The sequence below is a fragment of the Bacillus sp. ME78 genome (genome assembly GCF_903970865.1).
Lineage (GTDB): Bacteria > Bacillota > Bacilli > Bacillales > Bacillaceae_G > Bacillus_A > Bacillus_A cereus.
Genome location: NZ_CAJCKK010000025.1, coordinates 1 through 57,671, shown reverse-complemented (window position 1 = coordinate 57,671; position 57,671 = coordinate 1). Strand labels below are relative to the sequence as shown.

Here is a 57,671-nt window from a genome sequence, read left to right as displayed (position 1 = left end):
AAACCCGTGTCTCTTCACAAGCTGCTGTACCTTTTCTTCATTAATAAGGTTATGCGTATTTAACCCCTTTTCCTCATATGAAATAGCATGTGGAGTTTTGACTACCGTTTTATAACTCATATCCTCAAAATATACGTAAAGCGTGCCAACTGCCGAGGATACAACCGCCGTAATAATAGAAATTACAAATAGAAAACGAGCATTATCTTTCATTTTATAAATAAGGTTACTAAGGACGAACATATTTGGGTACGTATAAAAAGATTGTTTTCGTTTTTGCAATGCTTTTAATACGACTGTACTACCTTGTGTAAATAGTAAATACGTTCCGCCAATTGTCAGTCCTACCACCGGTAAAAAGAGGATGAGGAAATTCAGAAACGTTACTTGGAAGCTAAGTACATACGCAGCAATAATACATCCTATACCAACTACACATAACCATGTAAATGCAAACGGCTCTACTTTTTGCTTTCTTGCTTCTCTTAATAAATCAATAATTTGCAAGCGCCCGACTGTCCAAACACTAAACAATGATAGGATTAAAAATAGAATAAAGTATACACCAGCTGTAATAAGAATTGCTTTACTATTCCAAACGAGTGGAAGTGTCTTATCTATTTTCAATAATACGCTTAACGCTTGGAAAAATAATTTTGAACAAAGCATTCCAGCCCCAATACCAACTACAATTGCAATACTACCTAACATCAGTTGCTCTAATATAATCATTCGGCCGAGCTGCGATTTCGTTCCGCCAATTAATGTTAGTAGACCAAACTCTTTTTTTCTTGCTCGTAAAAACGTTGAATTTGCATATAAAATAAAGAGTGCCGAGAAGATGACCACAATATAATTCATCGATTCTAATCCTTTTGTGATCATCTTCCTCATACTAATATTACCGCTTACGACATCTGGATGATAAATAAAAGAAGCATACATGAAAAATACGACAATCGATAAACAACTACTTATAAGAAACGCTTTATAGTTACGCCAATTTCCTTTTACATTATTAAGCGCGAGCTGGCGAAAGTTCATGATACTCTCCTCCTAGCATCGCAAGTACGTCCAGAATTTCTTGGAAAAAGGCTTGTTTCGTTCTTCCTTTATGTATTTCCGAGAAAATTTCTCCATCGCGTATGAAAAGGATACGTTCACAATAACTAGCCGCTACTGGATCGTGCGTAACCATTGCAATCGTTACTTTCTTTTGCTCGTGTAAATCTTGCAGAGCGCCCATTAGCGATTTCGCTGACTTCGAATCTAAGTTTCCAGTTGGCTCATCTGCTAAAATTAACGTCGGTTCATGAATGATTGCTCTCGCTGCTGCTGCACGTTGTTGTTGTCCGCCTGATACTTCGTATACTTTTTTATTTAATATTTCTTCAATATTTAAAAACTTTGCAATCTCAAGCACTTTCGCATCGATTTCATTTACAGATTTCTTCGCCATTACAAGCGGTAAAATAATATTTTCTTTAATCGATAACGTATCAAGTAAGTTAAAATCTTGGAAAATGAACCCTAAATGTGTACGGCGAAACTCCGCTAATTTTGCAGCACGCATTTGATTAATTTCTTCACCATTTACAAGCACATGACCTGAAGTTTGCTTATCAATTGTTGCTAATAAATTTAAAAGCGTCGTTTTTCCGCTTCCTGAAGGACCCATAATCCCTACAAATTCGCCTTCTTCTATTTTAAAATTTATATCGTTTAAAGCAGTCGTCGCTACTGAACCTTTTGATTGGTACACCTTCGTTAATCCTTTTACTTCAAGAACACTCATTTCTAATCCCCCTATGTGTTTTCTTCTTACATTTACTATAAGAAAAATAAGAAAAAGAAACGAGTGATTTCCCTTACAAAACGTTTTGTTATCTTACAGTTTTGTCATTTTTCTCATTAATGTATGATACTCTTCATCTTTTGCAAATTGGAACGTGAATGTTGTTCCTTCTCCTTCAGTCGATTGAACATATATTCCATGATGTAAATTATCGCAAATTTCCTTCGTAATATATAAGCCCATCCCAGTCGCTTCTCTCGTTTTACGTCCATTTATTCCCGTAAAGAATGGATCAAATATGCGCTTTACGTCTTGCTCTGGAATACCAATTCCATTGTCCTTAATATGTAATAACACCTTTTGATTTTTCTCTTCAATTTGAAATTGAATTTCTTTTTTCTCTGCCGCTGAAATTTTTGTATACTTGATTGCGTTTACAACAATTTGACCTATAGCAATACTCAGCCATTTTCTATCAGATGCAACCATACAAGTATCTTCTTCAAACATCACTTTCGGAAATACAGACGATTGAATGAAGGATTTTCGATTTTCATTAATAATACCTCGCACGACATCTATAACATTTACTACTTCTACTTTATAATCCTTCGCAAACTGCTCTAGCCTTGCCATATGTAACGCTAAATCTAAACCATTTAGTATACGGTTATTTTCTTCACGAATACTTTCAACTGTTGCTCTTGCCTCGCGATGCTCTTTGCCAAACTTCTGCAACAATAATTCAATAACAGATACTGGTGTTTTCATTTGGTGAATCCATTGGTTCATAAATATCATTTGCTGTTGCTCTTTCGCATGCTGTTTATGAACTTCATTCATATATTGCTGTCTTAATAACGTAAAAGATTCAACGATCATTTCTTGCTCTAATGTATAAGATTCATCAATAAGTAAAGAGTCATGTAATGTATTTCCGCCAGTAACATACTTTTTGATACTCTTTAAAAACACACTCCGTTTTCGGTAATCGTAAATGAGGTATACAGTAAACACAACTGTTCCTAATAAAAGTCCATATAACCACGTACTCCAATCAATGGATTTCTTTTCTAAAAGACTTTGCAACTGCAAAACAAGCCCAAATAAACAAAGGCTAACAATATAAGAAAGAATTAAAGAAAAACGGTCCATGAGGTAATTTTTAACCTTCATGCCCTTCGCCCCACTCTGTAAGAAGCGCATAACCATATCCACGTTTCGTTACAATTGCATTTTTAATGCCTAGCTCTTCTAGTTTCTTCCTTACACGTTTTACATTTACGGTTAATGTATTATCATCCACAAATGCTACTTCATCCCATAGAGCTTCTAACAGTTCTTCACGCGTTACATATTGATTCACCTGTTTCATTAAACACTCTAATAAGTAAAACTCATTTTTTGTCAGTTCAGTTTGTTGTCCCTGCCACTCAACGATATGCTGGGACGGGAATAACAACAGTCCATTTACACCTAAACAATCACTCTCAGCAGCAGAGGCATACTCTCCATAGCCACGGCGAAGCGCACTCTTCACCTTTGCCATTACGATATCTAAATGGAATGGCTTCGTAATATAATCATCGCCGCCATTTTCAATCGCCATTACTTGATCCATTTCCCCTGTTCTTGCAGAAACAAAAATAATCGGCGCATTCGATACAGTACGAATTTGACGACACCAATAAAAACCGTCAAAGTACGGTAAATTAATATCAAGTAACACAAGATGAGGATTTATTTTTACAAACTCATCTTTTATATGACGTAAATCACTTGCTCTAAATGATTGATAGCCATACCTTTCTAAATGCTCCTCTAATATTCCCGCAATTTTCTCATCGTCTTCTACAATTAATATTTTATACATGTTCTTTTTCTCCCCATAAAAGAATTCTTCTACATTTACTCCTTTTTCCATTATAAATTGAAAATTTAATTAGTGGGGATTTTTTCCTATATAAATCCGATTTTTACGATATAAAAAAAGACTGCCGTATTTCGGCAGTCTTAATCGATAAATTCAAATTCATATTCAAGAATTTTCACAATATCTCCGTCTTTTGCACCACGTGCACGAAGCGCTTCATCAATACCCATTCCGCGCATTTGACGAGCGAAACGACGTATAGATTCATCACGTGAGAAGTCTGTCATCTTGAATGTTTTCTCGATATCGTAACCAGAGATAACAAACGTGCCATCACTTTCACGTGTAATTTCAAATTTAACACCTTCAGTATCAAATTTGTACATTACACTTGTATCAGACTCATCCGCAACTTCATGTATTGGGAATTCTGGTGTTGTTTCTATTAAGTTTGCTACTTCAAACAGTAAGTCACGAACACCTTGTCTTGTTACAGCTGAGATTGGGAAGATTTTTACTTCGTCTCCCACTTTCTCTTTAAATGCTTGTAAGTTTTCTTCTGCATCTGGCATATCCATTTTGTTTGCAACAACAACTTGTGGACGCTCAGTTAAGCGAAGATTGTATTCTTTCAATTCATTATTAATCGTTACGTAATCTTCATATGGCTCACGGCCTTCTAAACCAGACATATCAATAACATGCACGATTACACGTGTACGCTCAATATGACGTAAGAATTGGTGTCCAAGTCCGACGCCAGCATGTGCGCCTTCAATTAGTCCTGGAAGGTCAGCCATAACGAAGCTGCGGTTATCACCAGTTTCAACAACACCAAGATTCGGAACGATTGTTGTGAAGTGATACTCTGCAATTTTCGGACGCGCTGATGATACAACAGATAATAATGTAGATTTACCTACACTTGGGAATCCAACAAGTCCAACGTCTGCTAGTACTTTAAGTTCTAGAATGACATCACGCTCTTGACCTGGTTCCCCGTTCTCAGCGATTTCTGGCGCTGGGTTCGTAGCTGTTGCAAAACGTGAGTTACCACGGCCACCACGGCCACCTTTTGCAATTACAGCAGTTTGTCCATGCGTTACTAAATCGGCAAGAATTTGACCAGTTTTTTCATCTTTTACTACTGTTCCTGGCGGAACCTTTACAAGTAAATCTTCAGATTTACGCCCGTGCTGACCTTTACTCATTCCGTGCTGACCGCGATCAGCTTTGAAATGACGTTGGTAGCGGAAGTCCATTAATGTACGTAAGCCTTCCTCAACTACGAAAACAACATCTGCACCTTTACCGCCGTCGCCACCTGCTGGGCCACCTTTAGGAACATACTTCTCACGACGATACGCAACCATACCGTTACCACCGTCGCCGCCTTTTACATATATCTTGACCTGATCTACAAACATTATTTCACCACACTTTTTTCAATTGGTTGTAATATAACTGAGACTTCTTCGTCTCGCACTGTATAAGAAATGGAATACCATTTATTGTTTTGGGTCGCAAGCCAATTTTGTAGTTCTTCTACACTCGTTAGCTTACCACGAAAATCAAAAAAGAAACGAGCATTCTCCGCGTCACATTCAATTGTGATACAAACATAATTTTCAACATATACGTCTAAACTATGCTGAAGCATTGAGAAAAATTGATTCGTCCATGTACATACAGTCTCATCTAAGTGAGATAAGTTATGTAATTTCCCTAATACTTCGTACTCCAATAAGCACGGCTGCTGTTTCCAATTATATGTTAAAATCCACTCTGAAAATAAAGGCATTGATAGCCCCATCAGATTGGATTCTTGTCTCGCTTCTTGGACAAAACGATCGATGAGACTATGAATTTCTTCCACTTTTCCAAGTGAAAGGTTTCCTTTCACCATCTGCATACGATTGAGCCAATCATGTCTTGAATGGCGCAATGCATCTATAATTGTCCATTTTTCATTCATTTAGATACCCCTTAATATAGAAAAACTCTAACCTGCACTCAGGTTAGAGTTTTCCGTGAGTTCTTATGCTTCTTGAGCAACAGGATATACGCTCACTTGTTTGCGGTCACGGCCAAGACGCTCAAAGCGTACTACGCCGTCAACTTTCGCGTATAAAGTGTCATCGCCACCACGACCAACGTTAACACCTGGATAAATTTTTGTACCGCGTTGACGGTAAAGAATTGAACCACCTGAAACCGTTTGACCATCTGCGCGTTTAGCACCAAGACGTTTTGACTGAGAGTCACGACCGTTCTTTGTACTACCTACACCTTTCTTAGATGCGAAAAACTGAAGATCTAATCTTAACATACGTTACACCTCCTGCACTTTTTCTATTAAACGGATATACTTTCCGTAATCAAGTTCGATCGTCTTAAGCGAAACAACCAATCCTTCTAAAAGTATCTGTGCTTTTTCTGCTGCATGAACGTCTAAATCATTAGGCAATTCATACGTTAAGAATCCGCCATCACTTCCGAGTTCAATAGTTGCCTGCACATTACAAAGTTCTTCCACTGCATTTATAGAACCAAACACAACCGCTGTAGTTCCAGCACAGACAAGGTCTTGTCCATGTGGCGCATAATCGGCATGTCCAGTCATTTTAAATGATTGGATACTTCCTAATTTCGTGCGACTTATCGTAATTTTAATCATGTTAACCAGAATTAAGCGTTGATAGCTTCAACAACTAGCTTAGTGTAAGGTTGACGATGACCTTGTTTCTTACGATTGTTCTTTTTCGCTTTGTATTTGAAAACGATGATTTTCTTAGCGCGACCTTGTTTTTCAACTTTCGCAGTAACTGTTGCACCTTCTACAACTGGGCTACCAACTTTAACGTTTTCGCCACCAACGAAAAGAACTTTGTCAAAAGTAACAGTTTCACCAGCTTCAACATCTAATTTTTCAATGTAGATTGCTTGACCAGCTTCAACTTTAATTTGTTTTCCACCTGTTTCGATAATTGCGTACATACTTGCACCTCCTCTTAATTACTAAGACTCGCCAAAAACGAGGTAGACATAAATGCCTTTAGGGAACCTGTCTTGTGCGGTTGTAGCATATAGCCGTTTAGGTGCTATAAACTATAACATAAAGATGTTACCATAATTCATTGAGTATTGTCAATGAATCTTCTACTAACTATTTTTTCCGTTCTACAATTTCTTTTTTACTTCCAAAACGGATAATAGTGTACTTTTCGATAATATCATCTTTGAAATAAATTTCAAATGGAATATTTTTTTGTAATTCTTTTTGCAAAAATTGTTTTTGCAGTTCTTTAGGCGCAGCGATTAATACTGCCTCATCCTCTATGTTGCCATATGTGATTAATTCTCTCTCTAGCTCATACGCAATTGTTTCATACGACATTACATAACCCGTCGCTTTGCAAGATACACACTCTTCTAGTAATACGTCACGTAAAGAATGTTTTTTACGTTTTCGTGTCATCTCCAAAATTCCTAACTCAGTAAATCCAAGTACTCTTGTATAAGTACGATCATCTTTCATAGCAGCTATGAGACATTCTCTTACCTTTTCTTTATCTTCTCTTTTTTTCATATTAATAAAATCAATTAATATCATACCACCAATATCACGAAGTCTTAATTGGCGTGCAATTTCTTCAGCTGCCATCTCATTTGTGCGAAGTACTGTATCTTGTAAATTTTGTTTTCCAGTAAACTTGCCCGTATTCACATCAATTACAGTCATCGTCTCCATTTGCTCTACAATTAAATAAGCACCATTTGGAAGCCACACAATTTTTTGGAGTGCTTTCTCAATTTCACGCTCTATTCCAAAATGGTTAAACATCGAAGACTTTTCATTATAAAAAGATACTTTTTCTTTTCCAACTTTGTCTTCTAACTCTTTTACTATACTTCTTGTATCTACAACTACTTTTTCAATTGTTTCAATTGGATTCTCTTGAAATACACGATCTAAAAAGGTCGCCGGTCGATGAAGTAATAACGGCGCCTTTCCTTGATCCTCTTTTCTTTTTAACTCTTCATACAACTGTTGTAACCCTTGCATTTCAGCTTGTATTTCTTCAATTTCCCCTTTTTCAGAAGCAGAGCGGAAAATGTAACCTCCCGTTCCTTCTACTTCAATTTCAAGTAACTGTTGTCTTCTTTTATTATTTTTTATTTTCCGAGAAACAGCTCGCATCTCATCAAACGGCATATAAACGACATATTTCCCGGTAAATTCTATATTCGCTGTCAATTTAGGCCCTTTCGTATCAATTGCCTCTTTCACAACCTGTACGAGTATCGCTTGCCCTTCATGTATACGATAAGAAGGTGGTACATCATCGTATGAAAGATACGCATGTTTTTCTAAACCTATATTTACAAAAGCTGCGTTCATTCCAGCAATTGTTCTTACGATACGTCCAACATAAATATGCCCAACAATCTCTTGCTCTTCATTACGTTTCCATAAAAACTCAACAATCTTTTTCTTCTCTTCAATTGCAACGCGCTTTTCCGAACCAGCGTAATTCACATATAACGTTTTCAAAATTATTTCCTCACTTTATAATCTTCTTTGCTTTTACAATAATAAAAGGTTAGTGCTATCGTCAACACTAACCGATTAATTCTTCAACTGATGAGGTTGTTCGTTTTTCAGTAAAATATGCATAGAGCAATTCATTTTCATCCAATGTGTAATGCTCTTTATATTTTCCACGGACGATAATAGAATGCTTATATCCTCTACGAAATTTTGTGAATATCTTATATAAATGATCTTCTGATTGCACTTCAATAGGTGCAATCTTTTCAATCCCTCTTTTATTTCCATAATAACGTTCTAATAAAAAACGCATAAATGCATACCGTCTTTGTTTCCACTCTTGATATAACGACACTGCCAAAAATATGAGTAGTACCCACATCATAATATTGTTACTATTCCAGAGCAACTGCCATCCTAATATTACACCAAAAAAAACACATGACAATTTCATCATCTTTTCATGTGCTTGTAAATAAGGAAAACGATATGATAGTATATTAAACAATACTTTCCCGCCATCTAACGGCCAAATAGGGAGTAAATTAAACGCTAAAATAATTATATTATTCCACATAAAGAAATAATATAAATCTGCATTCAACCAACCGGCTTCAAACAACATATAACCTACCAGCATCATCCAAACATGTTGAATCGGCCCTGCAATTACGACAACAAGTTCCTCTTTCAATGACTTATTACCATGTTCCTCAAGCTCGGCCACGCCACCAAACGGCAAAAGCTGAATTCTTTTTATACGCCAATTATAGTGTGCTGCTGCAATAGCATGCCCAAGTTCATGAATAAGAACGATACAAAATAACAGTAGTAACTCTTTAAAACGTGCAGTAAAAATACCAATGACAATAATAACCCAAAATAATGGATGCACGGAAATTTTCGTCAAAACGTCTCTATATTTAATCAAATGATATCACCTGGATCGGATCAATAAATTTTTCATTCTTTTTTATCGCGAAATAAAACTTTCCATTTTTATCATTTGTATCATTACTCACCGTTCCAATTTTTTGTTTCTTTGAAACGTAATCATATAATTTCACTGACATATCGTTTAAGTTTGCATACCATGACTCCGTACCATCTGCATGTTGAATTTGAACTGTATTTCCAAGTTCCTCTTTCTTACCCGCAAAAACAACTAATCCTTCATTCACTGACTCAACCGTTGCATTTGTAGCTGTTTGGACAAATACACCTTGGCCATTTTTTTGAAACCCTTGCATTACCTTTCCAGAAGCGGGAATTGCATAATCTTTTTGCTGAATACTTCCTTCTTTTTTCTCGTTTGGCGAATAGAATACGAGCGGTTTTCCAAATTGCTTTTCGTACCATTTCGCTACAGTAGCAAACTGAAATTCCTCTTTCATCACTTTTTCTGTAACAGCTTTAGCTCCATTGAATGAAGAAGGAGCATTCTTATATAAAATAGCAACCGAAAGAACTAATATTGCCGATAATAAAACTTTGAAGAAAAAGACTTCCTTTCGAAATAAAGGATGCATTTCCTTTTCTCCATCTTCAATAAATACTGTTTCGCTATCAAAATTCCCTCCGGTAAAATACTGCTCTTCCTCCATCCTTTCTTGCTCGGCCTTCCTTTTTGCAATCCGCTTTTTAATTTCTTCTACGCGTCTATTCTTCATACTGTCTCCTTTCTTTCGTTAAGCTAATTTCAATAGAAACAGTTGTATACAGTTTGTACATATGTATGAGCTAAGAAAGAAAGATATTCGTGTGAAGAAAAAAGAAAGCACCTCGCATATGTGCGAAGTGCTCTTAACGGATTCCAAAGAAGTTTTTCACCTTTGCAAATACCGATACCTTTTCTTGTTCAAATGCTTGTAATGGTACATTCTCACCTAACAAGCGTCTAGCAATATTACGATAAGCCAACGCTGCTTTTCCGCTTGGTTGCAACGCCACAGGTTCACCTGTATTTGTAGCTCGAATAACTTCATCGTCATCTTCGACAACACCAAGAAGCTCGATTGACAATGTACGTACAATTTCATCAACATCTAACATATCCTGTTCATGAAGCATATGACTACGTACACGGTTAATAACAAGTTTCGGTGGTTCAATATCCTCTTTTTCTAAAAGCCCAATAATACGATCCGCATCGCGCATTGAGGATACTTCTGGAGTCGTAACAACGATTGCTTTATCCGCACCAGCTACCGCATTTTTAAATCCCTGCTCAATCCCCGCAGGACAATCGATTAATATGTAATCATAATCTTGACGTAATACTTGTATTAATTCATCCATTTGTTCAGGTGTTACCGCTGATTTATCACTCGTTTGTGCTGCAGGTAATAAATAAAGATCATCAAAACGTTTATCTTTAATAAGAGCCTGAGGTAAACGGCAACGCCCTTCAACGACATCAACAAGATCAAATACAATACGATTTTCCAGCCCCATTACTACGTCTAAATTTCGAAGACCGATATCTGTGTCAATTAAGCACACTTTCTTTCCAGATAACGCTAGGGCCGTACCAATGTTCGCAGATGTAGTAGTTTTACCTACTCCGCCTTTTCCAGATGTAATTACTATTGCCTCTCCCACAGCTATACAATTCCCCTTTCTAACTTTGTTAAATTAGGTCTAAGATGAGTGAGAAGTTGCAGGCGATCGACAACAATGTGATTGTTCTCATTAATATACGCACATTCTGCCGCCTCCGCTCCGTCTTCTTTCTCTTCCGGAGCCCGCATTGCCACATCACTAATTCGAAGTTGCATCGGGTTCATAACAGATGCAGCGATTACAGCATCTGAATCCCCATAATACCCAGCATGTGCAATTCCTCTTAATGATCCTACGACAAAAATATTCCCCCCAGCGATAACCGTTCCGCCTGGATTAACATCTCCAATTAACAACAAATTTCCTTTTACATGTAAAACTTGTCCAGAGCGAACAATTTTGGAAATAGGGACAATTTCTGTTTCTTCTTTCCAAGCTATTGCTTCTGCTTTAGTGATAACATCACTTTCAATTGAATCCACAACAAGATTCTTTTTATTACGAATTAACGTACGAATCTCTTCTTGTTGGACTTCTGTTAAATAACGATTTCCTACTTTCACATGCACTTCAATTAAAGAGCGCCCATCACCATCGTAGTAATGTGTAGAAAGTTTTTCGTCTAATTCCATCAATAATTCTGAGAATGAACAACAATCATCTAAATGAAGCGTTATCCCATCTTTTGTCCCTTTTATCGTTACATTTTGTTGCTTTTTTTCTTCCACTAAAGTTCACCCCACCGATTCAATTCGACATAAAATTAGAAAATCCTTTTTTCTTTTTCTTCCATCGCTTTTGAAAGACGCACTATATATCGTCTCAGTGGGAAACAAACTATCAATAAGAAAATAGCATTTAACAATAAAGTAGAAAGGAGACGATCTGTGAAAAAGACATGCGCTGGCATATGAGTACGTCCTAACAAAGTTAAGAATCCATACACATAATACTCTAGTGCTACAATGCTAGCTAATATGATAGAAACAACAATAAATAAATTCAATTGTAATACTTTCATCACACTATAAACTAAATAAGCTAAAATCGGATAAGCAAAAATATATATCCCGACAAGTTCTGTGTATACGGTATCAAATAAGAAGCCAAATAATAGTCCGTAATAAATCCCTTGGACCGGACTATAATACACTGTAATAAAACATAAGACGATTATAAAGAAATGCGGTGCTGCTATACTGTCTTTCCAAAACACATCCGTTGGAACAACAGTAGCAAACATATTTTCAAATAGAAACACAAAAAGGAGCAAAAGAGGAAGAGCTGCTCTTTTTAATATCTTCATCATCTCTTCTTCTCCTCCTATTCTAATGGCGCTGAAGGTGTTGCACGTTTAGCAACCGTAATATGCTCTACGTCATTTAAATCAGCGGCAGGTTTTACATAAGCTGTTTTTGTTAAGCCATATGCATCCGGCTGAACATCAACGATTTTTCCAATTACAAGACCTTTCGGGAAAATATCACCAAGTCCAGATGTTACAACTAGTTGATCTTTTTCTACCGGTGCATCAGAGCCAATCTTTGTGAAAAGAAGTAATTGTTTTTCTTTGTCATAACCTTCAATCAAACCAAAGATTTTCTCTTGCCCTTGTACAATAGCAGAAACGCGATTTGTTCGGCTCATAGAACTTAGTAATTCTACTGATGATGTAAACTGAGATACACTTTTCACTCTTCCAACTAACCCTTGTGAAGTTACTACAGCCATATCTTTTTTAATTCCTTGCTGTGCCCCTTTATCAATTCCAATTAAATCGTACCATTTATCTGGATTACGAGAAACAACAGTAGCTGGAATTTCAGTATACCCGCTATTTAACTCTTTTTTACCAGTTAGCTCTTGTAGCTTCTTGTTATCATCTTCTAGTTGTTTTACTTTCCCTGATAGACCTGCATAATTATCTAATTTTGCTTTTAATTCTTTATTCTCTTCATACGTGCGCTTTACATCCTCTACATTTTCGAAGAATCCAGCTACGTATTTCGCTGGCTTTTGGAATACACGTTCTACAACACCGACAGTGTCTTTAACAAACTGCTCTGGCCATGTTAAACTGTTCCGTTCTTTCAATGAGATTCCAATCAATGCCACGAGAAGAATAATACTAACCAACAAAACAATTAATCTTTTGTTTAAGAAAAACTGTGGCACGTTCACACCCTCTTAATTTCACTGATTTTTATTTTGCAATATTATCGAGCAGCAGTTTTGAAAAGATCGATATTGTCTAATGCTTTACCTGTTCCAATTGCTACGCAATCTAATGGATCTTCTGCAACAAGAACTGGCATTTTCGTTTCTTCACTAATTACTTTATCTAAATTACGTAGTAATGCCCCGCCGCCTGTTAATACGATACCACGGTCCATAATATCAGCCGCTAATTCAGGTGGCGTTTTTTCTAACGTATTTTTAACTGATTCTACAATCGCATCTACTGTATCTTTTAATGCATCTGCAATTTCTTCTGGCTGAATTAGTACTGTTTTTGGTAAACCACTTACTAAATCACGACCGCGAATTTCCATAGGCTCGATACCTTCTGGCTCGCCTGCAGAACCAATTTCTAATTTTAATGCTTCAGCTGTTCTTTCACCAATCATTAAGTTATAGCTTTTCTTAATGTACTGAATGATTGAATCGTCCATATCATCACCAGCAACACGAACTGACTGGCTTGTTACAATACCACCTAAAGAAATAATTGCAACTTCTGTTGTACCACCACCGATATCAACAACCATACTACCAGTTGGTTCCCAAACAGGTAAGTTTGCACCAATTGCTGCTGCAAATGGCTCTTCGATAGGATAAGCATCACGAGCACCCGCTTGACGAGTCGCATCGATTACTGCACGTCTTTCTACAGCTGTAATACCAGATGGTACACATACCATTACATACGGCTTACGTGAGAAGAAACCGTTTGATTTTTGAGCTTGTTGAATGTAATATTTCATCATTGTTGCAGTTGTTTCATAATCAGCAATTACACCGTCTTTCATCGGGCGAAGTGCCACAACGTTCCCTGGTGTACGACCAATCATTTGTTTTGCATCGCTACCTACAGCAACGATTTGTTTCGTATCAGTTTGTAACGCAACTACTGAAGGTTCACGTAAAACTACACCTTTTCCTTTTACATATACAAGCGTGTTCGCAGTTCCTAAGTCTATTCCAAGATCGCGAGTAAATCCACCAAATCCAAACATATTATTTATCTTCCTTTCTTGTTTTCACGGACTCATTTTTTCTTACTTTATATTATAAAAACAGTACGTTTTTTATATCTTTATCCTTTTTGTAGATAAATTTCTACAAAAAACTCATAAATCACATTATAAAACAAAATAAGTAAAAAGCATAGTCTTAAATATGACCTTTTTCCTTTAAACTCACGAATTTATGGTCACCTATTATAATATGATCAAGCACTTCAATTCCGATAATCTGGCCGCATTCTACTAAGCGTTTGGTTACTTCAATATCTTCACGGCTCGGCGTGGGATCTCCTGAGGGATGGTTATGAAGACATATGATAGAGGCTGCTGCACGACGGAAGGCTTCTTTAAAAACTTCCCTTGGGTGTACAATTGACGTGTTTAAACTTCCAATAAAGATCGTTTGCCTATGTATAACTTGATTTTTTGTATTTAAATATAAACAAACAAAATGCTCTTGTTGTAAAAAGCGCATTTCTTCCATCATGTATTTCGCACAATCTTCTGGACTTCGAATACTATATCTATTTTGATATTCTAAACGTACCATTCTTCTGCCTAGCTCAAAGGCTGCCATAAGTTGCGATGCCTTTGAAATCCCAATACCATGTATACTAATTAGCTCTTCTAATGTTGCATCTTTCAACATACGTAAGCCATCAAATTGGTGTAAAATTTTATCTGACAACTTTAAAACTGTTTCTTCTTTAGAACCTGTTCTGAGTAACACTGCGAGGAGCTCTCGATTTGATAAACTTCCAGCACCTTCTGACAATAAACGCTCCCGTGGTTGTTCTTCTCTTACAACATCACGAATACCGTTCATCTCTCCACCCCTTTATTTGTTCTCTCAAAGAAAACCCCATGCAATTTTACGCATGGGTTACATCAATATCAAATTGTTTTAATTCTCGAACGAGACGTGCAATTGGTAAGCCAACTACACTATAGTAGTCCCCTTGAATATGTTGAACGAAAATAGCCCCTTTACCTTGAATCCCATAACTACCTGCTTTATCAAGAGGTTCTTTCGATGCGACGTATGTATCAATTTCCTCTTCTGTTAATTCCCAAAACGTAACTTCTGTACGCTCATAAAAAGTAACCGTTTTTTCTTTTGATATAATCGCAACACCTGTATACACTTCATGTGTTTTCCCAGATAGTAATTGTAACATCTCTTTCGCCTCATCCTCATTAGAAGGCTTACCAAGGATACGCGACTCATATGTAACAATTGTATCTGCACCTAACACAATGTGATCACTATTATTTTCTGCAACCGCTGATGCTTTTTGCAAGGCAAGCGACATTACAATATCAGAAGGCGATGAATATGCACCAATTGTTTCCTCTACTTCACTTACAACGATTTCAAATGGTACGCTAGCTAACTCAAGCAATTCCTTCCTCCGAGGTGACCCTGAAGCTAAAATTATTTTTTTCATATTTTCTCCTTCCTTTCTCACATGAAGCAGAACAATTTATATCAATCGTATCAAAGGAATAGTTTGCCCACAAATGAAAGAAATATTAATTTCTCTAACTAAAAATAACACTTCTTTATTGCATACGATTATATTCCTGTCATAGAGAAAGCACTTTGCTCTAAATTCAAAAGAAAAGAAAGAAGTACATGTACTTCTTTCTTACTCATTTTATTATCCTATCATTTCACTTTCTACGAAACAATTTTTTCATACGAGAGTAAGCCATCAATAATAACTTGATTTAATTTCGCCAAAGATTCCTTATCCATTTTCCCATCTTTTACTGTTTGTACAGCTACCGACGTATACATATACAGTTTCTTTGCTTCTTCTCGCTTCATACTTTTCCCTTCTTTTTCAATCGCTTTCCATTCTTTTTCAATCACTTCTATATCTTTTGCGCTGCTTTTTCCACCAACTTGTACGCTAGAAGCATATTTTGCTAAATGAGTATATAATGGCTGCACTTTTGTTAAAAATGTTCCTACTTCTTTATCATCTTTCAGCAATGCTTTATCTGTTATATCCCAGTTCTTTTTTAAAACGGAGACACCATCATTTTTATACTTAGTCATTAATTGATTTATAGCCTGTTCATCGCTAGCAATACCAACAACTATTGCATACTTATCCCCGCTCGGTCTCAAAGCACCAATGCCCCCATTGCCTTTCCATTCTTCAAGAGCTGCCTGTCCCTTTTCTTCAGAAGAATAAAGCCCCCCTTGAACAAAAAATAATTTCATCGGATCCAATGACGTTCCTGTCTGCGCCTTTTGTTTTTCTTCTTTCGGTGCTGGTGTTTGTTCTGCCGTTCCACCCACCTTTGATTCTCCATTTCCAGTCGGCCTTGAAGCAGTTACTTCACTTCCTCCTGTTGTTCCTTGTCCAGTAAGTAAATGAAGCATCCCCATTCCAAACGCCGTACCGATAATAATTGCGGTTGCAACGATTGCAATTAATGTATTACTCCACTTCTTTCGGTATTTTTCCACAGACACTGATTTCGCTTTTTGAAACGGAACAACATTTTTAGGTCGTTCACTTTCTACTACCATCCATTCAAATTCATCTTTCTTCTTTTCCTCATACTTCGCTTCTGTTCCATTCACTTTCACTGAGATCGTTCGTGATTGCTTGTCCATACACTCACACCTCACCTCTTATCGTTGTCCGCATCATATCATATTCATTTCACAAAAAAACGAGATATTTGTCAGAGGAATTCGCCAAATAACCCTATATATTTATCTTATATGTATGCATTTGACTTCATTTGTAGAACAAAAAAACTAGATAGCAAAGACTATCTAGTTTTTCTCTCGAATATATTTTCGAACTTCAGAAATGAAATAAAGAGAACCTGTTATGATAAAAACATCATTTTCCCCTATCATTTCAACTTTTGTATCAATTGCCTCTTTCCAATTTTCAAAAACTAATTTTGATTCTTTTTGTGAGTATGATGCAAGCTTGTCTGCAGAAATAGCACGATCAAAGGCGAATGTTGTAAAAATCATTTCATCTGCAATGGTTTCTAATCGGCCTACCATGTTATGCAATTGTTTATCACCAAGGGCAGTAAATAAAACTATTACATTTTTATCTTTGTAATGCGCTTCTACTGTCTTCACAAGGCTTTCGATACCTTCTGGATTATGAGCACCATCTATAATAATATCCGGGTTACTTTGTAGCTTTTCAAAGCGCCCAATCCAATACGCTTCCCGTAATCCCGTTCTTATTCCCTCTTCCTCAATTAAAAATGATAAATATGTTTTTACATACATTACTGCCATAAGTGCTAGCGCTGCATTTCCTACTTGATGAATACCTTTCATTGAGATTTGCAAATCTTCAAATGCGGTAAGAGGACAAGTAAAATCAAACTGTTCCCCATCTTCGTTAGACTGTTTATGTAACGCTGTAAAATGCTTGCCAAGTTCGTATAAGTTTGCATGGTTTTCCTTTGCAACATTTTGAATGACTTGCAAAGCTTCTTCATCTTTTACACCAGTAATTACCGGCACACCAGACTTAATAATCCCCGCCTTTTCATATGCAATTTCTCCTAGTGTATTCCCTAAAATATGCATATGATCGTGACCGATATTCGTAATAATCGTGAGAACAGGGTGTATAACATTGGTAGAATCAAAACGTCCACCGAGCCCTGTTTCAAATAAAACAACATCACAGAAATTGACTTTACCGAAATAGCAAATTGCCATAACAGTAATAATTTCAAACTCAGTCGCTTCCCCTAAATCCGTTTCATCTAGTTTTTCCACGACTGGTTTTACCATCTTTACGAGTTCAGTAATCTCTTCATCTGCAATTGGTGTTCCATTCACACTAATGCGTTCATTAAATGTTTCGATGTAAGGGGAGGTAAACGTTCCTACCTTATATTTCGCGCCTTCTAACATGTAACGCATATATGTTAACGTTGAACCTTTTCCATTTGTACCAGCAAGATGAACACATTTTATATGACGCTCTGGATTTCCGAGCTCTTCTAGCATCCAATTCATTCTTTCTAATCCTGGTTTAATACCAAATTTCAATCGGCTATGAATCCACCCTATCGCTTCTTCGTATGTATGTATCACGTATGCTTTTCCCCTTTCAAAAGACAACTTTCATAGTTCTATTATACGCAAAGAAAAGAGACTCACCAATATAGTGAGTCTCTAAAAATATTTTTACTTTTCAAGATCTGCTAGACGTTGACGAACTGCTTCGCGTTTTTCTAGGTAATCTTGCTCTTTCGCACGCTCTCCTTCAATAACCGCTGCAGGAGCTTTCGCTACGAAACCTTGGTTAGAAAGTTTCTTCTGTACACGTTCTACTTCTTTATCGAACTTCTCAAGTTCTTTCTCAAGACGAGCTCTCTCTTCATCAAGATTGATAAGATCAGCTAACGGTAAGAATAACTCTGCACCTGATACGATTGCAGTCATTGCTTTTTCTGGCGCTTGTAAGTCCGTTTGAATTGTTAATTCGCTTGGGTTACAGAAACGCTCAATGTAAGAGCTATTTTTCGTAAGTTGAGCAAGTACAGCCTCATCTTTTGCTTTAATTTGCATTTGAACTTTTTTGCTCATTGGTGTATTTACTTCTGCACGAATGTTACGAACAGAGCGAATGATATCAACTAGAAGGTGCATTTCTGCCGCAGCTTCCGTATCTTGTAAATCTTCGCGAACTGTTGGCCACGCAGCTACTGTAATAGACTCGCCTTCATGCGGTAAATGTTGCCAAATCTTCTCTGTTACGAATGGCATGAATGGGTGTAATAGACGCATTGTTTGATCTAATACGTAAGCTAAAATAGAACGAGTCGTTTTCTTAGCTGCTTCATCTTCACCGTATAGTGGCAGTTTCGCCATCTCAATGTACCAGTCACAGAAATCATCCCAAATGAAGTTGTATAATGAACGACCAGCTTCACCGAACTCATATTTATCCATGTTACGTGTTACACTCTCGATTGTTTCGTTTAAGCGAGTTAAGATCCACTTATCTGCAACTGATTTTTCACCAGTTAAATCGATTTCTTCATACTTCATATCATCCATGTTCATTAATACGAAACGTGATGCGTTCCAAATTTTATTAATGAAGTTCCAAGTAGATTCTACTTTTTCCATGCTGAAACGTAAATCTTGACCTGGTGCACTTCCTGTTGATAAGAAATAGCGCATTGCATCTGCACCGTACTTCTCGATAACATCCATTGGGTCAATACCGTTACCAAGAGATTTACTCATCTTACGACCTTGCTCATCACGAACTAAACCGTGAATTAATACATCTTTAAATGGACGCTCGCCTGTAAACTCTAAACCTTGGAAAATCATACGAGATACCCAGAAGAAGATGATGTCATAACCCGTTACTAGTGCATCTGTTGAATAGTAACGTTTGAAGTCTGCTGAATCTTCATTTGGCCAACCAAGTGTTGAGAATGGCCATAGCGCTGAACTGAACCATGTATCAAGTACGTCGTTATCTTGATTCCAGTTTTCAATATCTGCTGGTGCTTCTGTACCTACGTATACTTCACCAGTTTCTTTATGGTACCAAGCTGGAATACGGTGTCCCCACCATAATTGACGAGAAATACACCAGTCATGAATATTTTCCATCCAACGTAAATATGTGTTTTCAAAACGCTCTGGTACGAACGTTACTTTTTCTTCTTCTTTTTGTTGAAGCGCTACTGCTTTTTCAGCAAGTGGAGCCATTTTTACGAACCATTGTGTTGATAAGTAAGGCTCAACAACTGCACCGCTACGCTCACTATGACCTACTGAATGCATATGTGGCTCGATTTCTACTAATACGCCAGCTTCTTGTAAGTCTTTCACTAATTCTTTACGGCATTCGAAACGATCCATACCGTTATATTTACCAGCTTTTTCGTTCATCGATCCATCTTCGTTCATTACTAAGATGCGTGGTAAGTCATGACGGTTACCTACTTCAAAGTCGTTCGGGTCATGAGCTGGTGTAATTTTTACAACGCCTGTTCCGAAGTCTTTTTCTACGTACTCATCAGCAATAATCGGAATCTCACGGCCTACGATTGGAAGTGTAACTGTTTTTCCGATTAAATGTTTGTAACGATCATCTTCTGGATGAACTGCTACCGCTGTATCACCAAGCATCGTTTCTGGACGAGTAGTAGCAAGGCGAATGTGACCTGAACCGTCTGTTAACGGATAGTTCATATGGTAGAATGCACCTTGAACTTCTTTATGAATTACTTCAATATCAGAAAGAGCTGTGCGTGTTGCTGGATCCCAGTTAATAATATATTCACCGCGGTAAATTAAGCCTTTTTCGTATAATTGAACGAATACTTTATTAACCGCATCAGATAAACCTTCGTCTAATGTGAAACGTTCGCGAGAATAGTCTAGTCCTAAACCGACTTTCCCCCATTGTTGACGAATGTGAGAAGCGTACTCTTCTTTCCACTCCCAAGCTTTTTCAAGGAATTTCTCACGGCCAAGATCGTAACGTGAAATACCTTCTTCACGAAGTTTTCCTTCTACTTTCGCTTGTGTTGCGATACCAGCATGGTCCATTCCTGGAAGCCATAGCACATCGTAACCTTGCATACGCTTCGTACGAGTTAAAATATCTTGAAGAGTTGTATCCCAAGCATGACCTAAGTGTAACTTACCAGTTACGTTCGGAGGTGGAATTACAATTGTATACGGTTGTTTCTTCTCGTCTCCTGTTGCTTCAAAATATTTGCCTTCAAGCCACCATTGATAAAGGCCTTCTTCAACGGACATATGATCATATTTAGTTGGTAAATTCTTTTCCGTGTTTGACATTATTTTCCCTCCTTAAAATAAAAAATGTCCCTCATCCAAAAAGGACGAGGGACATCGCGGTACCACCTTTATTTACAAACAAATTCATAATTTGCTTATACTCTTAATTTGATAACGGACAAATCCGTCTTTTCCTAATGAGAACTATTCTGTTCAGAAAAGATGCTCCAGGGCTACCTTCTAACATAACTATCTAGAGAATCTCCCAGCTACTGATTCTCCTCTCTGAAGACGTTTCATGTTATACTCTTCCCCTTCAAGGCATTTATATGATTGTTAATTATTATATACAATAGTGTAAAAAACGAAACCTTATTCGTCAAGATAAATTTAAAACTATGACTTTTCGGGTGAATATAAAGAAGATAAGTAGCATTCTCTACTTATCTTCTTTATCCCGCTATTTGCGGGCAATAAGACCCCACCTCAAAATTCAGCTAAAACAAAGAAGTTAGGTTGGAGCCACCCGCTGATTAAAGTTTTACTTTACCCGTTCCCTTGCTGGGCAGCTTGTAATTGTGACAGGAAATATTCTATATTGCTAACGAGCCAATGCGATTGTTGCAAACTCTTTACTCCGCGCAGTTCATTTTCCTCGTTGCGATTATCTCTTCTTTTCTTATAAGACTGGATTTGCCGAATAAATTGCGATGGATACGTCATATACGCAAACATAAGTAGTTGCTCTTCTTTCGTAAAAGGGAAATTTTTTTGATACATTTGAAACCATTCAAACCGATCACTTCTTGCGATTGGATATGTGTTTAAAGACCGTGAATAAAAACCTACTATATCTTGCACAGGCGTTGCAAACTTCGATTTTTCCAAACTAATAAAATAGCCATTTCGCTCATAGTCAAATAAAAAATGATTAAGTGACACGTTACCATGCACAAAAGTAATACGTGTTTTCTCTTTTTCTTTCATCGCATCGTTCCACTCATTTAATTGCTTCGTTGCAAATTCACGCGCTCTCATTACATGATGATAGTACGTACAATATTGTAATTCAAACGGGGACATATACCATTTTGATTCAGATTCTACGAGAAACTCTTCTAACATCTCACCATCATTTTCCCAGCGATCGGATATAGTTGTATAATGTTTTTCTAAATCTTCTTCCGTATATGTTTCTTCCTTCACAGTTTTTTGATGCAACGTTCCAAGTGTCTGAAACATTTTATGGTATTGATCATTATCCTCGCCGTTTCCTTCTGCACGTTCTAACCAAGGCATTAAATAATAATTATACGTCCCGTCACTTAAAATATAATTTCCATCCGTCGCGTGGTATATAGGTACATAATTTGAAAAACCTTTCTCCTTCAAATATTGAATATGATGCAGAAAATTATTCCGCTCTAACTTTCTGCCTTCTATTTTCTTGAGTGCATATGGACCTTGATTCGTATAAATTTTCATTACGCTTCCGTGCTCTTCCATATGCTGCGTATCCAATCTATATTGCCTCACGATAGGTTCATAGTGATTTCGTAATTCAATATCCATACGAATAACCCTTTCTATTCAAAACATAGCCTCTAAGAAAAGAAGCGAGTGAAAACACTCACTTCCTTATTTCGCCTTTACCCTTGAAACGGGAATATAAATAATTTGCCCCGTATTTAAAAATATATCTTCTGTTTGATTGACACGGCACACATTTTGCACAGACGTTTCATAACGTTCTGCAATAGATTCAATTGTATCCCCTTCTTGCACGAAATACATTCTTAACTTTGTAAATTCTTCTTCCGGTTCTTTCGTAAATAGTTTTGTTAAATAAAGCGCATTTTCATCTCGCTGTGAGTACTCTTCTTCTTGTTCTTCCTGCTTTTTCGCTTTTTCTTTCTTGAAATCTTTTCGCCCAAACAATTCAAATTGCGGCGTTGTTTCTTGCTCCTCTTCACGCTCCACAAATTCATGTTCCTCTATCTTCTCTTCTTCTAATTCCTGCTCTTTTCTTTCCTCTAATTGGAACGGTTCAAATGCGTAATCTTCCCACTCATCTGATTCCTTATATGCTGGTTCTTCTACATGCGGCGCCGGTCTATTTTCATCCTCTTGCGCTGAATCTTCTTCTAACTCGGCATACACCGTTTCTTCCTCTTCAGCTTCATCCTCGTTTCTCTCTTCATCACACAAACCGGTAATAGATATATCCGCTAATAATTGTAAGCAACCATTTTCCTTTAATTCATAATCAAATTCCTCAATTGATACATATAGCTCTTCAATTACTTTCACTCGATTTCTCGGAATTGATATTTCAAGCGGAAAGGAATGAACAAGTTCATTAACCCCATCTTCCCTTGTTTCTACATAATCAATTGACTTTGCTGGCGATAGTTCTCTTAATGAATACGCCGAATCATCTTTTCGTGCAACATACTCTCCCGTTAAATCTAATTGCCCTCTCACGATTACTTCATGATCAAGCTCTTCTATCTCAACGTCTGGATCTAACGAAATTGACAAAAGTTCATCGACTTCCTGTCCCTTTTGGAACCAAACAGATTCTTTTAATGAAAATCGTAACGAATGATCTGCAGCCACTTCTTTTCCCCCTCCCAAACTATATGTCATTACAGATTTATGTAGGGAAAGCTTACTTTATGAATAAAAAAAAATCGCTCCCCTTATGGAGAGCGATTTTTCTCTAATACATTATTTTAATTTTGACATTGCAATTTCAGCTGCTGCAATCGTCGCCTCAATATCTGCGTCACTATGTGCTGTCGATAAGAATAAACCTTCGAATTGAGATGGCGGTAAGAATACACCTTGTTCTACCATTTCACGATAGTAAGCCGCAAAGAATTCTAAGTTTGAAGATTTTGCTGCATCGTAATTAATAACGGGCTCATCTGTAAAGAAAATACCAATCATAGAACCTGCACGGTTAATATGATGTGGAATGCCATGTTTTTCAGCTGCTTTACGTAATCCAGCTTCCAACATTTCAGCTTTACGCTCAAATTCTACATATGATTCTGGCGTTAACTGTACTAACGTTTCATAACCTGCTGCCATTGCAAGTGGATTACCTGATAAAGTACCAGCTTGGTAAATCGGTCCGCTTGGTGCAACTTGGCGCATAATTTCTGCTTTACCACCGTATGCTCCTACTGGTAAACCACCACCGATTACTTTACCTAAGCATGTTAAATCAGGTGTTACGCCATAATAACCTTGGCCACAATTATAAGCTACTCGGAACCCTGTCATTACTTCATCAAAAATAAGCAATGCACCGTTTTGTTCTGTTACTTCACGAAGACCTTCTAAAAATCCAGGCTGCGGAGGAACAACCCCCATATTTCCTGCTACTGGTTCTACAATTACACAAGCAATATCATCACCGAATTGTTCAAACGCGTATTTTACGCTTTCTAAATCGTTATAAGCTACTGTAATCGTATTTTTCGCTACACCTTCTGGTACACCAGGACTATCTGGTAAACCTAAAGTCGCCACACCAGAACCAGCTTTAATTAATAGCGAATCACCATGACCGTGGTAACAACCAATAAATTTCAAGATTTTATTACGACCTGTATAACCACGAGCTAAACGTAGTGCACTCATTGTTGCTTCCGTTCCAGAGTTAACCATACGCACAATCTCAATTGATGGCACGCGCTCAATAACAAGTTTTGCTAATTTATTTTCAATTTCTGTTGGTGCACCGAAGCTTGTACCTCTTTCAGCAACAGATTTTAACGCTTCTACAACACGATCATTTGCATGACCATGAATTAAAGGCCCCCATGATAATACGTAGTCGATGTATTCATTCCCATCAATATCATATACTTTAGAGCCTTTTCCACGCTCCATAAACAACGGATTCATCCCAACAGATTTAAAAGCACGAACCGGGCTATTTACGCCACCAGGCATTAAGTCTTGTGCCTCTTCAAACGCCGCAATCGATTTATCAAACTTTTTCATTATTTAGCGCCTCCTTCTTGTAACCATTTTGCTGCATCTTTCGCATGATACGTAATAATTAAGTCTGCTCCTGCACGTTTCATACTAATTAATTTTTCAAGAACAACTTCTTTTTCATTAATCCAGCCATTTTGCGCTGCCGCTTTAATCATCGAATATTCACCACTTACATTATAAGCGACAACTGGTAAATTAAAGTTATTTTTCACATCACGAACGATATCTAAGTAAGAAAGAGCTGGTTTTACGATTAAGAAATCTGCACCTTCCATTACATCTGATTCTGCTTCACGGAATGCTTCCATACGGTTTGCCGGATCCATTTGATATGTTTTACGGTCACCAAATTGCGGTGCACCGTGCGCAGCATCACGGAATGGTCCATAAAATGCTGATGAATATTTCACAGCGTACGACATAACTGGCACGTGTCCAAAACCATTTTCGTCTAATGCATGGCGAATTGCTGTTACGAAGCCGTCCATCATGTTTGATGGCGCAATAATGTCCGCTCCTGCTTTCGCTTGACTTACAGCTGTTTTCGCAAGAACTGCAAGAGACTCGTCATTTAAAATAATACCATCTTCAATTACACCGCAATGACCATGGCTTGTAAATTGACATAAACATGTGTCTGCGACTACTACTAGCTCAGGGAAATCACCTTTAATTTGCTGAATAGCACGTTGTACAATTCCATGATCACAATATGCTGATGATCCAACTTCATCCTTTTCAGCAGGTAAACCAAATACAATAACAGAACGAATACCTAAATCAACAACTTCTTGCATTTCAGCTTGCAATAAATCTAAAGAAATTTGATATACGCCTGGCATAGAAGGAACTTCATTACGAACATTTTCACCTTCTAATACAAAAATAGGGTAAATAAAATCTTCCGTATGTAAAAACGTTTCACGCACAAGCGCACGCATGCCCCCGCTTTGTCTTAAACGACGATGACGATTAAATTGTAAAGAGTTCATAGATTTCTATCCCCATTCTTTCATTTTATAGATTCACAAACACATTGTAGTAATGCTTCTACAGTGTACTCTTTCGGCACAATAACAGACGGAAAATAACGACTTGCCTCTTTTTCCGTAATAGGTCCTATACAAGCAATTGTACATTTTTTTGTCCATTCTCTCCAGTTTGCACCCTCAAGTAAACGAACAAAACTAGTAACAGTTGAAGGACTCGTAAATGTAATAATGTCTACTTCTCCTAACTTCAACGCTGCTATAAGCTCTTGCTTTTTTTCTACATTCACTTTCGTACCGTATACGATCAACTCATCTAGAGAAACACCAATTTCACGCAGTTTAACTGGTATTACATCTCTTGCTAAATTGCCTTTTGGAAATAAAATACGTTCGTTTCCATTTAATTCTTTTAGAAACTCTTCGGCAAATGCTTCTGCAACAAATGAATTCGGGACAAAATGAACTTGATAGCCCCTTTTTTCTAACTCTAATTTTGTTTTCACACCTACCGCAGCGATTTTAATGGTTAGTGGTAGTTTCTTTTTTAAACTATCTAGAAAAAAAGCTACACCATTTCTGCTCGTAAAAATAACCCAGTCGTATGAATGTAGCTGCTCTTCAATATGTTGAATTTGCCTATGAGACATACCTTCCATACGCAAAAGCGGAATTTCCAATGGAATTCCGCTCTTTTCTTTCACTGCTACACTCATTTGTTTCGCTTGATGCTGGGCACGTGTAATCAATACCGTTTTTCCAGCGAGAGCGTTCATATTTATTGTTGCTCCTTATTTGCAGCAAGAATGAGTTCTTTGGCGCCTTGTTTAATTAAACGGTCCGCGGCCTCTAATCCTACTTCTTCAGGATTAGTACCCACTACTGTCTCTTTTAATAAAACAGAGCCATCCATAGAGCCGACAAGAGCTGTTAATTCGATTGCATCGTTTTCTGTAAGGGTTGCATATCCAGCGATTGGAACTTGGCATCCACCTTCAAGTTTATGAAGAAATACTCGCTCCGCTGCCACTGTTCTTTCTGTTATCGCATCATTAATATGCGCTAACAATTGCAATAAATCCTTATCATCCTCACGACATTCAATCGCTAATGCACCTTGTCCTACAGCAGGTACACATAACGTTTCATCTAAATGTTCTGTAATAACTTCATCATCCCAGCCCATTCTTTGTAATCCAGCTGTCGCTAAAATAATCGCATCGTAATCTTCTTCTTTTAATTTACGTAAACGTGTATCGATATTCCCGCGAATCCACTTCACTTGTAAATCTGGTCTCGCAGCGAGTAGCTGTGCACTACGTCTTAAACTACTCGTACCTAAAATAGCACCTTCCGCTAACTCTTTAAACGATGCTCCATTTTTTGAGATAAAAGCATCCCGAGGGTCAACACGCTTTGGTGTACAGCCAATCATTAAACCTTCTGGAAGTACAGCCGGCATATCTTTCATACTATGTACAGCCATATCGATTTCTTTCGTAAGTAACGCATGCTCAATTTCTTTAACGAACAAGCCTTTTCCGCCTACTTTTGAAAGAGTAACATCTAAAATAACATCACCTTTTGTGACAATTTCTTTCACTTCAAATTCATATGGTAGACCTAGCGCTTTTAACTGATCAATAAACCAGTTTGTTTGCGTTAATGCTAGTTTACTCTTTCGTGACCCTACAATAATTTTGCGCATAATTCTCTCTCCTCATTATAAATACCAAAAGTGGAAATTGGATAAACTGCTTAATAGAAAAATGTTTACTAGCATTACGAGAAACGATCCGATATTCCACTGTACAATTTTCTTACCTTGCAACACATCTGCCGCTCGTAAATATAAACCTGTGCAATACACAAATAGAACGACAAAAGATCCGATTACTTTCGTATCATACCAATGGAAATTGTCCAATTTTGTATATCCCCATATACACCCCAATAAAATTGCTAGTAAGAAAAATGGAACAGAAAATAAATTTAATCCGTAAGACGTAGATTCAAGCTTCGGTAAATTCCCTAACCTTCTTAATCTCGCATTCCACTTTTTCTTTTTTAATAGGCGATATTGCAGTAAATACATAATAGAAAAAATAAACGATACCGTAAACGTTGCATAAGAAATAATCGCCATTCCAACATGCACGTATACAAGTTCTGAAACTAATTGCTCTGCAAGTACTGGCGACATCTTTCCGAGCGGTGTAAAAATAGAAAAAGCGCTTACGCCAAATGCAACAACATTTGTAAAGAAGACTAAAAAGTCAACGCGCATAAATCGATTTATGACTAACGACATCGTAATCAATAACCAAACATAAAAATAAATCCCTGATAATAAAGTTAAAATGGGATTCGTTTCTGAATCTGTCGCCCTAAGCAACATAAAAATAGACTGCAATACCCATACAATCGAAAGTAACCAAAAAGCAAATCGGTTCGCCTTTCGGTTACTTTGGAAATAATCTATAAAATATAAACTAATGCTACAAGCATATAAAATAATTGCAATATGATAAATAATACTGTTATTTAAAAAACTCATCCGATCATCCTTCCAAATTATAAAGATGGAACGGATGGTGTCCACACTCTTTTATGTTCTACTTCTTCCGCACGACTCTCTACTTCTTCCGTTTCTAAATCAAAAATCTTTGCAAATAACGCTAGTTTTTCGCTCGCTCCCTCTTCAGCAGCTATTTCTTTTGCTACTAAAATTGGGTCTTTTAATAATTGATTAATAATACTTTTCGTATGCTTACTAATAACTTTTTTCTCACGATCACTAAGGTTTGGTATTTTTCGCTCTAGGCTTACCATCGTTTCACTTTGGATTGCAAGTGCCTTATCACGAAGAGCTGCTATTAACGGAACAACACCAAGTGTACTTAACCACGTTTTAAATAGAACAATTTCCTCTTCAATCATAAATTGAATTTTCTCCGCTTCTTTCAAACGCTCAGCACGATTTGCTTCCACTACTCCTTGCAGATCATCAATGTCATATAAGAAAGAACCTTCTAACTCATCAATCGCTGGATCAATATCACGTGGTACTGCAATATCAACCATAAATAAAGGACGACCAGAGCGCATTTTCTCCACCTTTGTCATCATCTCTTTCGTAATGACATACTCTGATGCACCAGTTGAACTAATTAAAATATCTGCTTCTAATAATGCACATTGTAATTCGCTTAACGATTTTGCATGTCCCATATATTTCTCAGCCATTACTTCTGCTTTCGAAAGCGTCCTATTCATAACTGTTACTTTACGAGCACCACTTCCATATAAGTTTTGTAGTGCAAGTTCGCCCATTTTACCAGCACCAAGAATAAGCACGTGACAATCCGTTAACTCGCCAAATATTTTCTTTCCAAGCTCAACAGCAGCATAACTAACAGACATCGCACTTTCACCAATTGTTGTTTCTGAGTGGGCACGTTTTGCTAATGTAATGACTTGCTTAAACAATTCATTAAAAATTGTGCCTGTTGCTTTAACTTGTTGTGCTTCTAAAAAGCTATCTTTTATTTGGCCTAAAATCTGTGTTTCTCCCACTACCATAGAATCTAAACCGCACGTTACGCGGAATAAATGGTCTATTGCACCATCTTGTTCAAAAATAGTTAAATATGGTGCGACTTCTTCTATTTCAAGCTGAAACCAATCAGCTAAAAATTTCTTAATATAATACCGTCCCGTGTGTAATTGATCGACAACAGCATAAATCTCAGTGCGATTACAAGTTGATACAATGACATTCTCTAACACGCTCTTTTGATTTTGTAATGTAGTCATCGCTCGCTCTAGCTCTGCTGCCTGAAATGTGAGTTTCTCACGAAATTCTACAGGGGCTGTTCGATAATTTACACTAACAACAAGAATATGCACGCAGCATGTCCCCCTTCACCCGTTTTATCACTTTATCTACTATCATAATACAACTTTCCTCTTATGAATCTGACAATCGTGTGAACAACCGATTATTTTTTAATTATTCTCCGTATGTAATAAAGGAGATTCAGCAAACTAATAAAAAAACTTCTACTTTATAATGATTATAAATTAATAACTCTATTTGTACGTTACCAAAAAAAGTCCTCATAATCAAGTGATGGAAACTATTCCATATAAATTATAACATCATCTTTCCTATCTTCTTTCATCATGAAGGAAAATATGTATGATTGTTCCAAAATGTAGCAAACACTTTCTCAATACAATGTATTTGACATTTTATTTCTTTTTCGTTATATTTATTTTACAAAATTAAATTGTGCACAACTTAATAAGAAGGGAGTTATGTATGACAGAGGACTCTTTGCATCTAGATAACCAACTTTGTTTTTCTATTTATGCCTGTTCTAGAGAGGTTACTCGTTTTTATCGACCTTATTTAGAAGAGATGGGTATTACGTATCCCCAGTACATTACTTTACTCGTACTATGGGAGCAAGATGGACTAACAGTAAAAGAAATTGGAGAACGTCTATTTTTAGATTCCGGTACGTTAACACCTATGTTAAAACGAATGGAATCATTAACACTTGTAAAACGTGTTCGTTCCAAAGAAGACGAGCGAAAAGTTTGTATTGAATTAACAGAAAAAGGTAAAAATTTAAAGGAAAAGGCTTGTTCATTACCGACAACAATGGCTATAAACTTAGGAATTACAGAGCAAGAATATCGCTCTTTATTAATTCAACTAAATAAACTAATTGAAACAATGAAAACAATTAATGATGGAAAAGGGGAATAAATATGGATAAATTATATACTGCTTCAGTAACAGCAACAGGTGGAAGAAATGGGAAAGTAGTTTCAGATGATGGCATATTAAATCTTGATGTGAAAATGCCGAAAGCACTAGGTGGTGCAGGTGGAGAAGCAACAAATCCAGAACAACTATTTGCAGCTGGTTATGCAGCTTGTTTCGATAGTGCATTACAACTTGTCATTCGTACAAAACGTATGAAAGTAGAAAGTACAGAAGTAACCGCTCACGTTTCTATCGGAAAAGATACAGATGGTGGTTTTGGCCTATCTGCCGTGCTTGATGTACATGTCGCTGGCGTTTCACATAGCGAAGCACAAGAACTTGTAGAAGCGGCTCACGGTGTATGTCCTTACTCTAAAGCAACACGAGGTAATATTGAAGTTACATTAAACGTACGTTAACAGCTTATATAAAGAAAAAAACGCGCGACATTCGTCACGCGTTTTTTGTTTTTGTCATTTTATGAATTGCCTTCCACGCTTCTTCTTTTCCAAGTCCTGTTTCAGAAGAGAATAGAACGATTTCATCGCCAATTTCAACAGCAAGCGTTTCTTTTACAACTTTTAAATGCTTTTGCCATTTCCCTTTCGGGATTTTATCAGCTTTCGTCGCAATAATAATTGTTGGGATTTCATAATGCTTTAAGAAATCATACATCATCACGTCATCACTTGTCGGTTGGTGACGTAAATCAACTACTAATACAGCTGCGTCTAATTGCTTACGCGTTGTAAAGTACGTTTCAATCATTTTCCCCCATGCCGCGCGCTCCGATTTAGACACTTTCGCATATCCATAACCTGGAACGTCAACAAAATGCATCATCTCATTGATCAAGAAAAAGTTCAGCGTTTGCGTTTTTCCTGGTTTAGAAGAAATACGCACTAACTTTTTACGATTTAAAATTTTATTAATAAAGGAAGACTTCCCGACATTTGAACGACCTGCTAATGCAATTTCTGGTAAATCACTGTCTGGATATTGTTCTGGTTTAACAGCACTAATTACAATATCTGCTTTTGTTACTTTCATTGTTTCACTCCTACTAATGCGTGCTCCAATACTTCATCTAAATGAGATGCAAGCACAAACGTAAGGTTTTCTTTTACGCTCTCTGGAATATCATCTAAATCTTTCTCGTTTTCTGCTGGCAAAATAATTTTTGTTAAGCCTGCGCGGTGAGCACTTAATGTTTTTTCTTTTAAGCCACCAATTGGTAATACACGACCACGAAGTGTAATTTCACCTGTCATACCTACTTCTTTACTTACAGGAATACCTGTTAGTGCAGAAATAAGTGCCGTTGCCATCGTAATACCTGCTGACGGTCCATCTTTCGGAACTGCTCCTTCTGGAACATGAATATGAATATCATTTTTCTCATGGAAATTCGGATCAATCTGAAGCTCTTCTGCACGAGAACGTATATAACTAAACGCAGCTTGTGCTGATTCTTTCATAACATCCCCAAGTTTCCCTGTTAAAATTAGTTTCCCTTTTCCTGGCGCTACAGAAACTTCAATTGCAAGTGTATCGCCGCCTGCTGCTGTGTAAGCTAGACCTGTTGCCATACCAACTTGGTCTGTTTTTTCAGCTTGCCCATAACGGAATATGTGTTTACCAAGTAAATCAACAATCTTTTTCTCTGTCACAACGATACGTTTACGTTCTGCTGTAACGATAATTTTCGCTACTTTACGGCAAACTTTTGCAATTTGGCGTTCTAGCGTACGAACACCAGCCTCACGTGTATAATAACGAATAATTTCAAGAAGCGCTTCATCACGTACTTGTAAATTACCTTTTCGTAAGCCATGCTCTTTTAATTGTTTCGGCAATAAATGCTCACGAGCAATGTGTACTTTTTCAAGTTCTGTATAGCCAGCAATCGAAATGATTTCCATACGGTCAAGTAATGGACCTGGAATACTTGAAAGTGTATTAGCAGTTGCTACAAACATAACTTTCGATAGATCATATGGTTCTTCAATGTAATGATCACTGAAGTTATGGTTTTGTTCTGGATCTAATACTTCAAGTAATGCTGCTGATGGATCTCCACGGAAATCGTTAGACATTTTATCAATCTCATCTAATAAGAAGACTGGATTAACTGTTTTCGCCTTTTTCATACCTTGAATAATGCGTCCTGGCATTGCTCCAACATATGTACGGCGGTGACCACGAATTTCAGATTCATCACGCACACCACCAAGAGATACACGGACAAAGTTACGATTCAATGATGTTGCAATTGAACGCGCTAACGAAGTTTTTCCGACCCCAGGAGGGCCTACTAAACAAAGGATAGGTCCTTTTAATGAATTCGTTAACTTCTGTACAGCTAAATATTCAAGTACACGCTCTTTCACTTTTTCAAGACCGTAATGATCGTTATTTAAAATCTCTTCCGAATGAGCAAGATCAATTATATCTTCTGTTGCCTCTGTCCACGGAAGCGCTAATAACCAATCAATATAATTGCGAATAACACCACTCTCCGCAGAACTTGCTGGTAACTTTTCATAACGATCTAATTCTTTCAGCGCAGCCTTCATTGTTTCTTCAGGCATTCCTGACTGTTCAATTTTTTCACGAAGTTCTTCTACTTCTCCACCCTTACCTTCTTTGTCGCCAAGTTCAGTTTGAATCGCCTTCATTTGCTCACGTAAGAAATATTCTTTTTGCGTGCGCTCCATTGAACGTTTCACTTGTTGCCCAATTTTCTTTTCTAGGCTAAGTAACTCTTGTTCATCTTGAATAATTGAAATAAGTGTATGTAATCGTTCTTTTACAGATACAATCTCTAGAATCTCTTGTTTCTGCTTCGTTTTAATCGGCAAGTGAGAAGCAATTAAATCAGCTAATCTCCCTGGTTCCTCTACATCAGCTACCGTTGCAAATGTTTCATTTGAAACTTTTTTCGAAACTTTAATATATTGTTCGAAATGCTCCAGTAACGTACGCATAAGAGCTTTCTCTTCTAAATCATCTTCTACTTCTTCAGTTACCGTTTTAATAGACACTTGTACTACATTTTCTTCTTCGATAAACTCTATTACTTCTGCTCTATGTAAACCTTCCACAAGGACACGAAGCGTACCGTTCGGCAATTTTAGCATTTGCTTTACTTTCGCCACTGTACCTACACTATATATGTCATCTTCTTTCGGATCATCGATATTCATTTCTTTTTGCATTGCTAAAAAGATGATATTTTCATCCATTGCCGCCTGCTCTAGTGCTTGTATCGATTTATCACGTCCTACATCAAGATGCAAAACCATCGTTGGATATACGAGAACGCCTCTTAATGGTAGGAGGGGCACGATTCTTTCGTTCGTATTCATACTAGACATAGCACCTCCATAATAAATTAAACTCCTGTTCAACTATTTTATATTACAATACACCTAGATGCAATTGCTGAGATTCCTCGCAATTGTAAATAGCTTGTTTTTCTACCTCACGAAAAGAAAAAAGACTCCGATTAAGCATACAAACTTAAACGAAGTCTGGCAAATTTTATTATTGTTTATTTTTACATAGATTGTGCATCTGTTTCGTCTACGTTAGTATGTACATCTAGCTCTCTATGCATATTTTCTTGCATAAACGTTAACTCAAATACTTCTTTTAATTTACGGACAGGAATAATTTCGATTCCCTTTATCGTATACAAAAATGGTTGCATATTTTCAGCAGGAATAATGACTTTCTTAGCTCCCGCTTTTTTCGCAGCTTTTATTTTTGCGTACACGCCACCAATAGGCTTTACTTCTCCGTGTATACTTATTTCACCTGTCATCGCTACTTCATTATTTACATATGTGCTATGCACCGCAGAATATACACCTGTTGCCATAGCGATTCCTGCAGAAGGTCCATCAATTGGGATACCACCTGGAAAATTAATATGTATATCGTATCCTTCTGGCAACACATCTAAAGAACGAAGTACTGTTAATACATTATCAACAGAGCCTTTTGCCATACTTTTACGGCGAATCGATTTCGTTTGACTACCAATACTTTCTTCTTCTACAATTCCGGTAACATTTACCGATCCTTTATCTTTCGCCGGAATTGCTGTTACTTCAATTTCTAATAACGCACCTGTATTTGGTCCGTATACAGCAAGACCATTTACAAGACCAATCCTTGGAATCGGATAAATGTGCTTTTCGTATTTCGGCGTAAGCTGACTTGAGTGAACAACCCACTCTATATCTTCATCTTTAATAAAAGAACGTTCTTCATTTATCGCCATACCAGCAGAAATTTGTACGAGATTAATCGCCTCTCGTCCATTTCTTGCATGCATCCCAATCATTTCAATACCATTTTCACCTATTTGCATTTCCACTTTTTCCGCGGCGTTTTTCGCTACTTTTTGAATCTCTTCCGTATCTAATTCACGGAAAAATACTTCTAAGCAACGTGACCGAATAGCAGGAGGAATTTCCTCTGGCGAACGTGTCGTTGCTCCAACTAAGCGAAAATCTGCCGGTAAGCCTTTTTGGAAAATATCATGTATATATGTTGGGATCATCGTATTTTCTTCACTATAGTACGCACTTTCTAAAAATACTTTTCGATCTTCTAACACCTTTAACATTTTGTTCATTTGAATCGGATGGAGTTCGCCAATCTCATCAATAAACAAAATACCACCATGCGCATCTGTTACAGCACCTTTTTTCGGTTGCGGAATACCTGCTTGCCCCATCGCCCCAGCACCTTGATAAATCGGATCATGCACCGAACCAATTAAAGGGTCTGCGATACCACGTTCATCAAACCGAGCTGTCGTCGCATCAAGTTCAATAAATGTTGCATTCGTACGAAATGGAGATTTAGGATTTCGTTTCGCTTCTTCTAATACAAGACGTGCTGCCGCTGTTTTCCCAACACCTGGCGGGCCATATATGATTACATGTTGCGGATTCGGACCACAAAGAGCCGCTTTTAAGGACTTAATCCCGTCCTCTTGCCCTACAATATCTAAAAAGGTTGTAGGACGCACCTTTTCTGCTAGCGGCTCTGTTAAAGAAATCTCACGCATTTTACGAAGCTGTTCTAATTCTTTTTTCGATTCTCGATCAATTGAAACTTTTTGTGTTCGTTGATTTCGAAGTAAATGCCAGAAATATAATCCGACAATTACACCAAAAACAAGTTGAACAACTAAAAATATATTTGTCCAGCTCATTATTTATTTCCTCCCGCAATATTTTATCTCTTAGTATTTCCGCGGAGGAACGTAGCTAAACATAAAGAAAAACAGCAATTATAAAAATTGCTGTTTCCCTTTCGCATTATGCAGATGTTTTTGTATCAAGTACAGTACCGTCTTGTAACACCAATTTTGGCGGTTCATTATCAGCTACTGTTTCTTTTGTAAGAATACACTTCTCGATATCTTTACGAGATGGAAGTTCGAACATTACATCAAGCATTAAGCCTTCAATAATAGAACGAAGTCCACGAGCACCCGTTTTACGTTCAATTGCTTTTTTCGCAATTTCGATTAGTGCACCTTCTTCAAACTCTAACTCAACATCGTCAAGCTCCAATAGTTTTTGGAATTGCTTAACAAGTGCATTTTTCGGTTTCGTTAAAATATCAACAAGAGCATCTTCATCAAGTGGCTCTAGGTTCGCAATAACTGGAAGACGACCGATAAACTCTGGAATTAAACCAAATCTTAAAAGATCCTCTGGTAATACGTGAGATAAAACATGCTTCTCATTTACATCAGCATTTTTCTTCTCAGAACCAAATCCAATTACTTTCTCACCAAGGCGACGTTTAATAATCGGCTCAATGCCATCAAACGCTCCACCACAAATGAATAAGATGTTCGTTGTATCAATTTGAATAAACTCTTGGTGCGGATGCTTACGACCACCTTGAGGTGGAACGCTTGCTACAGTACCTTCTAAAATTTTCAGAAGTGCCTGCTGCACACCTTCACCAGATACATCACGTGTAATTGATGGATTTTCGGACTTACGTGCCACTTTATCAATCTCATCAATATAAATGATTCCTTTTTCCGCTTTCTCTACATCATAATCAGCTGCTTGAATTAATTTTAGTAAGATATTTTCTACATCTTCCCCAACATATCCAGCTTCTGTTAAAGATGTTGCGTCCGCAATTGCAAATGGAACATTTAGAATACGCGCTAACGTTTGTGCAAGTAATGTTTTACCACTACCTGTTGGCCCGATAAGTGCGATATTACTCTTCGCTAATTCTACATCATCAATTTTGCTGTTAGAATTAATGCGTTTGTAATGGTTATATACCGCTACCGCTAGTGCTTTTTTCGCGCTATCTTGCCCGATGACATACTCATCTAAGATTTCACGAATTTCTACCGGTTTCGGTACATCTTTGAATTCTACTTCTTCGTCCTTCGCAAGCTCCTCTTGTACAATTTCAGTACAAAGTTCGATACACTCGTCACAAATGTAAACACCTGGACCTGCTACTAACTTTCGAACTTGCGTTTGTGTTTTACCACAGAAAGAACATTTTAATTGCCCTTTTTCATCATTAAATTTAAACATATTTTCACACCCCTTACAAAGTGCTAACCTCTTGCCTTCGTATGTACACGATAAATGTATCGTATGTAAATACATATTATGTCACTACGTGGCGAGAAATACAAATAATATGACTAGTTATGTACAAATAAAAAAATTTTAAAACTTTTGAAATATGTATATTCGACTTGTAAAGGAACTTTTCCTTCTCCATCGAAAAGTTTTATAAATATATTTCTATATTTATAAAACAAGGCACGATTAAAATCGTGCCTTGTTATTTTATTATGCAGCGTTTTCTACTAAGAAGTCTACAGCTTTACGCACTTTAAGATCTTCAGCTAAAGCGTCTACGCTTCCAAGAGCTTGCTTGATAGCGTCTACTGGCATACCGTACATTTCAGCCATTTTTTCAACTTCTGCAGTTACTTCTTCTTCAGTAACTTCGATGTTTTCAGCTTCAATGATAGCTTCAAGAACAAGATTGATTCTTACACGTTTTTGTGCATCTTCTTTCATTTGCTCTTTTAATTTGTCAGCGTCAGTACCTGTGAATTGGTAGTAAAGCTCAAGGTTCATACCTTGTTGGCTTAAACGTTGCTCGAATTCACGAACCATACGATCTAACTCAGTGTTGATCATAGCTTCTGGAATTTCGATTTCAGCGTTAGCAGCAGCTAATTCTACTACTTCGTCACGTACTTTGTGCTCAGCTTCGTGCTTTTTGCCTTCTTCTAAGTTTGTGCGAAGTTTTGCTTTTAATTCATCAAGAGTTGCAACCGCTTCGTCTGCTTCTTTAGCGAACTCGTCGTTTAACTCAGGAAGTTCTTTTGTTTTGATTTCGTGAATTGTTACTTTGAATGTTGCTGGTTTGCCAGCTAATTCAGCAGCATGGTACTCTTCTGGGAATGATACTTCAACGTCTTTAGACTCACCAGATTTAAGACCGATTACTTGCTCTTCGAAACCTGGGATGAATGTACCAGAACCGATTGCTAGAGAGTAGTTTTCGCCTTTTCCGCCTTCAAATGCTTCGCCATCAACGAAACCTTCGAAGTCGATTACAGCTGTATCACCGTTTTCAACAGTTCCTTCTTCTTTAACAACTAGTTCAGCTTGACGCTCTTGTAAAGATTTTAATTCGTTCTCTACATCTTCGTCAGTTACAGTTGTTTCAACTTTTTCTACTGCTAAACCTTTGTACTCACCTAATTTAACTTCAGGTTTCACTGTAACTTTTGCAGTGAAGATAAGGTTAGCATTTTTTTCGAACTTCTCGATGTCGATTTCAGGATGATCAACTGGGAAGATACCAGCTTCTTCGATCGCTTCACCGTATGCTTTTGGTAAAATGATATCTAAAGCATCTTGGTATAAAGATTCAATACCAAAGCGTTGTTCGAATAATGGACGAGGCATTTTTCCTTTACGGAAACCTGGTACGTTAATTGTTTTTACTACTTTTTTGAACGCAGCGTCGATAGAGTTGTTTACTTCTTTAGCATCAACTTCGATTGTTAAAACGCCAACGTTACCTTCTAATTTTTCCCATTTTGTAGACATTTATTCTTTCCCTCCAACTATAATAATGTATGCACATACCTCTATAGATTAAGATCTTCATTATCTCTTTTTTGAAATAACAAATACACAAATAACCCTCTAGCAAAAGCTTTCAGATATAATGTTCCAATCTACTAATTGCCCAGAAGACAACTACGGTATATTTTGTTCGAGAATAATATGAAACATATTAAGTAAGAGAATTACACTTCTCTTCTCTTACAAACAGGCAGATTTCTGCCTTTTGCAACCCTTACATTATAACATAGAATATGCTCGTTTCAAGAACTGAACGATTCTTTTTCATAATTATACGGGCAAATATCCTTCTCTTTCAACACGTAATAACCATTGATAGGCAATATGAAACTCTTCCAATTCGATATTATATGCTGCCATAAGCTCTTCTTCATCTATAGCCAATCCGAAACGCTTTCTTCCAATTCTCTCTAAAACAGCTGACCAAATCTCTTCTTTATCCATTAATAGAGCGAATGGGAAAACGCTAATTTGCAACTCTTTCCAATATGTAACCATTGCTTCAAATATATCGGGATAATTTTGCTCTAATCGGCTTGATAATTTATGTATAATGTTATTGGATTGCTCCTCATTATGACCTGTAAATGCTGGAATCACCTTAATCGTATTTCCAAACTTTTCTACTTCTATTTCTTCTTCTACCTGACTTTCTATCATTTTATACAAAATAGAAGTTTTCAAATAGGGGTGCTGCTCTTCGTCTATTAAAAATTTCTTTAAAACAGGTAATGCAAGATCTAAGTCTTTTAACGAAAGTCGCTGAATCGCTCTTAGCTTCTGTCCAAAGTTTTCTCCAAAAATTTCATTAGTAAACTCATCCAATTCAAAATTTGAATCCACTAGCGATGCGTCTCCCTCATTTAGCATACCTTCTGCAAATAAAGCAAGCTGCGCTAATTTTTCCTTTTGATCAGGCATTATATCTTTCGTTTGTAAAACCTTTTCAACAGTTTCAATAACACCTTCATAATCATTTGTTTGAACTAAAATAGTTACGTACGTTTCAAGAATATCACCAAATAAGACAACTCCTGTTTTAAGCAACTGTTCACATTTGTCTTTCGCTTCTTCCATACGTTTTAATTCGAGTAAACAAATAACTGAAGCTAATTCCGTTTGTTCCGTTTCCGCATTATACTGACGTAATATTTCAAAGCAACGCAATGCATCTTCGAATTCCCGCTCTTTCAGCGCTAAAAAACCTTCATCAATATAGCGCTCTGATAGTTGTGGAAACAATACGACCGTATTTTCTTTTTTATCCATACGTCCGCCTCTTTTTCTTGATTTTAATTATGTTCAAAGTAAATATATCAAATGCGTAATGAGAACACAACATCCCTAAACTACTTGTTTGAAATATGAAAATATTTAATTTTTACATTCCAATACGAATAAATCTCTACTAAAAATTAAAATTGTACAAATAAAAATCCCCAGCAACAAGCGCAGAGGATTCATCATTAATGGAAAGCTTTTATAATTGTGGGGTATATTACAAGGGTAATAATTTGGAGAACAATAATTGCCATAACAATCATGCTAAAATAGAAGATTGGTTTACTTCGCTTCATTAAAAACATAATAATAAGCATCGTACAAGCAAACAAACTTAAGAAGAACAAACTTGTTGTCGAACTAAGTATACCACTTGGGACAAAGAACAATAACACTACACTACAAGTACCTATAATTCCAAATAACCATTCCATTCATTCACTCATTCCCTTTCCCTCTCATGGCTGTTTTCTCTAAGCGATCAAATGTTTCACAACATCAACTACATACGTTAATTTCTCATACGCTACAAATCCAAAAGCAACCGTTAAGCCCGTTACAACTAATCCTTTCATCATTTCTTCCTCCTCGTTTTATCGTTGTTATCTTCATTATAAAAGATTAGCAATTTCTTACCATCGAACTACCTTACAGTTACCTTACAGAATTGTAAGATTTCAAAGAGAGATTGAAAAACACCTCATATCGCTTAAGGTGCTTTCACGGAATTTCTCTATAATCACTTGTAAAATCAACTTTTTTCTTTTAGTTATTTTTGAACGAATCGACTCTTAAACTAATAGATTTACTAAATAATTTAGAATCAAAATAATTATTCGTTACTTTTCTTAACTTACTTTCAGATATTTTCGTATTACAAGAAAACAACTGGTGAAAATCGTGTTAATATATTTTTGTACAATTAAGAATTTAATTTACAAGGGGGATTATATATGTTTAAAAAAATGGCGGCAGATGTATTAGGACTAAGCGATGTAGGTTCTGTCATTACGCCGAAAGACTATGATAAGGTTGATGCTGATGATTATGTGATGCATGAAGATGGGGAGAAAATTTACTTTCTAATTAAATCCAAATCAGATGAATATTGCTTCACAAACAAAGGGTTAATTCACTTAGACGGTACAAGTGCAACAAGTAAAAAACGTACACTACGCCGCTTTAGTTATAGCAAATATCAAATTAAAAACGTAGCACTTGAAACTGCAGGAACGATTGATTTAGATGTAGAAATTAAGTTTCAAATGGGCGATGAACATTACTCAATTGATGTTCATAAAAAACATATTGAAGAATTAAAAGATTTATATAAGGCTTTACTTAAAATCGAAGAAATTTCATACGACAACGATATTACATTACAATATGCACATAAAAGTTTAGATATGGCATCTAATGCCTTTAGCCGCATTTCAAACGCACAAGTAAATTTAGCAGAGCAATTTAAAGAAATGAACGAGATTGCCTTTAACTGGCTTGTTGATACGAAGAAACAATATAATGTGAAAGATTATGGTTTTGTCTTTGACAAGTTTATTAACAACTAATTTAAAATACACAAAAAACCTTGTTATCAAAAGATAACAAGGTTTTCTTAGCGTCCCAGGAGAGATTCGAACTCCCGCTCCGCCCATTTCCGTACTATTTTATATATTTGGATCGCAGTCTTAATATATCTTCTCCTTCGCGAATGCCTGCCGATCCCTTCCTCACATTTTTTACGACAGTCCAATTCGGGTTAGTTTCATCACCAATGTTCTGTACTGTAAAGTTGCCGTCACCATATTTTCGGTGACCTTCTGCCAATTTCTCCGTTAAATCATTCTCATTTGATCTCGCCATCTTTGCGCCATCTCCCTTTTTTATACGACCTTCTTAAACCCTCTAACCAATCACAGGTCCAGTCAATTGGAGATTCTCGTTTTCCGCTTCTATTAATTGTAACACACTGCCGGGGATAAGTTCCGATAACTGCTGCTCAATCGTACTAGAATGGTAAAAGTTTTAGAACATTCTAAGTAAAAAATTAGGATAATACGGATATGGATTTGAGTTCCATCATAAGCCTATTGATTCTTTAAATTAAATACTATGAGGAACAGGGCGCATAAACGGCGCTCCTTTTATTTAAGAAAAAGAATTACATATACAACTGCTTAATATCGAAGGAACGGTTACAGATATTAAGAATGAGCTACAATTATAACCCAAACTAGACGCGAAACTTATAAGTAATCACTTCTTGTGAAAATATTATAGGAGAAGCAGGGATGGTATGGTACAAATAAAAGTAACACCTGAACGTCTAGAGCAAGTAGCCAAGACGGTAAAGAACGTACGGTACACCTTAGAACAAATACATAATGATTTATACAATCAAACAGAACATATTGCCGCAAACTGGGCAGGAGCAACTAGCCAACATTTCTATCAAATGTTTAACGAAGCTAAACCAAAAATGTTCACAATTTTAATGGAATTCGATAAAATAGCTACCGAATTAGAAAGAGTTGCGGAAAAATTCCGCACGGCAGATGCTGAGTACGACGGCAATCTAGTTGAAAGTGAGATTATAGCTAATACTCCTTCTTCAGAAAATAACAACACATCACCTGGTGCATCTTCTTCGAAAAAAGATGGTGAAAGTTTAGAGAAAGTTACTAGAGACCTAGTGGGCGAGTTATCGGGAGAATACGATGTACGACGTGTTATAGAAGGTGTTGATCCCGATACTGGCGAAAAACTTTCATGGTGGGAACGCACTGGTGCTGGTGTCATGGTTTTTGCGGGGCTTACGCCTGTTGGTAAGGGAATAAAAGTAGTCAAAGGCGCAAAAAAAGTTTCCAATGCAATAGATGCAGCAGCCACACTAGAAAAACAACGGAAAACTTTAAAAGCTAATAGCTTAGCAGGTAAAGAATACGAAACAAAAATGTTCGAGGTTATAAAACAACAAAAACCTAAATCTGAATTGAATGAACAAATAACCGTACAAACAAAATCGGGCGTACGCACTCGTATAGATATAGGAGGCAAGGACGCAAATGGCAAGATTGACTTAGTAGAGTTAAAATCTTCACCTACTGCACCTCTTACTAAAAATCAGAAAAAAGCCTTCCCTGAAATTGCGGAATCAGGTGCAATAGTTAAAAGTAGGAACAAACCACCATTTGAACATTTAGAAGAGATCCCACCAACGAAAATAAATGTAATAAGAAAAGAAGAATAAGGAGGCTTTTATATGGCATTACATGATACGGATCAAGTCGATTTAGTTTTAATAGATGAGGATAATAAAGATAATGTATACTTAACAATCTTTGATGCTTTAGAGTGGAATAAAAGCGAAGAACTTGACGATGAACACATTTTACTTTTACAAGACAAAATCAATACATATTTAGGATTCATTGAAAGTGATGAAATCTACGAAAAAGTTCCAAGTACAATAGGAAGAACACATTTCATTATACAAGTGTATTCGCAGAATGAACCTAGTTTTTACGGGAAAAAGTTTTATAATATTGTAAGTGAACAATTAGGAGAATCTGGATATGGATTTGAGTTCCATCATAAACCTATTGATTCTTTAAATTAAATAAGAGAAATAGGGCGCATAAATGGCGCTCTTTTCTTAATGTACTTCCATCCATAATAAATAATAATTATCATATATTGCGTTATATTTTACACCTCTTGCACATACATCAATTTATAGACAAACAAAAAACCTTGTTATCAAAAGATAACAAGGTTTTTTTAGCGTCCCAGGAGAGATTCGAACTCCCGACCGTACGCTTAGAAGGCGTATGCTCTATCCGGCTGAGCTACTGGGACATGGAGCGGGTGAAGAGAATCGAACTCTCGACCAGAGCTTGGAAGGCTCTTGTTTTACCACTAAACTACACCCGCATATGTTATTTTCTTTTCTTTTCTTCGTTAGCGCCGTTGCCCTATCGACAATATTTATTATATGTATAACCACACATAAAGTCAACACCTTTTTTAAAAGAGGATAAATTTTCTTATCCTCTTTTAAAAACTGCTTGTTCAACTAGTTGTCCGTCTAACGTTTCAAAACGAACTTCCATTTGATTTTCATCCATTTCTAATAAAGCAAATGTCTTTTCTACACGCTGACGTGGTAATAAAATACTGCCTGGATTAATAAATAAAACGCCCTCGATTAATTCCGCACCTAATACGTGAGAATGTCCGAAGCATGCAACTTGCGCTCCCACTTCTTCAGCATGGTACGCTAGCGTTTGTAATGTCATTTTCACATTATGGCGATGTCCATGCACTACTAAGAAGCGAATTCCATCTACATCAGTTACAATTTCATCTTGAAAGTTAGCATAATCACAGTTTCCTTTTACAACATGGAAACCTTGCAGTTCTTCATGAGCAGGCGTTAGCTCTGAATCACCGCAATGAATCATGATATCTACTTTCCCTTCATATTTCTCTTTCAACTGCTGTAATTCCTTCGCAGAGCTATGACTATCGCTTACGATTAAAGCTTTCATCATTCTCTCTCCCTTATTCTCCTAAAAACCATTCCGGGATTTTTTCTTCTAACTTACGAAGAGCACGGCCACGATGGCTAATAGCATTTTTTTCATCTGAACTTAATTCCGCCATTGCTTTTTTGTATTCTTCCACATAAAAAATCGGATCGTATCCAAAGCCATTTTCTCCGCGGCGTTGTTCTAAGATAAATCCTTCACATGTCCCATTTACAATGACAGGCTTTTTATCACCTTCAGGGAAAGCAACTGCTAATGCACAATAGAAACGAGCTTTACGCTTTTCAAAGTCAACGCCATTTAATTCTTGTAACACTTTATCGATATTTGCTTGGTCATTTTTCGGTTCACCAGCAAAACGCGCTGAATACACTCCTGGTTTTCCATTTAAAGCATCTACAATAAGACCCGAATCATCCGCAATTACGATAGAATTCAACTGTCTACTCAAACTATCCGCTTTTAAGATCGCATTTTCTTCAAATGTTTCACCAGTTTCTTCGACTTCTTCAATATGAGGAAAATCGTGTAATGATTTCACTTCTAAATCAAATCGCTCAAATAACTCAGCAAACTCACGTACTTTTCCCATATTTTTTGTCGCTACAACAACTTGTTTCATACTTTCCACCTCTACTCTATATGAGATACGATGTCACCTAAAGCTTCTTTTTGCATATCAATCAGTTGGAAAATGCCTTTTTCCGCAGCATCAAGTAGTTCATTTAACTGCGCTCTACTAAACGTCGCTTCTTCTCCAGTTCCTTGCACTTCAACAAATTGGCCTTTTCCAGTCATAATTACGTTCATATCAACGTCTGCTTTAGAATCTTCTGCATAGTTTAAATCTAAAACAACACCTTGCTCTTCAACAATTCCTACTGACGTTGCTGCTAAATAATCTTTTACTGGAATTTTAGATACTTTTTCTGCTTGTAATAATTTCTCGAAAGCTAATACCATCGCTACATATGCACCTGTAATAGAAGCTGTTCTCGTTCCACCATCTGCTTGGATAACATCACAGTCAATCCAAACTGTTCTCTCGCCAAGCGCTTCTAAATCAACTACCGCACGTAATGCTCGTCCAATTAGACGTTGAATTTCCATTGTACGTCCTGTTACTTTCCCTTTGCTTGACTCCCTAATTGTACGTTGTTCTGTTGCACGCGGAATCATCGCGTATTCAGCTGTTACCCATCCTTTTCCTTCTCCACGCATAAACGGTGGTACACGCTCTTCAATTGTTGCTGAGCAAATCACCTTTGTATCCCCAACTTCAATTAATACAGATCCCTCTGGATGTTTTAAATAATTCGTGTGAATATGTATATGGCGTAATTCTGTTTTCTCTCTACCATCTACTCGCATAAAAATAACCTCCTCTTAATTACTACTCGTTAGTATAGCCAAATTTAAATGTATGATATGTATACAATAAAAGAAGGAGAACCCAAAAAGCAATTCTCCTTTCTTACTTAAGTATATCAAATTATTCAAGATTAAAAACTACCTGTATTCACGTTTTCTGGACGATCTACAGGTTTTATTAACTTTCCGCCCTTTTCATCTATAAGATTTGCTTTTCCATTCACTTCAATAGAAATATTTTTCACACCTTTCTTTTCTGTTAAAGATAAAACTAACGACTTCAATACGTAATTTGAGATCATATTTTTATCTGGGTTTACAAATATATTTTCATTAAAGTTTAATGTAAGATTTCCGTCTTGTAATTTCGGATTCGTAATAAGCTTAACGCCTGGATTAAAATCATTCAGGAGCGATTGATGAATCGGACCTTTTACAAGTTCATCTATAATTGCTGCATAATCATTTTCTTTTCCTTCCGCAACGCGGCGTGTGACTGGTACGTAGTATTGCTGTTTATTATTATTTTGCGCCATGAAATATAGTGTGACTGGTTTTGTATTCGTTACATCTGCTACTTGTTCATCATCGAAGTTAATACCATTTGCACGGCTCACTCCTTCACCAAGCGGTGTACCAGCAACCGGCATCTTCGCCAATTTCTCACCATTTATTTGGAACTGCACTTGTTTTATCTCTGTAAATTGCGTCAACGTCCACGCTATAGATTCAATGATTTGACGCTCTTCTTCTTTCGCATAGTTTTTCATTTCTTTAGAGAAATCAATAACTGCCGTCCCGTCCTTTTTCAAATCTAAAGTCATCGTTGTATTCGCCGGAATGACTGCACGAAACCCATTCGGTAATAAATTCGTTACCGGTCCATCTTTCACAAGGTATTCTAACGTTTGCTTCACAGTCTCATTTGCTTTCGGAGTAGGTATAGCTAACGTTTGTGGTACAACATAACCATTTTTATCAACAAGGTATAGTTCTCTATTTACCATTTGCCCTTGCTTATCTTTTTTAGCTACTTCTTTCTTCCCACCCTCTGTATACGTAACTTGTTTTGGCGGATCAATTTGTTCAGTTGCTTTCTCCTGATTTATAAAGCCACACCCTGTTAGTAAAACAGCGCTCACAGTAGCACCAACAACCCATTTAAAAGTGGATTTAGGCATGCCATTCCCCCCTAAAATCTAAGTTTGTACTATTATGTATACGAGCCGTTTCACATTTTAGAACAAGCTGTGCCTCTTATAAAGTGAAACTTTAATCAGTGGAGGGTCTAACTGCCCAGCAAATAGCAAGATAAAACAAAAAACTCCTGATTTCTCAGGAGCTCACCTATATGAATTCTACTATTATTCTTTTTCTAAATGAATATGCTTCACATTTTCAATCGGTTGACCGAACCATTTTGATGCAATTTCTTTAAACAAGCCTATTTTTCCCGTTGTTAAGAAGAGATGATCGCTTTGTTCTTCTCCTTCATTCAACATTTTACTATGATATAAGATTGTACTTACTTCACGTGCTGTTTCATCACCAGAACTAATTAGTTGTACTTTATTTCCCATTACTTTTTTAATAACAGGTCCTAAAATTGGATAGTGTGTACACCCTAATATAAGTGTATCAATATCGGTACTTTTCAGTGGTTGCAGCGTTTCTCTTACAACTTCATACGCCATTTCACTTTCGAAATTCCCACTCTCTACAAGTTCAACGAAAGGTGGACAAGCTAAACTTTCTACCATAACACGGTTATTAATAGACTTTAACGCCTCTTCGTATGCACCACTTTTCACCGTTCCAATCGTTCCAATAATCCCAACGTGATACGTGTTTGTCACTTTTAAAGCTGTACGTGATCCTGGGTGAATAACTCCTACTACTGGAATTGGTAATTGTTTTTGCATCTCTTCTAATACAACTGCAGTTGCTGTATTACACGCAATAACTAACATTTTAATATTTAAATCTAGTAAATGCTCCGTCATTTCCCACGTAAATTGACGCACTTCTTCTCGAGAACGTGGACCATAAGGACAACGTGCTGTATCTCCTAAATATATGATACGCTCTTTCGGCAACTGACGAATTAATTCCTTCGCTACTGTTAAACCGCCAACTCCTGAATCGATAACACCGATTGCTCTATTCAACTTCATCACCCGTTTTCTCATTCATCATCTTTTATGTTTATCATTATATTTTACACACTTTAAGTTCGCTCACTTCAAATGCTTCTGTATGAAAATTTTCATTTGCCCATGTATAGACTAGGACCTTTTTTATTTTGCTCCTTTTTTTCATAATTTGCAAGATAGAAAAATAACCGACCTTCTATAAGAAAGTCGGTTTCTTCTATATAAAATGCATATTCATTGCTCCATCTTTTTTTGAAAAGAAGACATTCCCATTAATAAGACGAAATGAACAGAAATTAAAATGACGATCAAAATAAAATTCAATCGATAACTATTTGTAGATTCCATAATTTTGCTTGCTACAGCTGGTCCGAATGCCATACCGAAAAAGTTAATTAAATTATATAAACCAAGGCCGACTCCAACTTTAGCTGGATTTAATGTTTTCGGAATAAATGTGTTTAATGATACTTGAATTGCCGAATAACTCATAAATGTTAAAATAACCGCAAATAAAATAAAGAGTAAGTTCCCGTCTGGAATAATCCCTAAAATTAAAAAGCCAATGATCATAACTACAGACGCTACATACATCATCCTCACATTCCCAAACGCAGGAATAATCTTTCCGGTAATAAAACTAGATACAATACCAAAGAGAGATGCAACAAACAATACAATTCCAATAACGAACGGAGACAATCCGTGCCCTCTTCCTAACAGTAATGGTAATAATAATAAACTAGCACATAACGCCACATTAATGATAAATCCGACCGCTATTAAACGCAGTAATGGTTTATTTGTAAACAACTCAATATCAATAAACGGCGACTCTGCTCTCTTCATATGAGCCTTGAATAAAAATAGGAAAGCAACAGATAACACAAAAAGCCAACTATTAATGTTCACTCCTAATAAAACGGTCGTAATCAATACAAATAATAAAAATGCTCCAATGAAATCAAAGTGGAACACTTCATCGGTATGTTGCACCTCTTCTGGCATAAATTTTACGAGCAAGAAAATACCAACCATTGAAATAACCATAAATAAAAATAAATACGACCACCCTAACGTATTTGTAATTGCCCCACCAACTAAAGGTCCAATACCAACCGCTAATGCAATAGAAGAACTAATCATTGCTAACGCACCCGGTTTTTTAGCTGGAGCAACTAATTTCGCCACCGCAATCATACTAAGCGCAATAAACGCTGCTCCTCCGCTCGCCTGCACTAGCCTTGCGAAAATGATAATCTCATAAGATTGATTTACAAACCCAACAATAGAACCAGCTACAAATATGATAATAGAAATAATTAATAGCCTTTTTACACTGTAACGATCAGCCAGTTTTCCATATATCATCGAACCGATACCGACGACTAAAGAATACCCTACTACAACCCAACTTACTTTCGATTGACTAATTGATAAATCATTAGCAATATCCTCTAGCGCTACATTAAATAACACAGCGTTCATCGGTCCTAACAAAACAATAAAACATAATGTAAAAACAAACCATTTCGAATGGTTACTTATATCTTTCCCCATGTGTAACACTCTCCTGATTGCAATTTTAAAACTGTCAAACTATAGATAAAAAAATGAAGTTATTTAAATGTTGTATCACCACTAAACAACTTCATTAAATGTATAAATGGTGCTAATTTATCGCGCGATAAATTGGATTCGAAACGAAACACATATGTTGTTCGATATTCATGGAACTATCATAGTTTCAGCATTACAGTTTGTCAACGAAAAACATACAAAGTAAACTAATTTAGTATTTTTAGTTTACTTTGTTCAAAAGTTATTATACACTAATTTCGAAGCTGATATAAGGAGGACTGGCATGATTATTCAAATTTGCATTTTTTAACTTAATAAAATGAAACGAATACAGAACTTTTATATAGAAGAGACATTATAGGAGGATTATGATGAAGAAAAAAATGTTAGTTGTATTAACAAGCGTAGAAAAATACCCAAATTTAAATAGGGCTACCGGACTTTGGCTCGGTGAAGCTGTACATTTCGTAAAAAAAGTAGAAGAAGCGGGTTACGAAGTTGATTACGTCAGTCCACAAGGCGGTTATACACCAATTGATCCACATAGTTTAGCAATGGCGGAGAGCATCGATTGGGAATGGTACCAAAAGAAAGAGTTTATGAATCGCCTCGGTTCTACAATGAAACCAAGTGAAGTGAATCCAGAAGACTACGCTGTTATTTATTACGCAGGTGGTCACGGGGTTATTTGGGACTTCCCAGAAAATAAAGAACTTCAAAATATTAGCCGCAATATTTATGAAAACGGCGGTATTGTTTCTTCCGTTTGTCATGGAGCTGCTGGTTTATTTCATATTACATTAAGTAATGGGGATCGTTTAATTAGCGGTAAGAAGGTAACAGGCTTTTCAAATGAAGAAGAAAAATTAGCTGAATTAGATCAATTCGTTCCATTTTTAACAGAAGATGAACTCATTAAAAATGGAGGACTTTACGAAAAAGCTGCACAGCCTTGGGAAGCTTTTGCTCTAGAAGATAATCGTGTTATCACTGGTCAAAACCCAGCTTCAGGTGGTCCAGTAGCCGAATTAGTATTAAAACAGTTGCAAAAATAATTATGTACTAAAAAAAGCAGATTCTCCTCTATTAAGGGAGATCTGCTTTTTTACGAAATCATTTGCAAAATAGCAATAACTTCTTTTTCAATTTCAGAATCATCAATTGCTTCTATATACTCTGGTTTAAAAAGTTGATACTTCTTTAATTGATAAAAATCAAGTATCGCTTTCTTTAAAGTAATATCGTACTGAATACAAAAAGAATGATCTATAATACGTCGTAACATCACATCATCTTGTACCATAAATAATTGCGCATTCATTTTATTAAAATAACCTTGTTCCATACCCGCTTCAAAAAACATTTGCAAATTATGATTACGATTTTGTTGTGCAGCGACTAATTGATCTGACAAATGCGGATATGCTTCTTTCAAATCTTGCAAAAAAACATCCGAAATATATGTCACACATTTTAAAGAGTGGATAAACGTCTTTTGGAAACGTTCTGCAAAAGACATGCTTTCATCTTGATTGTCCGCATCAACTTCGAGTAGATAATTCATAAAATCCTCTACTATCGCCTCAATAATTTCATCTTTCGAAGAAAAACGTTTATATAAAGTAGCTTTACTAATATCCATATATTTCGCAATTTCATCTATTTTCAATTGGCTAAAACTCGTCTTTCTAATAACGGGCTTTATTTTATTAATATAAGTATTTGCACATGCGACTTTTCTCATTTAAAAGAGCCTCCCCTTTTGTCCATACAAAATAGTATAGCAAATTCACGAATGATTATAAATGAAGTTATTATACTCATTATGCTTTTTTAGTTTATTACATTTTCATATACTATACATAAAGAACTAGAATCCATTATCACCAACTGGACGGTTACAAACCAATTTTGAGGGGGAATTTTAGGATAAAAATACCCACTACCTTTGTTAGTAGCGGGTACTTTTTCTATAATTTATTTACAGCCCTTTTTATAGCCTTACCTATTTCCACGCTAGACTGTGGATTTTGCCCTGTAATTAAATGCCCATCTACTACCACATGCGGCGTAAAATTAGGCGCTACATAAAACAAAGCTCCTTCTTCTTTCAACTTACTTTCTAACAAAAACGGAACGCGCTTTTCTAAATGTACAGCTTTTTCTTCATCGTTTGTATAACCTGTTATACGCTTACCGGCAACAAAAAACGAGCCATCCTTATTTTTCACACCGACTAAGGAGCTTACTCCGTGACAAACAGCCGCTACAATCCGCTTATTCTTATACATATTCTCAATCAAATTTGCTACATATGGATTACCTGGAAAATCTACAATCGCCCCGTGCCCACCACCAAATAAAACCGCATCATAATCCGAAAAATGAACATTTGAAATCGGCCTTGTATTTTGCAATAAAGAAGCTACGTGCTTGAATTCACGAGGTATACCATTCGGAATAGACACTCTATCTATAGGTACTCTCCCGCCTTTTATTGACACAATATCAACATCAAACTTAGCCTTTTTAAATAAATGATAAGGAGCTGCGAGCTCTTCAAGCCACAAACCAGTCGGGTGTCCATTCATATCATGAGCACTTGTTGAAACTAACAGTATCCTTTTCAACATATCCCCTCCTTATTACCTATTTATGTATGGAGTGTTCTTATCATTCATATAGCAAGTGAAGCAAACAAAAAAATAGCCGACTCTTTGTATAAAAGTCGGCTGCTTTCTTATAGTTCGAGCTCTCCCATACGAAGAAGCTCCACAACTGCTTGTGAACGTCCTTTAACCCCTAGCTTTTGCATTGCGTTTGAGATGTGGTTGCGAACTGTCTTTTCACTTATAAAAAGTTCACCTGCAATTTCCTTCGTTGTTTTATCTTGAACCAGTAATTCAAATACTTCTCTTTCTCTCTTTGTGAGTAAAGGTTTAGATTGATACGCTTTTTCCTTCAACTGGTATAACCCTCCTTGCTTAAGCCAGAGCTGTGTATGTGTAAGTTGGGTGTTTATTTAGTCAAGATATTGTATGAACGAAATGTGCAGGTGGTGAATGAAAATGGGCTTTATTTCCTATGTTATTTTAGACTTTTATACAGTGCGTACACTCTTTTTATCCACTTACTTTCCAACGCGCCATATTTGTTCTAGCAATATACTTACAACCGTACCTACAAATAAACCATTACCGAATATATATTGCATAACAGACGGCAAGGATTGGAGTGCTCCAGACGGTAAAAACATAACGCCGCTGCCAAATAATACTGCAACGCCTAAAATCGTTACATTCCTTTCACTCATCGGCACTTGTTTTATATTATTAAATCCAATTCCAATTAACTGTACGAACGAAGCCATTAAAACAGCCGATGCGACAGCAGATGGTAAAGATGCTAAGTAACGAATAATACTTGGAAAAAGAGACATTACGACTAGTAACGCACATGCCATTAAGAACGATCGTATATACTTTTGTTTTGTTAAACGTATAAATCCTGCCGTTGCTGGTAACGGAACGACACCTACAGTTGAAAATACAGAAGAGATGATATGTGAAATCCCCCCAACCCATGTTCCATCTTTCAACTGTTTTTGTTCAATAGTCGCTTTATGAATAGTTGCTTGATTAATTGCTATAATAGCTGCCACCGTATTCGAAACTAAAATACATACCATAACGAAACTTGATACAGCCATACCTGTATTCCATTTTGGAAGTCCCCAAGCAAATATATGTGGAAGTTGCACAAAATGAGTTACTTGAGATGGGATTGTCACTTTTCCTGCAATGAGAAAAATAATCCACCCACTAATTAATCCTATTAAAACTGCATAACTTTTGACAAAGCCTTTTCCGAAATTAGATAGTATAATAACGAACAAAAATATACTAAACGCGATCATTGCTGTAAATCCGTCAATTTGAGAAATAGTAGCTGTAATCCCTAACATTCCTTTTAAAAATACACCACTTAATTGTAAACATAATAAAAGTAAAAACGTCCCTGTCACAAGCGGCGTAAATAAAAATAAAATACGTCCTATAAAACCAGTTACTCCTAATCCTATTAAAATAACACCGGAGATTATCATTCCTAATTCTAAAATTTGCAGTGTACTATGTAATTGATCCTGTCCGGCCGTTGCATAAGCAAGCACGGTAAATACACCAACCCAAGATCCAGCCGGCCCATCCGCAATTGGCAGTCTATGCCCAAGCCAGCCTTGTAAAAAAGAAGATATACCAACTACAAAAAACGTACGCTGCATTAAATAAAATATTTCTTCCGTCGTAAGATGAAATAATCCGCCAACGACAATTGGTAGTGCGATTGAATTTGCTAATAAAAATATAAACCATTGCAAAGTTCCCATAATATGATTTTGGTTATGTTGATTGTCCAAAATTTTCATCCCTTCTAGCTTTCCTATAAAAAATATACTGTAAGAATAAAAAAGAAGAGTTCTAGACTTACCATTAGAACCCCCCTCAAAATATTTAAACGATTCTTCTACACAAGATTATTTAATTCCACCTCATTTAAACTTCCAACAACAATATTTCCTTTATACACGACTAAACGTTTTTCTGTTTGACGCGCTACTGCTTCAGCAGCGCATGTCGCATTTGTCAAAACAAAACTCGCTTCATCCCCTACATTCGGCCATACTCGCTTCCCTTCATTATTTAACGTTTCTTTTCCTCCTGTAATAAAGCGAAGTGCTTTTCCTAAAGACCTTTCGTCACTCCACCCAAAACGCTCTGCTAATCGATTCGCCTTTTGAAGCATATCACCTGTTCCAAACGGTGACCAATGATCTGTAATACTATCATTTCCTAATGAAACCTTAACACCTTTTTTATCTAATAACGGAATTGGGATTACTTGTTTACCAATTGGTACCGTTGAAGTAATATCAATATTTACATTTGCGAGTCTTTCTGCCACTTCTTCAGCCTCTTTATCAGTAACACCACCAAGTCCAAGTGCATGACTAATTGTTACACGACCTTGCCATCCTGCTTCTTCTGTTAAACTTGCCAATCTCTTCATCGTAAATGTTCCAAGATTATTCGCATCATGCAAATGAATATCAACATCCGCATTAAATTCTACTGCGATATCCATAATTGTATGTAATGATTTTTCAATGTCATTATCCACTGTAGCTGGATCTACGCCTCCGACTAGATGAGCACCCATACGCATCGCATCTTTCACGAGTTGCACAGAATTACTGCGCAATAATCCATGTTGCGGAAACGCAACAATTCTACTAGACACTCGATTTTTATATGTTTCTAATGCCGCTAACGTCGCCTCCAAATTACCAAGCCCAATAATTGGATCAACATTACAATGCGTTCTAATATTCGTTGCACCATTTTGCAGTAGTAACTCTAGCATATTTTCCGCTCTATTTTGGGCAGTCGCTAATTGCTTTGGTAAAATTTTTTCTTCTTCATTAAAACGTGTAAAAATACTTTCTGCTGGCATACAAGCTTTCCAAGGACCACTATAATATGTCTTATCAATGTGAATATGCATCTCTTCGAAAGCGGGCAAAATTAATAAACGATTAGCATCAAGAATGAGTACCCCTTCCTCTTGAACAGTCCCTGCTATAATTTTTTTAATTCGTCCCTCTTCAATAAGTAAACTACATAACTCTGTTTCTGTTTTTGAAATTCTCCCCTCTTCATATGTATACCCCGATTCAAGCGTTACATTAGTCAACCAATATACCGTCATCTCTATTTCCCCACCCTTTATTAAAAGTACCTCTTACTATAATTTTAATATAAACTGAAAATTAAGACAATTAATATGACTGTTCCCTAAAAAAATGTCATACAACCTCATAGTCTCCTCATAGATTTCCATATAGAATAGAAGTATAGAGTTTGCTATAAAAAGGAGTGTATTGGAAGATGTCAAAAAGATTATGTAAATCCGAAACTGATAAAATGCTATTTGGTATATGCGGTGGTTTAGGAGAATATTTTGATATTAGCTCTACTCTCATTCGCATACTTTGGGTCATTGCAGTTTTATGTTTTGGGACGGGGTTTTTAGTTTATTTTATTTGTTTATTACTTATGCCACGCTCTTACTAATAACATTCTTTCATATATTGTATACAAAATCCCCTATAGATTTTTCTATAGGGGATTTTTTCATGAAGAATATTTCATCGTTAAATGTAATACCGCCACTTCTTCTTCTTCATTTTTATAAATATGCTTCTTATTCGCTTCAAATTGAATGGAATCAAACTCATTTAATTCATATACATCATTCTCCACTTGAATAGACACTTTCCCTTTCATTACCGTTACAAGCTCAATCGCACCTTCATGATGAGCTTCTGGTTCATATATACTATTTGATCGTAAACAAGCACGGTGCATTTCCATCCCTGTTTCTTTCGTATAACGGAACATCGTTTCTAAATGCCATGCTTGTCCTACATCTACTGCAAATCCTTCTCCACAGCGCGCAACGGCTACTGGTTCTCCAAAAACCATTAATCTAGATAAGGGAATTGATAACCCTTTCGTTATTTTCCAAATGACAGCTAGCGTCGGATTTGTTTCCCCTCTTTCGATCTTTCCTAATGTTAATTTACTAACTCCTGTTTTATGAGCTAATTCTTCTAAACTTAATTTCTGTTCATTTCGAATTTGTCTCAATAATTGTCCAACTTGTTGAATGACTTCTTTCGTTTGCATATCTTCATTTTCTTTCATATATAAAACCACCTCAAAGTATAAAATAGTTTACTTTTATTCAATTAAAGCATATCATACTATACATAATTATTTATTTTCGAAAGGAGTGCTATACTTCATGCGCGCAATTTTATTAGGTCTTTTATCATCGGCCTTTTTTTCTGCAACCTTTATTATTAATAGAGCAATGAATGTATCTGGAACGAGCTGGGCTTGGACAGCTTCCTTCCGTTTTTTATTTGCTCTCCCTATTTTATTCCTTATCGTTTTATTTCGCAAAAACTTTAGGGGATTATGGAAAGAGTTAAAAAAACATCCATTGGCGTGGATCGGATGGGGTTCTGTTGCCGGTATTGGTTTTTATTCTTTATTAAGTTTCGCAGCTGTCTTTTCTCCAGCTTGGCTCGTTGCTGGAACTTGGCAAGTTACGATTTTAGCTGGTTTACTACTATCACCACTATTTTTTGTGAAAATAGAAACAAAATCAGGTACGAAACTTGTACGTGGAAAAATTCCACTTCGTAGCTTATATGTTGCTTTATTTATTTTACTTGGTGTAATTTGTATGCAAGCAACTGCCGCAGGCCATATTACAATGACTCAGTTCATTTCAGGTTTTTTACCTGTCGTATTAGCCGCTTTCTTATATCCGTTCGGTAACCGAAAAATGATGGAGCTTGTTGGCGGACGCCTTGATACGTTCCAACGTGTATTAGGAATGGCAATTGGAAGTCTTCCTATAACAATTTTGCTTGGTGTATACGGATTTTCTACTACGGGTATTCCAACATCTAGCCAAATGCTTCAAGGATTTTTGTTAGCATTATGTTCCGGCGTTATTGCAACGATGACATTTTTCTTTGCTACTGACTTAGCAAAAGATAACCTGGCTTTACTTGGAGCTGTTGAAGCAACACAAGCTGGAACGATGGTCTTTACCGTACTTGGAGAAATTGTTTTCTTGAATGGTTCGTTTCCTGGCGGGCTTTCCCTACTTGGAATGATTATTATTATGTTAGGAATGGTTGCAAATAGTATTTTAAACCGATCTATTCCAGCCGTTAAACAGAAAAAACCAGCATAAAAAAAGAGTATGGTTCTATGAAGTGACCCCTAAAAGTTAGACACGGTTATTTCATTAGGCAGCTTGATAAAAGTGAGTCCGGTATTGTACCGGGCTCATTTTTAATTTTGCCTTAATCCGTTTCGTATTATAATAATCTATAT

At 36.6% G+C, this 57,671-nt stretch carries 59 protein-coding genes, 2 tRNA genes and 2 other annotated features (1 of these 63 running past the window's edge); of the genes, 8 read left to right on the top strand and 53 right to left on the bottom strand.

The genetic code is table 11. The features are described from left to right. The 30 genes from H6481_RS22010 to hemA form a co-directional block, all read right to left on the bottom strand. Positions 1 to 1,044 carry the 5' portion of an ABC transporter permease gene (locus H6481_RS22010; RefSeq protein WP_025117776.1) on the bottom strand. 879 nt of this gene lie to the left of the window's left edge, so only the first 1,044 of its 1,923 coding nucleotides appear in the window; it begins with the start codon at positions 1,042 to 1,044; its stop codon lies off the left edge, out of view. Further along, positions 1,019 to 1,795: an ABC transporter ATP-binding protein gene (locus H6481_RS22005; protein WP_000114529.1), complete on the bottom strand. Its 777-nt coding sequence runs from the start codon at positions 1,793 to 1,795 to the stop codon at positions 1,019 to 1,021. Before H6481_RS22005 ends, H6481_RS22010 begins: the two co-directional genes overlap by 26 nt. A gap of 93 nt (positions 1,796 to 1,888) precedes the next feature. Further along, positions 1,889 to 2,971 carry a HAMP domain-containing histidine kinase gene (locus H6481_RS22000; RefSeq protein WP_182813220.1) on the bottom strand — a complete coding sequence of 361 codons (1,083 nt, stop codon included), beginning with the start codon at positions 2,969 to 2,971 and terminating at the stop codon, positions 1,889 to 1,891. Next, positions 2,961 to 3,668 (bottom strand): response regulator transcription factor, encoded by a 708-nt coding sequence (locus H6481_RS21995; RefSeq protein WP_002082113.1) that lies wholly within the window; start codon positions 3,666 to 3,668, stop codon positions 2,961 to 2,963. Before H6481_RS21995 ends, H6481_RS22000 begins: the two co-directional genes overlap by 11 nt. A gap of 140 nt (positions 3,669 to 3,808) precedes the next feature. Continuing rightward, positions 3,809 to 5,095, bottom strand: a complete 1,287-nt coding sequence (gene obgE, locus H6481_RS21990; protein WP_000497130.1) for a GTPase ObgE — start codon at positions 5,093 to 5,095, stop codon at positions 3,809 to 3,811. Further along, a complete protein-coding gene (locus H6481_RS21985) occupies positions 5,095 to 5,643 on the bottom strand; it encodes a sporulation initiation phosphotransferase B (protein WP_001003587.1) in 549 nt (182 codons plus the stop codon). The genes obgE and H6481_RS21985 overlap by 1 nt, the downstream gene beginning before the upstream one ends. 63 nt (positions 5,644 to 5,706) lie before the next feature. Next, the gene (gene rpmA / locus H6481_RS21980; protein WP_000944957.1) at positions 5,707 to 5,997 is read right to left on the bottom strand and encodes a 50S ribosomal protein L27; all 291 of its coding nucleotides are present in this window, start codon (positions 5,995 to 5,997) and stop codon (positions 5,707 to 5,709) included. Between the two features lie 3 nt (positions 5,998 to 6,000). Further along, positions 6,001 to 6,345, bottom strand: a complete 345-nt coding sequence (locus tag H6481_RS21975) for a ribosomal-processing cysteine protease Prp (RefSeq protein WP_002094147.1) — start codon at positions 6,343 to 6,345, stop codon at positions 6,001 to 6,003. Between the two features lie 11 nt (positions 6,346 to 6,356). Continuing rightward, the gene (rplU, locus tag H6481_RS21970) at positions 6,357 to 6,665 is read right to left on the bottom strand and encodes a 50S ribosomal protein L21 (protein WP_000270907.1); all 309 of its coding nucleotides are present in this window, start codon (positions 6,663 to 6,665) and stop codon (positions 6,357 to 6,359) included. A 14-nt stretch (positions 6,666 to 6,679) separates the two neighbouring features. Further along, positions 6,680 to 6,757, bottom strand: a sequence feature (ribosomal protein L21 leader region). A gap of 77 nt (positions 6,758 to 6,834) precedes the next feature. Next, positions 6,835 to 8,223: an Rne/Rng family ribonuclease gene (locus tag H6481_RS21965; RefSeq protein ID WP_000855480.1), complete on the bottom strand. Its 1,389-nt coding sequence runs from the start codon at positions 8,221 to 8,223 to the stop codon at positions 6,835 to 6,837. A gap of 67 nt (positions 8,224 to 8,290) precedes the next feature. Beyond that, positions 8,291 to 9,151, bottom strand: coding sequence for a stage IV sporulation intramembrane metalloprotease SpoIVFB (gene spoIVFB / locus H6481_RS21960; RefSeq protein ID WP_000599064.1), 861 nt, complete (start codon positions 9,149 to 9,151; stop codon positions 8,291 to 8,293). After that, complete coding sequence (gene spoIVFA / locus H6481_RS21955) at positions 9,144 to 9,890, bottom strand: stage IV sporulation protein SpoIVFA (RefSeq protein ID WP_029443366.1); 747 nt, start codon at positions 9,888 to 9,890, stop codon at positions 9,144 to 9,146. Before spoIVFA ends, spoIVFB begins: the two co-directional genes overlap by 8 nt. A gap of 133 nt (positions 9,891 to 10,023) precedes the next feature. Next, positions 10,024 to 10,821: a septum site-determining protein MinD gene (gene minD / locus H6481_RS21950; protein ID WP_000503309.1), complete on the bottom strand. Its 798-nt coding sequence runs from the start codon at positions 10,819 to 10,821 to the stop codon at positions 10,024 to 10,026. 2 nt (positions 10,822 to 10,823) lie between these two features. Further along, positions 10,824 to 11,510: a septum site-determining protein MinC gene (gene minC, locus H6481_RS21945; protein WP_000391521.1), complete on the bottom strand. Its 687-nt coding sequence runs from the start codon at positions 11,508 to 11,510 to the stop codon at positions 10,824 to 10,826. 35 nt (positions 11,511 to 11,545) lie between these two features. After that, positions 11,546 to 12,091, bottom strand: a complete 546-nt coding sequence (mreD, locus tag H6481_RS21940) for a rod shape-determining protein MreD (RefSeq protein WP_000975765.1) — start codon at positions 12,089 to 12,091, stop codon at positions 11,546 to 11,548. A gap of 14 nt (positions 12,092 to 12,105) precedes the next feature. After that, positions 12,106 to 12,957, bottom strand: coding sequence for a rod shape-determining protein MreC (gene mreC, locus H6481_RS21935; protein WP_001135487.1), 852 nt, complete (start codon positions 12,955 to 12,957; stop codon positions 12,106 to 12,108). A gap of 41 nt (positions 12,958 to 12,998) precedes the next feature. Further along, the gene (gene mreB, locus H6481_RS21930) at positions 12,999 to 14,018 is read right to left on the bottom strand and encodes a cell shape-determining protein MreB (protein WP_000466736.1); all 1,020 of its coding nucleotides are present in this window, start codon (positions 14,016 to 14,018) and stop codon (positions 12,999 to 13,001) included. Between the two features lie 157 nt (positions 14,019 to 14,175). After that, the gene (gene radC, locus H6481_RS21925) at positions 14,176 to 14,853 is read right to left on the bottom strand and encodes a DNA repair protein RadC (protein WP_053563605.1); all 678 of its coding nucleotides are present in this window, start codon (positions 14,851 to 14,853) and stop codon (positions 14,176 to 14,178) included. A 46-nt stretch (positions 14,854 to 14,899) separates the two neighbouring features. Beyond that, positions 14,900 to 15,475: a Maf family protein gene (locus H6481_RS21920; protein WP_097961108.1), complete on the bottom strand. Its 576-nt coding sequence runs from the start codon at positions 15,473 to 15,475 to the stop codon at positions 14,900 to 14,902. Positions 15,476 to 15,708: 233 nt separating this feature from the next. Next, positions 15,709 to 16,659, bottom strand: a complete 951-nt coding sequence (locus tag H6481_RS21915; RefSeq protein ID WP_000361016.1) for a hypothetical protein — start codon at positions 16,657 to 16,659, stop codon at positions 15,709 to 15,711. A 165-nt stretch (positions 16,660 to 16,824) separates the two neighbouring features. Then, positions 16,825 to 18,126: a folylpolyglutamate synthase/dihydrofolate synthase family protein gene (locus H6481_RS21910; protein ID WP_182813218.1), complete on the bottom strand. Its 1,302-nt coding sequence runs from the start codon at positions 18,124 to 18,126 to the stop codon at positions 16,825 to 16,827. Positions 18,127 to 18,219: 93 nt separating this feature from the next. Continuing rightward, complete coding sequence (locus H6481_RS21905; protein ID WP_000072222.1) at positions 18,220 to 20,865, bottom strand: valine--tRNA ligase; 2,646 nt, start codon at positions 20,863 to 20,865, stop codon at positions 18,220 to 18,222. A 37-nt stretch (positions 20,866 to 20,902) separates the two neighbouring features. Beyond that, positions 20,903 to 21,134: a binding site (T-box leader), on the bottom strand. Positions 21,135 to 21,351: 217 nt separating this feature from the next. Further along, positions 21,352 to 22,377 (bottom strand): spore coat protein YsxE, encoded by a 1,026-nt coding sequence (gene ysxE, locus H6481_RS21900; RefSeq protein WP_000350660.1) that lies wholly within the window; start codon positions 22,375 to 22,377, stop codon positions 21,352 to 21,354. A gap of 66 nt (positions 22,378 to 22,443) precedes the next feature. Next, entirely contained in the window at positions 22,444 to 23,454 is a 1,011-nt protein-coding gene (gene spoVID, locus H6481_RS21895) for a stage VI sporulation protein D (RefSeq protein ID WP_003271973.1), read from the bottom strand. 81 nt (positions 23,455 to 23,535) lie between these two features. Then, positions 23,536 to 24,822 (bottom strand): glutamate-1-semialdehyde 2,1-aminomutase, encoded by a 1,287-nt coding sequence (gene hemL / locus H6481_RS21890; RefSeq protein ID WP_000712942.1) that lies wholly within the window; start codon positions 24,820 to 24,822, stop codon positions 23,536 to 23,538. Then, complete coding sequence (gene hemB, locus H6481_RS21885) at positions 24,822 to 25,811, bottom strand: porphobilinogen synthase (protein WP_001087056.1); 990 nt, start codon at positions 25,809 to 25,811, stop codon at positions 24,822 to 24,824. The genes hemL and hemB overlap by 1 nt, the downstream gene beginning before the upstream one ends. Before the next feature lie 20 nt (positions 25,812 to 25,831). Beyond that, positions 25,832 to 26,584 (bottom strand): uroporphyrinogen-III synthase, encoded by a 753-nt coding sequence (gene hemD / locus H6481_RS21880; RefSeq protein WP_053563601.1) that lies wholly within the window; start codon positions 26,582 to 26,584, stop codon positions 25,832 to 25,834. A gap of 2 nt (positions 26,585 to 26,586) precedes the next feature. Further along, positions 26,587 to 27,516: a hydroxymethylbilane synthase gene (gene hemC, locus H6481_RS21875; protein WP_016080168.1), complete on the bottom strand. Its 930-nt coding sequence runs from the start codon at positions 27,514 to 27,516 to the stop codon at positions 26,587 to 26,589. 15 nt (positions 27,517 to 27,531) lie between these two features. Further along, the gene (gene ccsA / locus H6481_RS21870; protein ID WP_000009005.1) at positions 27,532 to 28,365 is read right to left on the bottom strand and encodes a cytochrome c biogenesis protein CcsA; all 834 of its coding nucleotides are present in this window, start codon (positions 28,363 to 28,365) and stop codon (positions 27,532 to 27,534) included. Between the two features lie 17 nt (positions 28,366 to 28,382). Beyond that, positions 28,383 to 29,717, bottom strand: a complete 1,335-nt coding sequence (hemA, locus tag H6481_RS21865; RefSeq protein WP_000547865.1) for a glutamyl-tRNA reductase — start codon at positions 29,715 to 29,717, stop codon at positions 28,383 to 28,385. A 415-nt stretch (positions 29,718 to 30,132) separates the two neighbouring features. Between hemA and H6481_RS21860 the strand changes: the two genes are divergently transcribed. Both H6481_RS21860 and H6481_RS21855 read left to right on the top strand, forming a co-directional pair. Next, a complete protein-coding gene (locus H6481_RS21860; RefSeq protein WP_182813216.1) occupies positions 30,133 to 30,585 on the top strand; it encodes a MarR family transcriptional regulator in 453 nt (150 codons plus the stop codon). 2 nt (positions 30,586 to 30,587) lie between these two features. Then, positions 30,588 to 31,004: an organic hydroperoxide resistance protein gene (locus H6481_RS21855; RefSeq protein ID WP_000359774.1), complete on the top strand. Its 417-nt coding sequence runs from the start codon at positions 30,588 to 30,590 to the stop codon at positions 31,002 to 31,004. Between the two features lie 34 nt (positions 31,005 to 31,038). Here the strand turns inward: H6481_RS21855 and ysxC are convergent, their stop codons facing one another. The 7 genes from ysxC to H6481_RS21820 form a co-directional block, all read right to left on the bottom strand. Beyond that, entirely contained in the window at positions 31,039 to 31,635 is a 597-nt protein-coding gene (ysxC, locus tag H6481_RS21850; protein WP_000869118.1) for a ribosome biogenesis GTP-binding protein YsxC, read from the bottom strand. Then, complete coding sequence (gene lon, locus H6481_RS21845) at positions 31,632 to 33,962, bottom strand: endopeptidase La (protein WP_000097288.1); 2,331 nt, start codon at positions 33,960 to 33,962, stop codon at positions 31,632 to 31,634. Before lon ends, ysxC begins: the two co-directional genes overlap by 4 nt. Before the next feature lie 182 nt (positions 33,963 to 34,144). After that, complete coding sequence (lonB, locus tag H6481_RS21840) at positions 34,145 to 35,815, bottom strand: ATP-dependent protease LonB (protein ID WP_182813215.1); 1,671 nt, start codon at positions 35,813 to 35,815, stop codon at positions 34,145 to 34,147. Positions 35,816 to 35,921: 106 nt separating this feature from the next. Then, on the bottom strand, positions 35,922 to 37,181 hold the full coding sequence (clpX, locus tag H6481_RS21835) for an ATP-dependent protease ATP-binding subunit ClpX (protein WP_000472289.1): 1,260 nt from the start codon (positions 37,179 to 37,181) through the stop codon (positions 35,922 to 35,924). A gap of 264 nt (positions 37,182 to 37,445) precedes the next feature. Next, positions 37,446 to 38,723 (bottom strand): trigger factor, encoded by a 1,278-nt coding sequence (gene tig, locus H6481_RS21830; RefSeq protein WP_000105215.1) that lies wholly within the window; start codon positions 38,721 to 38,723, stop codon positions 37,446 to 37,448. Positions 38,724 to 39,032: 309 nt separating this feature from the next. Further along, the gene (locus H6481_RS21825; protein WP_000358255.1) at positions 39,033 to 40,031 is read right to left on the bottom strand and encodes a hypothetical protein; all 999 of its coding nucleotides are present in this window, start codon (positions 40,029 to 40,031) and stop codon (positions 39,033 to 39,035) included. A gap of 197 nt (positions 40,032 to 40,228) precedes the next feature. Further along, positions 40,229 to 40,477, bottom strand: a complete 249-nt coding sequence (locus H6481_RS21820) for a hypothetical protein (RefSeq protein ID WP_001983650.1) — start codon at positions 40,475 to 40,477, stop codon at positions 40,229 to 40,231. Between the two features lie 519 nt (positions 40,478 to 40,996). Between H6481_RS21820 and H6481_RS21815 the strand changes: the two genes are divergently transcribed. Beyond that, on the top strand, positions 40,997 to 41,611 hold the full coding sequence (locus H6481_RS21815) for a PH domain-containing protein (protein WP_000473868.1): 615 nt from the start codon (positions 40,997 to 40,999) through the stop codon (positions 41,609 to 41,611). Positions 41,612 to 41,705: 94 nt separating this feature from the next. Here the strand turns inward: H6481_RS21815 and H6481_RS21810 are convergent, their stop codons facing one another. After that, positions 41,706 to 41,906 carry a hypothetical protein gene (locus tag H6481_RS21810; RefSeq protein ID WP_000124460.1) on the bottom strand — a complete coding sequence of 67 codons (201 nt, stop codon included), beginning with the start codon at positions 41,904 to 41,906 and terminating at the stop codon, positions 41,706 to 41,708. A 433-nt stretch (positions 41,907 to 42,339) separates the two neighbouring features. Here H6481_RS21810 and H6481_RS21805 point away from each other — a divergent pair, with 433 nt between their 5' ends. Both H6481_RS21805 and H6481_RS21800 read left to right on the top strand, forming a co-directional pair. After that, positions 42,340 to 43,293, top strand: coding sequence for a WXG100 family type VII secretion target (locus H6481_RS21805; protein WP_182813213.1), 954 nt, complete (start codon positions 42,340 to 42,342; stop codon positions 43,291 to 43,293). A 12-nt stretch (positions 43,294 to 43,305) separates the two neighbouring features. After that, positions 43,306 to 43,662, top strand: a complete 357-nt coding sequence (locus H6481_RS21800; RefSeq protein ID WP_001173693.1) for a DUF6572 domain-containing protein — start codon at positions 43,306 to 43,308, stop codon at positions 43,660 to 43,662. A 165-nt stretch (positions 43,663 to 43,827) separates the two neighbouring features. On the opposite strand, the gene H6481_RS21795 is transcribed toward H6481_RS21800, so the two are convergent. From H6481_RS21795 to H6481_RS21760, 8 genes are all read right to left on the bottom strand, one after another. Beyond that, a tRNA-Arg gene (locus H6481_RS21795) sits at positions 43,828 to 43,901 on the bottom strand. Between the two features lies 1 nt (position 43,902). Further along, a tRNA-Gly gene (locus tag H6481_RS21790) sits at positions 43,903 to 43,976 on the bottom strand. Between the two features lie 113 nt (positions 43,977 to 44,089). Then, positions 44,090 to 44,593 (bottom strand): metallophosphoesterase, encoded by a 504-nt coding sequence (locus tag H6481_RS21785; RefSeq protein WP_182813211.1) that lies wholly within the window; start codon positions 44,591 to 44,593, stop codon positions 44,090 to 44,092. Between the two features lie 13 nt (positions 44,594 to 44,606). Next, positions 44,607 to 45,215, bottom strand: a complete 609-nt coding sequence (locus H6481_RS21780; protein WP_000815949.1) for an XTP/dITP diphosphatase — start codon at positions 45,213 to 45,215, stop codon at positions 44,607 to 44,609. A gap of 11 nt (positions 45,216 to 45,226) precedes the next feature. Then, positions 45,227 to 45,964, bottom strand: coding sequence for a ribonuclease PH (gene rph / locus H6481_RS21775; RefSeq protein ID WP_001261763.1), 738 nt, complete (start codon positions 45,962 to 45,964; stop codon positions 45,227 to 45,229). A gap of 131 nt (positions 45,965 to 46,095) precedes the next feature. Next, positions 46,096 to 47,145 (bottom strand): spore germination protein GerM, encoded by a 1,050-nt coding sequence (gene gerM, locus H6481_RS21770; protein WP_001126743.1) that lies wholly within the window; start codon positions 47,143 to 47,145, stop codon positions 46,096 to 46,098. A 183-nt stretch (positions 47,146 to 47,328) separates the two neighbouring features. Next, positions 47,329 to 48,138: a glutamate racemase gene (gene racE / locus H6481_RS21765; RefSeq protein ID WP_016512279.1), complete on the bottom strand. Its 810-nt coding sequence runs from the start codon at positions 48,136 to 48,138 to the stop codon at positions 47,329 to 47,331. A gap of 213 nt (positions 48,139 to 48,351) precedes the next feature. Then, positions 48,352 to 49,677 carry an MFS transporter gene (locus H6481_RS21760; protein ID WP_182813209.1) on the bottom strand — a complete coding sequence of 442 codons (1,326 nt, stop codon included), beginning with the start codon at positions 49,675 to 49,677 and terminating at the stop codon, positions 48,352 to 48,354. Between the two features lie 392 nt (positions 49,678 to 50,069). On the opposite strand from H6481_RS21760, the gene H6481_RS21755 reads away from it, so the two are divergent. Further along, complete coding sequence (locus H6481_RS21755) at positions 50,070 to 50,753, top strand: type 1 glutamine amidotransferase domain-containing protein (RefSeq protein WP_000728514.1); 684 nt, start codon at positions 50,070 to 50,072, stop codon at positions 50,751 to 50,753. Between the two features lie 50 nt (positions 50,754 to 50,803). Here H6481_RS21755 and H6481_RS21750 read toward each other — a convergent pair whose 3' ends face one another. The 5 genes from H6481_RS21750 to H6481_RS21730 all read right to left on the bottom strand — a co-directional run bounded on the left by H6481_RS21750 (position 50,804) and on the right by H6481_RS21730 (position 55,464). After that, on the bottom strand, positions 50,804 to 51,442 hold the full coding sequence (locus H6481_RS21750; protein ID WP_182813207.1) for a TetR/AcrR family transcriptional regulator: 639 nt from the start codon (positions 51,440 to 51,442) through the stop codon (positions 50,804 to 50,806). Between the two features lie 226 nt (positions 51,443 to 51,668). Beyond that, on the bottom strand, positions 51,669 to 52,331 hold the full coding sequence (locus H6481_RS21745) for a type 1 glutamine amidotransferase domain-containing protein (RefSeq protein WP_182813205.1): 663 nt from the start codon (positions 52,329 to 52,331) through the stop codon (positions 51,669 to 51,671). Positions 52,332 to 52,438: 107 nt separating this feature from the next. Then, complete coding sequence (gerE, locus tag H6481_RS21740) at positions 52,439 to 52,663, bottom strand: spore germination transcription factor GerE (protein ID WP_000659484.1); 225 nt, start codon at positions 52,661 to 52,663, stop codon at positions 52,439 to 52,441. Between the two features lie 165 nt (positions 52,664 to 52,828). After that, entirely contained in the window at positions 52,829 to 54,124 is a 1,296-nt protein-coding gene (locus H6481_RS21735; RefSeq protein ID WP_053563595.1) for a purine/pyrimidine permease, read from the bottom strand. 98 nt (positions 54,125 to 54,222) lie between these two features. Next, the gene (locus H6481_RS21730; protein ID WP_000219588.1) at positions 54,223 to 55,464 is read right to left on the bottom strand and encodes an amidohydrolase family protein; all 1,242 of its coding nucleotides are present in this window, start codon (positions 55,462 to 55,464) and stop codon (positions 54,223 to 54,225) included. 179 nt (positions 55,465 to 55,643) lie between these two features. On the opposite strand from H6481_RS21730, the gene H6481_RS21725 reads away from it, so the two are divergent. After that, positions 55,644 to 55,829, top strand: coding sequence for a PspC domain-containing protein (locus H6481_RS21725; RefSeq protein WP_000044337.1), 186 nt, complete (start codon positions 55,644 to 55,646; stop codon positions 55,827 to 55,829). 60 nt (positions 55,830 to 55,889) lie between these two features. Here H6481_RS21725 and H6481_RS21720 read toward each other — a convergent pair whose 3' ends face one another. Further along, on the bottom strand, positions 55,890 to 56,462 hold the full coding sequence (locus tag H6481_RS21720) for an XRE family transcriptional regulator (protein ID WP_000661921.1): 573 nt from the start codon (positions 56,460 to 56,462) through the stop codon (positions 55,890 to 55,892). 100 nt (positions 56,463 to 56,562) lie between these two features. Here H6481_RS21720 and H6481_RS21715 point away from each other — a divergent pair, with 100 nt between their 5' ends. Next, positions 56,563 to 57,528: a multidrug resistance efflux transporter family protein gene (locus H6481_RS21715; protein WP_078993653.1), complete on the top strand. Its 966-nt coding sequence runs from the start codon at positions 56,563 to 56,565 to the stop codon at positions 57,526 to 57,528. A gap of 54 nt (positions 57,529 to 57,582) precedes the next feature. On the opposite strand, the gene H6481_RS21710 is transcribed toward H6481_RS21715, so the two are convergent. Next, the coding region (locus H6481_RS21710) for an IS3 family transposase (protein WP_139358419.1) at positions 57,583 to 57,671 on the bottom strand (89 nt) is incomplete at its 5' end.

Excerpts from the sequence above, each read along its gene's own strand:
- lonB (WP_182813215.1), bottom strand. The coding sequence starts at position 35,815 with ATGAGCTGGACAAATATATTTTTAGTTGTTCAACTTGTTTTTGGTGTA.
- H6481_RS21745 (WP_182813205.1), bottom strand. The coding sequence starts at position 52,331 with ATGTTGAAAAGGATACTGTTAGTTTCAACAAGTGCTCATGATATGAAT.
- rph (WP_001261763.1), bottom strand. The coding sequence starts at position 45,964 with ATGCGAGTAGATGGTAGAGAGAAAACAGAATTACGCCATATACATATT.
- H6481_RS21825 (WP_000358255.1), bottom strand. The coding sequence starts at position 40,031 with ATGGATAAAAAAGAAAATACGGTCGTATTGTTTCCACAACTATCAGAG.
- H6481_RS21985 (WP_001003587.1), bottom strand. The coding sequence starts at position 5,643 with ATGAATGAAAAATGGACAATTATAGATGCATTGCGCCATTCAAGACAT.
- tig (WP_000105215.1), bottom strand. The coding sequence starts at position 38,723 with ATGTCTACAAAATGGGAAAAATTAGAAGGTAACGTTGGCGTTTTAACA.
- H6481_RS21780 (WP_000815949.1), bottom strand. The coding sequence starts at position 45,215 with ATGAAACAAGTTGTTGTAGCGACAAAAAATATGGGAAAAGTACGTGAG.
- H6481_RS21805 (WP_182813213.1), top strand. The coding sequence starts at position 42,340 with ATGGTACAAATAAAAGTAACACCTGAACGTCTAGAGCAAGTAGCCAAG.
- H6481_RS21915 (WP_000361016.1), bottom strand. The coding sequence starts at position 16,659 with ATGGACAAGCAATCACGAACGATCTCAGTGAAAGTGAATGGAACAGAA.
- spoIVFA (WP_029443366.1), bottom strand. The coding sequence starts at position 9,890 with ATGAAGAATAGACGCGTAGAAGAAATTAAAAAGCGGATTGCAAAAAGG.
- H6481_RS21715 (WP_078993653.1), top strand. The coding sequence starts at position 56,563 with ATGCGCGCAATTTTATTAGGTCTTTTATCATCGGCCTTTTTTTCTGCA.
- H6481_RS21785 (WP_182813211.1), bottom strand. The coding sequence starts at position 44,593 with ATGAAAGCTTTAATCGTAAGCGATAGTCATAGCTCTGCGAAGGAATTA.
- H6481_RS21920 (WP_097961108.1), bottom strand. The coding sequence starts at position 15,475 with ATGAAAAAAATAATTTTAGCTTCAGGGTCACCTCGGAGGAAGGAATTG.
- H6481_RS22000 (WP_182813220.1), bottom strand. The coding sequence starts at position 2,971 with ATGAAGGTTAAAAATTACCTCATGGACCGTTTTTCTTTAATTCTTTCT.
- H6481_RS21995 (WP_002082113.1), bottom strand. The coding sequence starts at position 3,668 with ATGTATAAAATATTAATTGTAGAAGACGATGAGAAAATTGCGGGAATA.
- rplU (WP_000270907.1), bottom strand. The coding sequence starts at position 6,665 with ATGTACGCAATTATCGAAACAGGTGGAAAACAAATTAAAGTTGAAGCT.
- H6481_RS21855 (WP_000359774.1), top strand. The coding sequence starts at position 30,588 with ATGGATAAATTATATACTGCTTCAGTAACAGCAACAGGTGGAAGAAAT.
- H6481_RS21860 (WP_182813216.1), top strand. The coding sequence starts at position 30,133 with ATGACAGAGGACTCTTTGCATCTAGATAACCAACTTTGTTTTTCTATT.
- gerM (WP_001126743.1), bottom strand. The coding sequence starts at position 47,145 with ATGCCTAAATCCACTTTTAAATGGGTTGTTGGTGCTACTGTGAGCGCT.
- spoVID (WP_003271973.1), bottom strand. The coding sequence starts at position 23,454 with ATGACATATAGTTTGGGAGGGGGAAAAGAAGTGGCTGCAGATCATTCG.
- H6481_RS21730 (WP_000219588.1), bottom strand. The coding sequence starts at position 55,464 with ATGACGGTATATTGGTTGACTAATGTAACGCTTGAATCGGGGTATACA.
- hemB (WP_001087056.1), bottom strand. The coding sequence starts at position 25,811 with ATGAACTCTTTACAATTTAATCGTCATCGTCGTTTAAGACAAAGCGGG.
- H6481_RS21815 (WP_000473868.1), top strand. The coding sequence starts at position 40,997 with ATGTTTAAAAAAATGGCGGCAGATGTATTAGGACTAAGCGATGTAGGT.
- lon (WP_000097288.1), bottom strand. The coding sequence starts at position 33,962 with ATGTCTAGTATGAATACGAACGAAAGAATCGTGCCCCTCCTACCATTA.
- H6481_RS21735 (WP_053563595.1), bottom strand. The coding sequence starts at position 54,124 with ATGAAAATTTTGGACAATCAACATAACCAAAATCATATTATGGGAACT.
- hemL (WP_000712942.1), bottom strand. The coding sequence starts at position 24,822 with ATGAAAAAGTTTGATAAATCGATTGCGGCGTTTGAAGAGGCACAAGAC.
- obgE (WP_000497130.1), bottom strand. The coding sequence starts at position 5,095 with ATGTTTGTAGATCAGGTCAAGATATATGTAAAAGGCGGCGACGGTGGT.
- H6481_RS21750 (WP_182813207.1), bottom strand. The coding sequence starts at position 51,442 with ATGAGAAAAGTCGCATGTGCAAATACTTATATTAATAAAATAAAGCCC.
- ccsA (WP_000009005.1), bottom strand. The coding sequence starts at position 28,365 with ATGAGTTTTTTAAATAACAGTATTATTTATCATATTGCAATTATTTTA.
- H6481_RS21800 (WP_001173693.1), top strand. The coding sequence starts at position 43,306 with ATGGCATTACATGATACGGATCAAGTCGATTTAGTTTTAATAGATGAG.
- clpX (WP_000472289.1), bottom strand. The coding sequence starts at position 37,181 with ATGTTTAAATTTAATGATGAAAAAGGGCAATTAAAATGTTCTTTCTGT.
- H6481_RS21820 (WP_001983650.1), bottom strand. The coding sequence starts at position 40,477 with ATGGAATGGTTATTTGGAATTATAGGTACTTGTAGTGTAGTGTTATTG.
- racE (WP_016512279.1), bottom strand. The coding sequence starts at position 48,138 with ATGAAGTTGAATAGAGCAATCGGTGTTATCGATTCAGGAGTTGGCGGT.
- ysxC (WP_000869118.1), bottom strand. The coding sequence starts at position 31,635 with ATGAAAGTAACAAAAGCAGATATTGTAATTAGTGCTGTTAAACCAGAA.
- H6481_RS21720 (WP_000661921.1), bottom strand. The coding sequence starts at position 56,462 with ATGAAAGAAAATGAAGATATGCAAACGAAAGAAGTCATTCAACAAGTT.
- H6481_RS22005 (WP_000114529.1), bottom strand. The coding sequence starts at position 1,795 with ATGAGTGTTCTTGAAGTAAAAGGATTAACGAAGGTGTACCAATCAAAA.
- H6481_RS21725 (WP_000044337.1), top strand. The coding sequence starts at position 55,644 with ATGTCAAAAAGATTATGTAAATCCGAAACTGATAAAATGCTATTTGGT.
- H6481_RS21975 (WP_002094147.1), bottom strand. The coding sequence starts at position 6,345 with ATGATTAAAATTACGATAAGTCGCACGAAATTAGGAAGTATCCAATCA.
- mreB (WP_000466736.1), bottom strand. The coding sequence starts at position 14,018 with ATGTTTGGATTTGGTGGATTTACTCGCGATCTTGGAATAGACTTAGGA.
- H6481_RS21905 (WP_000072222.1), bottom strand. The coding sequence starts at position 20,865 with ATGTCAAACACGGAAAAGAATTTACCAACTAAATATGATCATATGTCC.
- mreD (WP_000975765.1), bottom strand. The coding sequence starts at position 12,091 with ATGATGAAGATATTAAAAAGAGCAGCTCTTCCTCTTTTGCTCCTTTTT.
- H6481_RS21760 (WP_182813209.1), bottom strand. The coding sequence starts at position 49,677 with ATGGGGAAAGATATAAGTAACCATTCGAAATGGTTTGTTTTTACATTA.
- ysxE (WP_000350660.1), bottom strand. The coding sequence starts at position 22,377 with ATGGATATTGAATTACGAAATCACTATGAACCTATCGTGAGGCAATAT.
- radC (WP_053563605.1), bottom strand. The coding sequence starts at position 14,853 with ATGAACGGTATTCGTGATGTTGTAAGAGAAGAACAACCACGGGAGCGT.
- hemD (WP_053563601.1), bottom strand. The coding sequence starts at position 26,584 with ATGAACGCTCTCGCTGGAAAAACGGTATTGATTACACGTGCCCAGCAT.
- H6481_RS21810 (WP_000124460.1), bottom strand. The coding sequence starts at position 41,906 with ATGGCGAGATCAAATGAGAATGATTTAACGGAGAAATTGGCAGAAGGT.
- rpmA (WP_000944957.1), bottom strand. The coding sequence starts at position 5,997 with ATGTTAAGATTAGATCTTCAGTTTTTCGCATCTAAGAAAGGTGTAGGT.
- hemC (WP_016080168.1), bottom strand. The coding sequence starts at position 27,516 with ATGCGCAAAATTATTGTAGGGTCACGAAAGAGTAAACTAGCATTAACG.
- H6481_RS21755 (WP_000728514.1), top strand. The coding sequence starts at position 50,070 with ATGAAGAAAAAAATGTTAGTTGTATTAACAAGCGTAGAAAAATACCCA.